Source organism: Rhizomicrobium palustre (assembly GCF_011761565.1).
Lineage (GTDB): Bacteria > Pseudomonadota > Alphaproteobacteria > Micropepsales > Micropepsaceae > Rhizomicrobium > Rhizomicrobium palustre.
The window spans coordinates 4,006,454-4,061,244 of record NZ_JAASRM010000001.1; the positions used below are offsets into that span (position 1 = coordinate 4,006,454).

64 protein-coding genes and 3 tRNA genes (2 of these 67 running past the window's edge) are annotated in these 54,791 nt (G+C 60.4%); 16 read left to right on the plus strand and 51 right to left on the minus strand.

Features of this window, described 5'->3' with window-relative positions; translation table 11 throughout:
* Positions 1 to 856 carry the 3' portion of a peptidase domain-containing ABC transporter gene (locus FHS83_RS17915; protein WP_167084644.1) on the plus strand. 1,265 nt of this gene lie to the left of the window's left edge, so only the last 856 of its 2,121 coding nucleotides appear in the window; its start codon lies beyond the left edge, outside the window; the stop codon is at positions 854 to 856.
* A gap of 47 nt (positions 857 to 903) precedes the next feature.
* Positions 904 to 1,182 (plus strand): hypothetical protein, encoded by a 279-nt coding sequence (locus FHS83_RS17920; protein ID WP_167084647.1) that lies wholly within the window; start codon positions 904 to 906, stop codon positions 1,180 to 1,182.
* Positions 1,183 to 1,264: 82 nt separating this feature from the next.
* Here FHS83_RS17920 and FHS83_RS17925 read toward each other — a convergent pair whose 3' ends face one another.
* The gene (locus tag FHS83_RS17925; protein ID WP_167084649.1) at positions 1,265 to 2,050 is read right to left on the minus strand and encodes an SDR family NAD(P)-dependent oxidoreductase; all 786 of its coding nucleotides are present in this window, start codon (positions 2,048 to 2,050) and stop codon (positions 1,265 to 1,267) included.
* Between the two features lie 97 nt (positions 2,051 to 2,147).
* Here FHS83_RS17925 and FHS83_RS17930 point away from each other — a divergent pair, with 97 nt between their 5' ends.
* Together FHS83_RS17930 and FHS83_RS17935 are read left to right on the plus strand one after the other, a co-directional pair.
* Positions 2,148 to 3,116 carry a LysR family transcriptional regulator gene (locus tag FHS83_RS17930; RefSeq protein WP_167084651.1) on the plus strand — a complete coding sequence of 323 codons (969 nt, stop codon included), beginning with the start codon at positions 2,148 to 2,150 and terminating at the stop codon, positions 3,114 to 3,116.
* A 236-nt stretch (positions 3,117 to 3,352) separates the two neighbouring features.
* The gene (locus FHS83_RS17935; RefSeq protein ID WP_167084653.1) at positions 3,353 to 3,514 is read left to right on the plus strand and encodes a hypothetical protein; all 162 of its coding nucleotides are present in this window, start codon (positions 3,353 to 3,355) and stop codon (positions 3,512 to 3,514) included.
* Between the two features lie 22 nt (positions 3,515 to 3,536).
* On the opposite strand, the gene FHS83_RS17940 is transcribed toward FHS83_RS17935, so the two are convergent.
* The 34 genes from FHS83_RS17940 to rpsL form a co-directional block, all read right to left on the minus strand.
* Positions 3,537 to 4,040, minus strand: coding sequence for a hypothetical protein (locus tag FHS83_RS17940; RefSeq protein WP_167084654.1), 504 nt, complete (start codon positions 4,038 to 4,040; stop codon positions 3,537 to 3,539).
* Between the two features lie 350 nt (positions 4,041 to 4,390).
* Positions 4,391 to 5,698, minus strand: a complete 1,308-nt coding sequence (locus FHS83_RS17945) for a replication-associated recombination protein A (protein ID WP_167084656.1) — start codon at positions 5,696 to 5,698, stop codon at positions 4,391 to 4,393.
* Between the two features lie 226 nt (positions 5,699 to 5,924).
* Complete coding sequence (locus FHS83_RS17950; protein WP_167084658.1) at positions 5,925 to 7,439, minus strand: DegQ family serine endoprotease; 1,515 nt, start codon at positions 7,437 to 7,439, stop codon at positions 5,925 to 5,927.
* 294 nt (positions 7,440 to 7,733) lie between these two features.
* Positions 7,734 to 8,153, minus strand: a complete 420-nt coding sequence (gene rplQ, locus FHS83_RS17955; protein ID WP_167084660.1) for a 50S ribosomal protein L17 — start codon at positions 8,151 to 8,153, stop codon at positions 7,734 to 7,736.
* Positions 8,154 to 8,208: 55 nt separating this feature from the next.
* The gene (locus FHS83_RS17960) at positions 8,209 to 9,225 is read right to left on the minus strand and encodes a DNA-directed RNA polymerase subunit alpha (protein ID WP_167084662.1); all 1,017 of its coding nucleotides are present in this window, start codon (positions 9,223 to 9,225) and stop codon (positions 8,209 to 8,211) included.
* A gap of 154 nt (positions 9,226 to 9,379) precedes the next feature.
* Complete coding sequence (gene rpsK, locus FHS83_RS17965; protein ID WP_167084664.1) at positions 9,380 to 9,778, minus strand: 30S ribosomal protein S11; 399 nt, start codon at positions 9,776 to 9,778, stop codon at positions 9,380 to 9,382.
* 1 nt (position 9,779) lies between these two features.
* Positions 9,780 to 10,157, minus strand: a complete 378-nt coding sequence (gene rpsM / locus FHS83_RS17970) for a 30S ribosomal protein S13 (protein WP_167084666.1) — start codon at positions 10,155 to 10,157, stop codon at positions 9,780 to 9,782.
* Positions 10,158 to 10,381: 224 nt separating this feature from the next.
* A complete protein-coding gene (locus FHS83_RS17975) occupies positions 10,382 to 10,966 on the minus strand; it encodes an adenylate kinase (protein ID WP_167084668.1) in 585 nt (194 codons plus the stop codon).
* Positions 10,963 to 12,291, minus strand: coding sequence for a preprotein translocase subunit SecY (gene secY, locus FHS83_RS17980; RefSeq protein WP_167084670.1), 1,329 nt, complete (start codon positions 12,289 to 12,291; stop codon positions 10,963 to 10,965). The genes FHS83_RS17975 and secY overlap by 4 nt, the downstream gene beginning before the upstream one ends.
* Positions 12,292 to 12,332: 41 nt before the next feature.
* Positions 12,333 to 12,884: a 50S ribosomal protein L15 gene (rplO, locus tag FHS83_RS17985; RefSeq protein WP_167084672.1), complete on the minus strand. Its 552-nt coding sequence runs from the start codon at positions 12,882 to 12,884 to the stop codon at positions 12,333 to 12,335.
* A gap of 1 nt (position 12,885) precedes the next feature.
* Positions 12,886 to 13,083: a 50S ribosomal protein L30 gene (rpmD, locus tag FHS83_RS17990; RefSeq protein ID WP_167084674.1), complete on the minus strand. Its 198-nt coding sequence runs from the start codon at positions 13,081 to 13,083 to the stop codon at positions 12,886 to 12,888.
* A 12-nt stretch (positions 13,084 to 13,095) separates the two neighbouring features.
* Complete coding sequence (gene rpsE, locus FHS83_RS17995) at positions 13,096 to 13,659, minus strand: 30S ribosomal protein S5 (protein ID WP_167084676.1); 564 nt, start codon at positions 13,657 to 13,659, stop codon at positions 13,096 to 13,098.
* 14 nt (positions 13,660 to 13,673) lie between these two features.
* On the minus strand, positions 13,674 to 14,024 hold the full coding sequence (gene rplR, locus FHS83_RS18000) for a 50S ribosomal protein L18 (RefSeq protein WP_167084679.1): 351 nt from the start codon (positions 14,022 to 14,024) through the stop codon (positions 13,674 to 13,676).
* Entirely contained in the window at positions 14,021 to 14,554 is a 534-nt protein-coding gene (gene rplF, locus FHS83_RS18005; protein WP_167084681.1) for a 50S ribosomal protein L6, read from the minus strand. The genes rplR and rplF overlap by 4 nt, the downstream gene beginning before the upstream one ends.
* Positions 14,555 to 14,564: 10 nt before the next feature.
* On the minus strand, positions 14,565 to 14,963 hold the full coding sequence (gene rpsH, locus FHS83_RS18010) for a 30S ribosomal protein S8 (protein WP_167084683.1): 399 nt from the start codon (positions 14,961 to 14,963) through the stop codon (positions 14,565 to 14,567).
* Positions 14,964 to 14,977: 14 nt separating this feature from the next.
* Complete coding sequence (gene rpsN, locus FHS83_RS18015; RefSeq protein WP_167084685.1) at positions 14,978 to 15,283, minus strand: 30S ribosomal protein S14; 306 nt, start codon at positions 15,281 to 15,283, stop codon at positions 14,978 to 14,980.
* Between the two features lie 12 nt (positions 15,284 to 15,295).
* Positions 15,296 to 15,988 (minus strand): 50S ribosomal protein L5, encoded by a 693-nt coding sequence (rplE, locus tag FHS83_RS18020; protein ID WP_167084687.1) that lies wholly within the window; start codon positions 15,986 to 15,988, stop codon positions 15,296 to 15,298.
* Positions 15,981 to 16,301: a 50S ribosomal protein L24 gene (gene rplX, locus FHS83_RS18025; protein WP_167084689.1), complete on the minus strand. Its 321-nt coding sequence runs from the start codon at positions 16,299 to 16,301 to the stop codon at positions 15,981 to 15,983. Before rplX ends, rplE begins: the two co-directional genes overlap by 8 nt.
* A gap of 1 nt (position 16,302) precedes the next feature.
* On the minus strand, positions 16,303 to 16,671 hold the full coding sequence (gene rplN, locus FHS83_RS18030; RefSeq protein ID WP_167084691.1) for a 50S ribosomal protein L14: 369 nt from the start codon (positions 16,669 to 16,671) through the stop codon (positions 16,303 to 16,305).
* A gap of 28 nt (positions 16,672 to 16,699) precedes the next feature.
* Positions 16,700 to 16,945, minus strand: coding sequence for a 30S ribosomal protein S17 (rpsQ, locus tag FHS83_RS18035; protein WP_167084693.1), 246 nt, complete (start codon positions 16,943 to 16,945; stop codon positions 16,700 to 16,702).
* 12 nt (positions 16,946 to 16,957) lie between these two features.
* Entirely contained in the window at positions 16,958 to 17,200 is a 243-nt protein-coding gene (gene rpmC, locus FHS83_RS18040; RefSeq protein WP_167084695.1) for a 50S ribosomal protein L29, read from the minus strand.
* A gap of 3 nt (positions 17,201 to 17,203) precedes the next feature.
* Positions 17,204 to 17,614 carry a 50S ribosomal protein L16 gene (rplP, locus tag FHS83_RS18045; protein ID WP_167084696.1) on the minus strand — a complete coding sequence of 137 codons (411 nt, stop codon included), beginning with the start codon at positions 17,612 to 17,614 and terminating at the stop codon, positions 17,204 to 17,206.
* Between the two features lie 18 nt (positions 17,615 to 17,632).
* Positions 17,633 to 18,373, minus strand: coding sequence for a 30S ribosomal protein S3 (rpsC, locus tag FHS83_RS18050; RefSeq protein WP_167084698.1), 741 nt, complete (start codon positions 18,371 to 18,373; stop codon positions 17,633 to 17,635).
* Positions 18,373 to 18,846, minus strand: a complete 474-nt coding sequence (gene rplV, locus FHS83_RS18055) for a 50S ribosomal protein L22 (protein ID WP_167084700.1) — start codon at positions 18,844 to 18,846, stop codon at positions 18,373 to 18,375. Before rplV ends, rpsC begins: the two co-directional genes overlap by 1 nt.
* A complete protein-coding gene (gene rpsS, locus FHS83_RS18060; protein ID WP_167084702.1) occupies positions 18,846 to 19,130 on the minus strand; it encodes a 30S ribosomal protein S19 in 285 nt (94 codons plus the stop codon). Before rpsS ends, rplV begins: the two co-directional genes overlap by 1 nt.
* A 5-nt stretch (positions 19,131 to 19,135) precedes the next feature.
* Positions 19,136 to 19,975: a 50S ribosomal protein L2 gene (rplB, locus tag FHS83_RS18065; RefSeq protein WP_167084704.1), complete on the minus strand. Its 840-nt coding sequence runs from the start codon at positions 19,973 to 19,975 to the stop codon at positions 19,136 to 19,138.
* 3 nt (positions 19,976 to 19,978) lie between these two features.
* Positions 19,979 to 20,269, minus strand: coding sequence for a 50S ribosomal protein L23 (locus tag FHS83_RS18070; RefSeq protein ID WP_167084707.1), 291 nt, complete (start codon positions 20,267 to 20,269; stop codon positions 19,979 to 19,981).
* The gene (gene rplD, locus FHS83_RS18075; protein ID WP_167084709.1) at positions 20,266 to 20,883 is read right to left on the minus strand and encodes a 50S ribosomal protein L4; all 618 of its coding nucleotides are present in this window, start codon (positions 20,881 to 20,883) and stop codon (positions 20,266 to 20,268) included. The genes FHS83_RS18070 and rplD overlap by 4 nt, the downstream gene beginning before the upstream one ends.
* Positions 20,884 to 20,886: 3 nt before the next feature.
* Positions 20,887 to 21,573: a 50S ribosomal protein L3 gene (gene rplC / locus FHS83_RS18080; RefSeq protein ID WP_167084711.1), complete on the minus strand. Its 687-nt coding sequence runs from the start codon at positions 21,571 to 21,573 to the stop codon at positions 20,887 to 20,889.
* A gap of 12 nt (positions 21,574 to 21,585) precedes the next feature.
* Positions 21,586 to 21,894: a 30S ribosomal protein S10 gene (rpsJ, locus tag FHS83_RS18085; RefSeq protein ID WP_166930691.1), complete on the minus strand. Its 309-nt coding sequence runs from the start codon at positions 21,892 to 21,894 to the stop codon at positions 21,586 to 21,588.
* A gap of 109 nt (positions 21,895 to 22,003) precedes the next feature.
* Entirely contained in the window at positions 22,004 to 23,194 is a 1,191-nt protein-coding gene (gene tuf, locus FHS83_RS18090) for an elongation factor Tu (protein WP_167084713.1), read from the minus strand.
* 38 nt (positions 23,195 to 23,232) lie between these two features.
* Positions 23,233 to 25,302, minus strand: a complete 2,070-nt coding sequence (gene fusA, locus FHS83_RS18095) for an elongation factor G (RefSeq protein WP_167084715.1) — start codon at positions 25,300 to 25,302, stop codon at positions 23,233 to 23,235.
* A 37-nt stretch (positions 25,303 to 25,339) separates the two neighbouring features.
* Positions 25,340 to 25,810: a 30S ribosomal protein S7 gene (gene rpsG, locus FHS83_RS18100; protein ID WP_167084717.1), complete on the minus strand. Its 471-nt coding sequence runs from the start codon at positions 25,808 to 25,810 to the stop codon at positions 25,340 to 25,342.
* An 18-nt stretch (positions 25,811 to 25,828) separates the two neighbouring features.
* Positions 25,829 to 26,200 carry a 30S ribosomal protein S12 gene (gene rpsL / locus FHS83_RS18105; RefSeq protein ID WP_167084719.1) on the minus strand — a complete coding sequence of 124 codons (372 nt, stop codon included), beginning with the start codon at positions 26,198 to 26,200 and terminating at the stop codon, positions 25,829 to 25,831.
* Between the two features lie 478 nt (positions 26,201 to 26,678).
* Here rpsL and FHS83_RS19935 point away from each other — a divergent pair, with 478 nt between their 5' ends.
* The 5 genes from FHS83_RS19935 to FHS83_RS18130 all read left to right on the plus strand — a co-directional run bounded on the left by FHS83_RS19935 (position 26,679) and on the right by FHS83_RS18130 (position 32,993).
* On the plus strand, positions 26,679 to 26,864 hold the full coding sequence (locus FHS83_RS19935; RefSeq protein WP_167084721.1) for a (2Fe-2S)-binding protein: 186 nt from the start codon (positions 26,679 to 26,681) through the stop codon (positions 26,862 to 26,864).
* A 20-nt stretch (positions 26,865 to 26,884) separates the two neighbouring features.
* Complete coding sequence (bfr, locus tag FHS83_RS18115; RefSeq protein WP_167085630.1) at positions 26,885 to 27,364, plus strand: bacterioferritin; 480 nt, start codon at positions 26,885 to 26,887, stop codon at positions 27,362 to 27,364.
* Positions 27,365 to 27,724: 360 nt separating this feature from the next.
* Positions 27,725 to 28,534 carry a hypothetical protein gene (locus FHS83_RS18120; RefSeq protein WP_167084723.1) on the plus strand — a complete coding sequence of 270 codons (810 nt, stop codon included), beginning with the start codon at positions 27,725 to 27,727 and terminating at the stop codon, positions 28,532 to 28,534.
* 100 nt (positions 28,535 to 28,634) lie between these two features.
* Positions 28,635 to 30,695 (plus strand): S46 family peptidase, encoded by a 2,061-nt coding sequence (locus FHS83_RS18125; RefSeq protein ID WP_208414950.1) that lies wholly within the window; start codon positions 28,635 to 28,637, stop codon positions 30,693 to 30,695.
* A 249-nt stretch (positions 30,696 to 30,944) separates the two neighbouring features.
* Positions 30,945 to 32,993, plus strand: coding sequence for a S46 family peptidase (locus FHS83_RS18130; protein ID WP_167084725.1), 2,049 nt, complete (start codon positions 30,945 to 30,947; stop codon positions 32,991 to 32,993).
* Between the two features lie 53 nt (positions 32,994 to 33,046).
* On the opposite strand, the gene FHS83_RS18135 is transcribed toward FHS83_RS18130, so the two are convergent.
* The 13 genes from FHS83_RS18135 to FHS83_RS18195 all read right to left on the minus strand — a co-directional run bounded on the left by FHS83_RS18135 (position 33,047) and on the right by FHS83_RS18195 (position 47,315).
* Positions 33,047 to 33,532 (minus strand): HXXEE domain-containing protein, encoded by a 486-nt coding sequence (locus FHS83_RS18135; protein WP_167084727.1) that lies wholly within the window; start codon positions 33,530 to 33,532, stop codon positions 33,047 to 33,049.
* Positions 33,533 to 33,657: 125 nt separating this feature from the next.
* Entirely contained in the window at positions 33,658 to 37,875 is a 4,218-nt protein-coding gene (gene rpoC / locus FHS83_RS18140; protein ID WP_167084729.1) for a DNA-directed RNA polymerase subunit beta', read from the minus strand.
* Positions 37,876 to 38,005: 130 nt separating this feature from the next.
* Positions 38,006 to 42,091, minus strand: coding sequence for a DNA-directed RNA polymerase subunit beta (gene rpoB / locus FHS83_RS18145; RefSeq protein WP_167084731.1), 4,086 nt, complete (start codon positions 42,089 to 42,091; stop codon positions 38,006 to 38,008).
* 189 nt (positions 42,092 to 42,280) lie between these two features.
* Positions 42,281 to 42,655, minus strand: coding sequence for a 50S ribosomal protein L7/L12 (rplL, locus tag FHS83_RS18150; RefSeq protein ID WP_167084733.1), 375 nt, complete (start codon positions 42,653 to 42,655; stop codon positions 42,281 to 42,283).
* Positions 42,656 to 42,706: 51 nt separating this feature from the next.
* A complete protein-coding gene (gene rplJ, locus FHS83_RS18155) occupies positions 42,707 to 43,276 on the minus strand; it encodes a 50S ribosomal protein L10 (protein ID WP_425061532.1) in 570 nt (189 codons plus the stop codon).
* A gap of 215 nt (positions 43,277 to 43,491) precedes the next feature.
* The gene (gene rplA / locus FHS83_RS18160) at positions 43,492 to 44,202 is read right to left on the minus strand and encodes a 50S ribosomal protein L1 (RefSeq protein ID WP_167084737.1); all 711 of its coding nucleotides are present in this window, start codon (positions 44,200 to 44,202) and stop codon (positions 43,492 to 43,494) included.
* A 6-nt stretch (positions 44,203 to 44,208) separates the two neighbouring features.
* On the minus strand, positions 44,209 to 44,637 hold the full coding sequence (gene rplK, locus FHS83_RS18165; RefSeq protein ID WP_167084739.1) for a 50S ribosomal protein L11: 429 nt from the start codon (positions 44,635 to 44,637) through the stop codon (positions 44,209 to 44,211).
* 151 nt (positions 44,638 to 44,788) lie between these two features.
* Positions 44,789 to 45,322: a transcription termination/antitermination protein NusG gene (gene nusG, locus FHS83_RS18170; RefSeq protein ID WP_425061533.1), complete on the minus strand. Its 534-nt coding sequence runs from the start codon at positions 45,320 to 45,322 to the stop codon at positions 44,789 to 44,791.
* Between the two features lie 61 nt (positions 45,323 to 45,383).
* Positions 45,384 to 45,638: a preprotein translocase subunit SecE gene (gene secE / locus FHS83_RS18175; RefSeq protein ID WP_167084743.1), complete on the minus strand. Its 255-nt coding sequence runs from the start codon at positions 45,636 to 45,638 to the stop codon at positions 45,384 to 45,386.
* A gap of 20 nt (positions 45,639 to 45,658) precedes the next feature.
* Positions 45,659 to 45,734 (minus strand) — tRNA-Trp (locus tag FHS83_RS18180).
* Positions 45,735 to 45,777: 43 nt separating this feature from the next.
* Positions 45,778 to 46,968: an elongation factor Tu gene (gene tuf, locus FHS83_RS18185; RefSeq protein ID WP_167084745.1), complete on the minus strand. Its 1,191-nt coding sequence runs from the start codon at positions 46,966 to 46,968 to the stop codon at positions 45,778 to 45,780.
* Between the two features lie 110 nt (positions 46,969 to 47,078).
* A tRNA-Gly gene (locus FHS83_RS18190) sits at positions 47,079 to 47,152 on the minus strand.
* Positions 47,153 to 47,230: 78 nt separating this feature from the next.
* Positions 47,231 to 47,315: transfer RNA gene (locus FHS83_RS18195), tRNA-Tyr, on the minus strand.
* 439 nt (positions 47,316 to 47,754) lie between these two features.
* Here FHS83_RS18195 and rlmB point away from each other — a divergent pair.
* A complete protein-coding gene (gene rlmB / locus FHS83_RS18200) occupies positions 47,755 to 48,687 on the plus strand; it encodes a 23S rRNA (guanosine(2251)-2'-O)-methyltransferase RlmB (protein ID WP_167084747.1) in 933 nt (310 codons plus the stop codon).
* A 36-nt stretch (positions 48,688 to 48,723) separates the two neighbouring features.
* On the opposite strand, the gene FHS83_RS18205 is transcribed toward rlmB, so the two are convergent.
* Entirely contained in the window at positions 48,724 to 49,863 is a 1,140-nt protein-coding gene (locus tag FHS83_RS18205) for a L,D-transpeptidase (RefSeq protein WP_167084749.1), read from the minus strand.
* 99 nt (positions 49,864 to 49,962) lie between these two features.
* Here FHS83_RS18205 and FHS83_RS18210 point away from each other — a divergent pair, with 99 nt between their 5' ends.
* Complete coding sequence (locus tag FHS83_RS18210; protein WP_167084751.1) at positions 49,963 to 50,451, plus strand: hypothetical protein; 489 nt, start codon at positions 49,963 to 49,965, stop codon at positions 50,449 to 50,451.
* 3 nt (positions 50,452 to 50,454) lie between these two features.
* Here FHS83_RS18210 and FHS83_RS18215 read toward each other — a convergent pair whose 3' ends face one another.
* Positions 50,455 to 51,363, minus strand: coding sequence for an EamA family transporter (locus FHS83_RS18215; protein ID WP_167084753.1), 909 nt, complete (start codon positions 51,361 to 51,363; stop codon positions 50,455 to 50,457).
* A 150-nt stretch (positions 51,364 to 51,513) separates the two neighbouring features.
* Between FHS83_RS18215 and FHS83_RS18220 the strand changes: the two genes are divergently transcribed.
* The 4 genes from FHS83_RS18220 (at position 51,514) to FHS83_RS18235 (ending at position 53,130) form a co-directional block, all read left to right on the plus strand.
* Positions 51,514 to 51,954, plus strand: coding sequence for a YybH family protein (locus FHS83_RS18220; protein ID WP_167084755.1), 441 nt, complete (start codon positions 51,514 to 51,516; stop codon positions 51,952 to 51,954).
* Positions 51,955 to 51,967: 13 nt separating this feature from the next.
* On the plus strand, positions 51,968 to 52,414 hold the full coding sequence (locus FHS83_RS18225; RefSeq protein WP_167084757.1) for a pyridoxamine 5'-phosphate oxidase family protein: 447 nt from the start codon (positions 51,968 to 51,970) through the stop codon (positions 52,412 to 52,414).
* A complete protein-coding gene (locus FHS83_RS18230; RefSeq protein ID WP_167084759.1) occupies positions 52,411 to 52,839 on the plus strand; it encodes a MarR family winged helix-turn-helix transcriptional regulator in 429 nt (142 codons plus the stop codon). Before FHS83_RS18225 ends, FHS83_RS18230 begins: the two co-directional genes overlap by 4 nt.
* 72 nt (positions 52,840 to 52,911) lie before the next feature.
* Positions 52,912 to 53,130: a TFIIB-type zinc ribbon-containing protein gene (locus FHS83_RS18235; protein WP_167084761.1), complete on the plus strand. Its 219-nt coding sequence runs from the start codon at positions 52,912 to 52,914 to the stop codon at positions 53,128 to 53,130.
* 27 nt (positions 53,131 to 53,157) lie between these two features.
* On the opposite strand, the gene FHS83_RS18240 is transcribed toward FHS83_RS18235, so the two are convergent.
* Complete coding sequence (locus FHS83_RS18240; protein ID WP_167084763.1) at positions 53,158 to 53,340, minus strand: hypothetical protein; 183 nt, start codon at positions 53,338 to 53,340, stop codon at positions 53,158 to 53,160.
* A 344-nt stretch (positions 53,341 to 53,684) separates the two neighbouring features.
* On the opposite strand from FHS83_RS18240, the gene FHS83_RS18245 reads away from it, so the two are divergent.
* Positions 53,685 to 54,791 carry the 5' portion of a cation diffusion facilitator family transporter gene (locus FHS83_RS18245; protein ID WP_167084765.1) on the plus strand. The gene runs 288 nt beyond the window's last position, so the window shows 1,107 of its 1,395 coding nt (coding positions 1–1,107); the start codon lies at positions 53,685 to 53,687; its stop codon lies beyond the right edge, outside the window.

Below are 54,791 nucleotides of genomic sequence, written 5' to 3' on the forward strand. Positions count from 1 at the left end.
TGGGTTTTCTGTTGGGATGTTGTTCGCCTTCTTATCATTCCGACAAACCTACACGGAGCGGATGGCGTCTCTCACGAACCAGCTCATGCAATTTCGCCTTCTTGGTCTGCATCTCGAAAGGTTAGGCGACATCATAAATGCGAAGCCTGATGTTTCAGAAGAGGCGTCGGTGGCACTGGATGTAAAGGGAGGGATTGAAGCAAAGAATTTGACTTTCCGGTATGGTGCAGCCGATGCGCCAATCCTTCACAAATGTAGTTTGAGCGTTGCTCCCGGGGAGTTTGTGGCCATTACCGGCATGTCCGGGTGTGGCAAGAGTACATTGCTTAAGCTTCTACTCGGGCTGTACCAACCCGATGCAGGACAAATTCTGCTGGATGGGTATGTGGCTACACCATCCATTTGGCGGAGTTGGCGCTCGCAAATCGGAGTTGTTGCACAAGATGACCGCCTTCTTTCTGGGTCAATCGCGGATAACATCGCTTTTTTTGATCCAGACATGCACATGGGCCGTGTAACAGCAGCCGCTCAAGCAGCAAGAGTACACGATGATATCCTGCGTATGCCCATGCAGTACCTCTCATTAATTGGCGATATGGGCTCGGCTCTTTCAGGAGGGCAGAGGCAGCGCATTTTGCTGGCGCGCGCGCTTTATCGTGAGCCAAAGGTTCTCATTCTCGACGAGGGGACTGCGAATTTGGATGAAAAGACAGAGCTTGAAATAGCCAACCTTATTTCCACTTTGCCAATCACGAGAATTGTTGTTGCCCACCGTCCCGCGTTGCTGCGAGCCGCGCATCGGACGTACCGGCTTGAGGACGGGAGCATCGTTGCGCGTAGCAATCAGCAACCGTAGCTTCAGCCCAGATATACCTATAAGAGTATTGACTAATAATACTCCATATGCGTGTATTTGACATCGACCAAACCTTTTGGAGGCTGCATATGAGAGATCTTAAGCATTCCGAGCTGGACTTGGTGTTCGGCGGTGACACGGGATCGAATATCCCGGGTGTTTCTGGGGCGGATTTGAGCTCGAGCTCCTATGGCAATTTCAATTCCAACGGCTTTAAGGACAAAAAAGGAAAGGACCCGCTCGCCTACGCTAACGAGCAAGCGCGCTTGGCCAATTGGCTTGCAAAACACCCCGGTCTGACCGAGGCGGATTTTTATAGGTACTAAGTCCATCTCTATACCGCCTCCCCTGCGGAGCCTGGGCGCGGCTTCGCAGGGGAGGATTTGTCTCAAACACGCATCCGCATCCTCACCCAATCGTCGTGAGGAGGCCGCCTTCGGCGCGGAGGGAGGCGCCGTTGGTGGCGGAGGATAAGGGGCTCGCGACATAGGCGACGAGGTTCGCCACTTCCTGGGGCTCGATCATGCGCTGCAAAAGAGACGCCGGGCGGAGTTTTTGGAAGAACTCGGTTTCGAGCTCGGCAGGTGTGCCATTGGGATTGGTCGAAACGCTTTTCAGAAAATCGAGAATGCCGTCGGAGCGCGTCGGGCCGGGGAGCACGGAATTGACCGTAACGCCGGTGCCTTTGGTCGCTGCCGCAAGACCGCGGGTGAGCGCGAGCTGGGCCGTTTTGGTGACGCCGTAATGCACCATCTCGCCCGGCGTGGAGAGGCCGGATTCCGAGGAGATGAAAATGATGCGGCCCCAATTGCGCGCGATCATGGCGGGGAAATAGGCGCGCGACAGGCGCACACCGCTCATCACATTGGTCTCGAAAAAGCGAAACCAGTCTTCATCCGTGATGTCGGCGAAATCCTTGCTCTCATAGATGCCGAGATTGTTCACCAGAATATCGACCGACGGCACGGCTTCGATGAGGCGCGCGACACCTTCGGCGGTGGCGGCATCGGCGAGCACCGGCGTGATCTTGCCAGCGCTGGAAAGATCCTTGGTGGCGGCATCGAGCTTTTCTTGGTTGCGCCCGGCGATGACGACATCCGCGCCTTCGGCGGCGAGCGCGCGGGCGATTTCGAGGCCGATACCAGCGGTCGAGCCGGTGACAAGGGCAGTCTTGTTCTTGAGTTGAAGGTCCATCGGCCTCTCCTGAAATGTGTTCCAGGCCAAGATGGGGCTTGCGGGGCGGCTTGATTATTCCCTAGGCTGTGAAAATACTTTTTCCGGGCAGGAACAAATGAGCGAGCTCTGGATGGAGCGCTCCGGCGAGATGGAGGTCTTCGCCCGGGTGGTGCAGGAAGGCAGCTTCTCCGCCGCCGCCCGCGCGCTGGGGCAGACGCCCTCCTCCATCTCCAAGCTGGTGGCGCGGCTGGAAGCAAGGCTGGGCGTGCGCCTGCTGCTGCGCTCCACCCGCGTGATCCGGCTGACCTTGGAGGGCCAAGCCTATCTGGAAGCCGCCCAGCGGGCTTTACGGGCGCTGAACGAGGCCGAACAGGCGGTGACGGCGGGCGTGCGGGGCACGCTGTCGGTCACGTCGTCGGTGCCAGTGGGGACCATGTTCGTGGCCCCTGCTTTGCCCTCGTTCCTTTCGGCCTATCCGCAGGTGACGGTCGATTTCAGCGTCACCGACGATATGGTCAATCTTCTCACCCAGAAAGCGGACGTCGCGATACGGGTGGGGCCGCTGGCCGATAGCAGCCTGACCGCCAAGAAGCTTTCGGAGAGCCCGCGGGTGGTGGTGGCCTCACCTGAGTATCTGAAGCGCAAAGGCATACCGGCGACGCCCGCGGCGCTTGAGGGGCATGACTGCATCCGCTTCAATTTCTGGCGCCCGGGACGCGGCTGGCCCTTCGAACAGGATGGGCTCAGCTTCGAACAGCCGATCAGCGGCAGCCTTCTGGTGAATAATGGTCAGACTGCCAAACAAATGGCGCTGGCGGGCGCGGGGCTGGCGCGGCTGGGCAAGTTTCACGTCGCCGAAGAACTGAGGCGCGGCGATCTGGTGGAAGTGCTTGCCGCCTTCAATGCCCGCGATATTGAGCCGATCAATGCCGTCTATGTCGGCGGCGAGCATGTGCCTTCCCGCATCCGCGCCTTCGTGCAGCATATGACGAGATGGATGGGCGAAAAGATGCCGAGTTTTGTAAGCGGCGGATCAGGCGCGCAGGTGGCGCGGCATGAAGGCAAAAGACCTAATTACAAGTAGAAATACTGAGGGACTATTTTGACCAAAATAGATCCCGGCAAACCGCGCTAAAGCTGCGACAAACACTGCAAAGCCCTGCTTCGGCTATGTTTTTGCGCGAGATCATCTCTCTTTAAGGTTTGTTGACCGGCCTTTTATTCGATCACCTTGGTAATAAGCCGACAACCGTTAAGTGATAGCTTCGTCCCTCATAACGAAAAACGCTGCGCGAACCGCAGCATTTGAGCGGAGCGAACATGGCTGGCGATTCCGAGGTCGAAGTCTTCGAGAAGGCCCGGGTGACCAAGGGCTATGTCGAGCGTGAGCAGAAGCAGCGCTTGGCGAATGGCGCCGTGAAGGCTGAACTCAAGGAAGACGAAAAGACCTGGGTCTTGATCACGACCTGGCCGTCTTATTGAGACGGCCAAGCTGGTTCCGCGCTTAATCCGTACCGCGCATCTGCACTGCCACCAGACCGATCTTGCTGCCTCGGCCTTGCGGCTCGACGGCCACGACGTGGAAGTTCTTCTTCACGCCAACCTTAAAGACGAATCCGCCAGCCTCGGCGTGGTCGTCGCCGCAATCAAGCGCGTCTGAATTCTTGGCGGCCTTGGGCGGCCTCGGCTGGCCGGGCGAGCAATCCAGCACCGGGCCGAATTTGCGCAAGGCATCGCGATAAAAGCCGGCGACACGCGCGGGCTGGTCATCGCTGTCGAGTTCGCTGACGGCCATCTTCATGCCGAAAGCGCCGACCGAACCCCACAGGCGCACACCGGATTCATCATCCTTGTCCTTGTGCGGCTTGGCGCCGGGATAGGCGGGAAGCCCCGTATCGGAGGCGACGGTGTTGGTGTGCAGGCCAAAATCGATGGTCGTCGCCAAGGCCGCCGCGCCACCCAGCACGCCCACCAAAACAATCGCACCAATCCATTCCACTTTGCGCATGACTTCCCCTCTTCCCTGGCCCTCTTGCTAGGTCCTCTGGCCAGGCACGTCTCACCGACGCTGTGCCAAGAAATATAGGGAGCAATTCACCATTGCCCAGAGGGGAATGCGAAAATGGGGGCAAGATGGCGCAGCATGGGCAAAAACTAGATGATTAGTAAAAGGGTTAGGTGCGCGGGGCCAAAGGTCATTCCCCATTCCAATTTCCGTCATGGCCGGGCTCCGACCCGGCCATCCAGGTGAAGGCGCAACCCGACATGTTATTGTGCGGCGATGAGATGGATGGCCGGGTCGGAGCCCGGCCATGACGAACTTGGGTAGAGCTTTATCGCAGCCACGTCCGGCGTGAATTACCCGCCCTGCTTTTTCACCCTGAGCTTGGACCAGTAGTCCAGGCGTTTGACGATCTCGCGTTCGAAGCCGATTTCCTTCGGGCTGTAATACTGCTCGCGGCCCATCTCGTCCGGGAAGTAGTTCTGGCCGGAAAAGCCATCCTCCGTATCCGGATCATATTGATAGCCCGAGCCGTAACCGAGATTTTTCATCATCTTGGTCGGCGCGTTGAGGATGTGGGCGGGCGGCATCAGGGAGCCGTGCTGGGCGGCCGCGCGCTTGGCGGCGCCGAACGCCTTATAGATGGCAACCGATTTGGGCGCGGTGGCGAGATAGACCACGCATTGCGCCAGTGCGAGTTCGCCTTCGGGACTGCCTAGAAAATCGAACGTGTCTTTGGCGGCGATGGCCTGGACCACGGCTTGCGGGTCGGCAAGGCCGATATCTTCCACGGCCATGCGCACCAGACGGCGGGCGATGAAAAGCGGCTGCTCGCCGCCCGCCAGCATCCGCGCCAGCCAATAAAGCGCCGCATCGGGATCGGAGCCGCGCACCGACTTATGCAGCGCGGAGATGATGTTGTAATGCTCCTCGCGGGACTTGTCGTAGACCGGGGCGCGGCGCTGCACCGCTTCCACCAGCGCGGCGGGATCGAGCGGCTTGACCAGCTTCAGCGCTGAGATTTCTTCGGCGAGGTTTAAAAGATAGCGGCCATCGCCATCCGCCATGGCTTTGATGGTGGCGCGGGCATCCTCTGTGAGCGGCAGCTTCTCGCCGCTGTGCTCTTCCACGCGCTGCAGCAGGATTTCCAGCGCGGCATCATCGAGACGGCGCAGCACCAGCACTTGCGCGCGGGAAAGCAGCGCGCCGTTGAGCTCGAAAGACGGGTTCTCGGTGGTGGCGCCGACCAGCACGATGGTGCCGTCTTCCACCACGGGCAGGAAGCTGTCCTGCTGGCTGCGATTGAAGCGGTGGATCTCGTCGACAAAGAGGAGCGTGCCCTGCCCCACGCGGCGGCGCTGACGGGCGGCATCGAAGGTCTTTTTCAGATCGGCGACGCCCGAGAAGATCGCCGAGAGCTGCTCGAAATGCAGATTAAAGGCGGTGGAGAGGAGCCGCGAAATCGTGGTCTTGCCGGTGCCGGGCGGGCCCCAGAAGATGATCGAATGCGGCCGCCCCAAAGCCACCATGCGCCCGATGGGCCCTTCCGGCCCGATGAGATGATCCTGCCCCACGACTTCGCCCAGCGTCTTCGGGCGCAAGCGATCAGCCAGCGGACGCGGCGCGGAGTCTTCTAAACCAGCAGAACCAAAAAGATCGGACATGGGGGGAGTATAGGGGGAATGGAAGCAGCAACCCACCCTCCCCTTGAGGGAGGGTCGAAATTTTCGCGAACGAAAGTGAGCAAAATTTCGGGGAGGGGTCTGCCGCAGCTCGAACAGCGTACACCGCCGAAGACACCGCGACATACCCCTCCCCGAAAAATGCATCCGCATTTTTCGATGTCGCACGCTGGCGCTGCTCCACCCTCAAGGGGAGGGTTGAAGATCGTTACCCATCCACCGTCAGCGACATGCGGCGGCCGCCGCGGTCGATGACGAGGTCCCAATGGCCGCGGGCGCCGTCGAGGAGGCGCTTCAGGGCGCCGACATCGGTGACGGGCTTGCCATTGACCGCGCGCACGATGTCGCCGGGCTGGAAGCCATATTGGGCGGCATAGCTCGGCTGGTTCACCGCACGGATGACGACGCCTTTGGTGAAGAGATCCATCTGCAGATCGAGCGCCACCGCGGGCGAGAGATTTTCCACCCGCGCACCGGCCATCGGCGTGCGTCCGCCGAGCGTGGCGGTATCGCGGCGCGGGCTTTCGGGCGGCAGCGCAAGCTTCACGGTGACATCGCGTTGGCGACCCTCATCCAGGATTTTCACGCGCACCGTATCGCCCGGCTTATGGGTGGCGATGCGGTAATTGAGCGACTGCATGTCGTCGATATCGGCACCATCCACCGAGAGCACGACCATGCCTGTTTTCAGCCCCGCCTGGGCCGCCGGGCTGCCCGGATAGACGGTTTTCACCAGCACGCCTTGGGGACGGCCGAGCTTCATCGCATTGGCGATCTCGGAGGTCACCGGCTGGCCATCAGCGCCGATCCAAGGAAAGCGCACGGCGCCGGTCGCTGCCCCTTCCACCACGCGGCGGGCGAGATTGGCGGGGATAGCAAAGCCGATGCCGACATTGCCGCCCGAGGGCGAGACGATGGCGGTGTTGATGCCCGCGAGCTTGCCATCGGTCGTGACCAGCGCACCGCCGGAATTGCCCGGATTGATGGCGGCGTCGGTCTGAATGAAGAACTGGTAGTTGGAGGCATCCGAATTGGCGCGGGCGAGCGCGGAGACGATGCCCATGGTGACGGTCTGGCCGACGCCGAAGGGATCACCGATAGCGAGCACGAGATCGCCGACCGAGAGGGCATCGGAATTGCCGAACTCGACGATCGGCAGCCTCTCGCCCTTGGCATCGATCTTCAAGACGGCAAGGTCCGTACGCGGATCGGCGACCAGCACCTTGGCCTTGAACTCGCGCTTGTCGTTGAGGGACACCACGATGTCCTGACCGCCCTGCACGACGTGATTGTTGGTGAGGATGAGGCCGTCGGCGCGCACGATCACGCCCGAGCCCAAGGATTGCTGCACCCGGCGCTGGGCTTGCGGGTTCATATTGAAGAAGCGCTGAAAGAAGGGATCGTTGAAGAAGGGATTGACCTGCTGCTGCACGACCGTGCGGGAGTAAACATTGACCACGGCGGGCGCGACGCGCTTCACCACCGGGGCGAAGGTGAGCTGGACCTGGCGCATGTCACGCGGGGTATCGCGCGGCGCTGCGAGGGTGGATTGCGGCTTCTCGGATTGCGCGGCTGGCGCGGCGACGCTGTAAAGCACCGCCCCCACGGCGAAAAACGCCGCAATGCCGATTAACCCGCTGCGATAGGTCATCACTGCCTCCACTATCCATGCGGTCACCGCCCCCGGTGCCGCCCCGCTCTGATGCTCACGATTATCGCTCAAGGGATGTTCCTTGGCTAATTACGCTGATGAAAACCTTAGCGGGATCTCGACAGAAGCTCCAACACTCCCCTTGAGGGAGGGTCGAAATAATCCGAGCGAAAGCGAGGAGTATTTCGGGGAAGGGTTAGCCGCGAAGGCTTCAACCGAACCTCACCGTCCACAGCTCGACATACCCCTCCCCGAATTTGCTTTCGCAAATTCGACCCTCCCTCAAGGGGAGGGTTAAAGAGCCCCCAAACGGCAAAAGGCGGCCCGTTGCCGAGCCGCCTTTAACGTTCCGCCGTAGACGGACAATCAGTCTTCCGCGCCTTCTTCGGCAACGGTCACCGGGCCAGAATCCTTGCCCTTGGCTTCCGGATCGCGATCCACGAACTCGATGATCGCCATCGGAGCGTTGTCGCCATTGCGGAAACCCGCCTTCAACACGCGGATGTAACCGCCCGGACGGCCGGCATAACGCGGGGCCAGCACGTCGAACAGCTTCTTGACCTGATCGGTGTCACGAACCGTGGACACCGCCTGGCGGCGGGCGTGCAGGTCGTTACGACGCGACAGAGTCACCAGCTTCTCGACGATGGGGCGAAGTTCCTTCGCCTTGGGCAGCGTGGTCTTGATCTGCTCGTGCTTGATCAGCGCCGCCGCCATGTTCGCGAACATAGCCGTGCGGTGTGATGCTGTCTTGCCAAGCTTCCGTCCGGAATTGCGATGGCGCATTGTCCTCTACCTTCTTAATACTGCCCTCCCGCCGCCATAGGCGGGAGTGCAAACCTTAGTATTGATCCTCGTACCGCTTGGCGAGGTCTTCGATGTTTTCCGGCGGCCAGCCCGGCACTTCCATGCCGAGATGCAGTCCCATTTCCGCCAGCACCGCCTTGATCTCGTTCAGCGACTTGCGCCCGAAGTTCGGGGTACGGAGCATTTCCGCCTCGGTCTTCTGGATAAGGTCGCCGATGTAGACGATGTTGTCGTTCTTGAGGCAGTTGGCCGAACGCACCGACAGTTCCAGCTCGTCCACCTTCTTGAGGAGGACCGGGTTGAAAGCAAGATCGGGCTTGGCTTCTTCGGTGACGCGCTCGCGCGGCTCTTCGAAGTTGATGAAGACCTGGAGCTGATCCTGCAGGATGCGCGCGGCATAGGCCACGGCGTTATCCGGCGTGATGGCGCCATTGGTTTCCACGACCAGCGTCAGCTTGTCATAGTCGAGGATCTGCCCTTCGCGGGTGTTCTCGACCTTGTAGGAGACTTTCTTGACCGGCGAGAAGAGGCTGTCCACGGCGATGAGGCCGATGGGGGCATCTTCAGGACGGTTGCGATCGGCCGGGACATAGCCCTTGCCGGTGTTGACCGTCAGTTCCATGCGGAACTCGACCTTGTCGTCCAGCGTGCAGATGACGAGCTCGGGGTTCAGGACTTCGACATCGGCCACAGCCTGGATGTCGCCAGCCTTCACTTCGCCCGGGCCGGTGACCTTGAGCGACAGGCGCTTGGGGCCTTCGGCATGCATGCGCAGCGCGACCTGCTTGATGTTCAGGACGATGTCCGTCACGTCTTCGCGCACGCCCGCAATGGACGAGAATTCATGCAGCACGCCCTCGATCTGGATCGAGGTCACGGCAGCGCCCTGCAGCGAGGACAGCAGCACGCGACGCAGCGCATTGCCGAGCGTCAGACCGAAACCGCGTTCCAGCGGTTCGGCGATAATCGTAGCTACGCGGCCCGGCTCATGACCAGGTTCAATGCGCAGCTTTTGCGGCTTGATCAGTTCTTGCCAATTCTTCTGAAACATATTGCCTCATCGTTTCCCGGACGTCTCGGATAACGCCCATTGCGTTCGACGGGTACTCACTTCCGAACTTTGCGGAACCACTCGCGCGGCCCAAACTCTCAACAGAAAGTACGGCCGACGCTCCTGCCCCGGCCGTACAATCTTTACACCGCGATTAGACGCGGCGGCGCTTCGGCGGACGGCAGCCGTTGTGCGGGATCGGCGTCACGTCACGGATGGACGTCACAACGAGACCAACGGTCTGCAGCGCGCGCAGCGCAGATTCACGGCCCGAACCCGGACCAGACACTTCCACTTCGAGCGAGCGCATGCCGTGTTCAACGGCCTTCTTGCCAGCGTCTTCAGCAGCCACCTGAGCGGCATACGGCGTGGACTTGCGCGAACCCTTGAAGCCCATCATGCCAGCCGACGACCAGGAGATGGCATTGCCAGCCGGATCGGTGATGGTGATGATGGTGTTGTTGAAAGTGGCCGCAACATGCGCGACGCCCACGACAACGTTCTTCTTTTCTTTCTTACGGGCGCGCGGCGCCTTCTTATCGGAAGCGGCCATTTTACTTCGTCACCTTCTTCTTGCCGGCGATGGCGCGGGCGGGACCCTTGCGGGTGCGCGCGTTGGTATGCGTGCGCTGGCCGCGAACCGGCAGGTTCTTACGATGGCGCAGACCGCGGTAGCAGCCCAAATCCATCAAGCGCTTGATGTTCATCGAAATTTCACGACGCAGATCGCCTTCAACCAGGTAATCGCGGTCGATCACTTCACGGATCTGGATGACTTCAGCATCCGTCAGGTCGTGGACACGGCGCGTCGGGGCAATGCCCGTCTTATCACAGATTTCCTTGGCCTTTGCCGGGCCAATACCGTGAATATAGCGCAGGCCGATCCAGACCTGCTTCTGGGTAGGAATGTTCACACCGGCAATACGTGCCACGGGACCTTCTCCGCCTGGGCTATTGCCCAGATTTCATTGTTATTTCAGTTGCGACACACCCCTCAAGATTCGGCGATTCCGCCTAACACCTTGAGAAGACTTGATTTCCTTAGAAATCAGCCACAGGGCGGCGGATTATAGGGATGGCCGCCCCGCAGTCAACTCTTAAGGATTACTCCACTTGACGCCCCCGGGGGACGCCCTACTCCCAACGCCGCCCGAACCTACTTCGACCCGGCCTTTTCGATTACCGCAGCAATGGCTTTGGTCACCTCGGCAATCGGCGCCATGCCGTCAACCGTGACGAGTTTGCCCTGCTTTTTATAGTACTCCAGTAACGGAGCGGTATTCTTGTAATAGACCTCAAGACGGGCTTTCAGCGTCTCGGGGGTATCGTCCGCACGCGCCGCCCCGCCCGACTGGGCGATACGGGCTTCGACGCGTGAAATCAGCACAGAATCATCGACCTTGAGCTCGATCACGAGATCGATCTGCTTGTCGCGGGCCTTCAGCATCGAATCAAGGGCTTCGGCCTGCGGAATGGTGCGCGGAAAACCATCAAAGATGGCGCCCTTGGCGCAGTCCGGCTGGTCGTAACGTTCGGAGATGATGCCGATCACAATTTCATCAGAAACGAGCTGCCCCGCATCGATGATCGCCTTGCACTTCTTGCCGAGCTCCGTGCCGGCGGCGATGGCCGCGCGCAGCATGTCGCCAGTGGAAAGTTGCGGCCAGCCCTGCCCCTCTTGGAGGATTTTGGCTTGCGTGCCTTTGCCCGAACCGGGCGGTCCAAACAGTACGAGATTCAACGGCGTGCCCCCCTCAACTTCGCTTTCTTGATCAGACCCTCATATTGCTGCGCGATCAGATGGCTCTGGATCTGCGCGACCGTATCCATAGTCACGCTGACAACGATAAGCAGTGAGGTCCCGCCCAAGGCGAAGGAGACATTGCTCTGCCACATGAATTCCGGGATCAGGCACACAACAGCCAGATACAAGGAGCCGATCACGGTGCAGCGCGTAAGCACGAAGTCGATATATTCCGCCGTCTTCTTGCCGGGGCGGATGCCCGGGATGAAGCCGCCATACTTCTTGAGATTCTCGGCGGTTTCCTCGGGATTGAAGACGATGGAGGTGTAGAAGAAGGCGAAGAAGATGATCATCGCCCCATAGAGGAACAAGTAGAGCGGCTGGCCACGGGAGATCACCTGGATCACCGAGGTCGCCCAATCGGGCAGGCTCGCCGCGTTGAACTGCGCCACCGTCATCGGCATGAGCAGGATCGACGAGGCAAAGATCGGCGGGATAACGCCCGAGACGTTGAGCTTCAGCGGCAGATGCGAGGATTCGCCGCCGAACATGCGGTTACCCTGCTGGCGCTTGGGATATTGCACCAGGAGACGGCGCTGGGCGCGCTCCATGAAGACAATCACAGCGACCAGAACCACGGCGAAAACCGCGAAGAAAATCAGGACCAGCGGGCTGATGGCGCCGGTGCGGGCCTTTTCCAGCTCTTGACCGATGATGGAGGGGAAACGGGCCACGATACCGGCAAAAATGATCAGCGAAATGCCGTTGCCGACGCCGCGGCTGGTGATCTGCTCACCCAGCCACATCAGGAGCATGGTGCCGCCGGTCAGGGTAATGACCGCGGAAATCCGGAAGAACCAGCCAGGCTCAAGGACGATGCCCTGCCCGTGCTCCAGACCGATCGCAATCGCGAAAGCCTGAACCGCAGCGAGGCCGACCGTGCCGTAGCGGGTATACTGGTTGATGATCTTCTGCCCTGCGGCGCCTTCCTTCTTCAGGTTTTCCAGCTCCGGGAAAACCGTGGTGAAGAGCTGCATGATAATCGAGGCAGAGATGTAGGGCATAATGCCGAGGGCGAAGATGGCCATGCGCGACACCGCACCACCCGCAAGGGTGTTGAAGATGTCGAGCAGACCGCCGCCCTGCTCGCCGATGAAGCGAGCAAGCCCAGCCGGGTCGATGCCCGGCATGGGGATATAAGTGCCGATGCGAGTGACGATCAGCGCGCCCAAGGTGAACATGATACGCTGCCGCAGCTCTTTGGCTTTGGCAAAGTTGCCAAAGTTGAAGTTCGCGGCAAGTTGTTCGGCTGCTGAAGGCATCACTCACTCCGAATCGGGGTCACTCCCTATATAGGGGAGCTTTACCCGTTACGCTCGGCTCGTTTTTTGGCGGAATCGATACGGCGCTGTTGGCGCTTACCGGGCTCGCCCTTCTTGTTGGCGGTGACCTTCTTCTTGTAGGTCACAACCACCGAGCCGCCCGCCTTCTCGACCGCTTCCACAGCCGATTTGGAGGCACCAGCCACTTCGAGGTTCAGCTTCGCGCTGAGCTCGCCCTTGGCCAGCAGACGGACGCCATCACGCGACTTGGACACAAGGCCCGCCGCCTTCAGCGCCGGAAGGTCGATCTTCGCCGAAACGTCGATCTTCTTCTCGTCCACCGCCTTCTGGAGACGGCCCAGGTTGATCTCGGCGAAATCGGTGCCGAAGATGTTGTTGAAGCCGCGCTTCGGCATGCGCATGTGCAGCGGCATCTGGCCGCCTTCGAAGCCGTACACGGCATTACCGGTACGGGCCTTCGCACCCTTCACGCCGCGACCGCACGTCTTGCCGAGGCCCGAAGAGGAACCGCGGCCAACCTTGGTCTTCTTCTTCGTCGCGCCCGGGTTGTTGGCGATTTCGTTGAGTTTCATGTTACTTGCTCTCTTCGACAATCTCGACCAGGTGCTGGACCGAGCGGATCATGCCGCGCACGGACGGAGTGTCCTCCAGCGTGCGGGTGCGATGCATCTTGCCCAGGCCCAGACCCTTGAGGGTCGCCGTCTGGATCGCCGGACGCCGGGCGGCTGAGCGCACCTGCTTCACGGTGATGGTCTTCTTTTCGTCGGCCATGGTCGTACTTCCTTATGCGCCGGTGGGTTCAGCCGTCGCGCCCTTTTCACGGCGCGAGATGATCTCGGCCACCGAGCGACCGCGGCGCTGCGCGACGAGGCGCGGCGACTGCTGCTGCTTGAGGGCGTCGAAAGCGGCGCGAACCATGTTGTAGGGGTTCGAGGTGCCGAGCGACTTGGCGACAACGTCGCCAACGCCAAGCGCTTCGAACACCGCACGCATCGGACCGCCGGCGATGATGCCGGTACCCTGCGGGGCGGGACGCACCACAACCTTGCCTGCGCCATGATGACCGACCACTTCATGATGAAGCGTGCGGCCGTCCTTCAGCGGAACGCGAACCAAGGACTTCTTGGCCTCGTCCGTCGCCTTGCGGATGGCTTCCGGCACTTCACGCGCCTTGCCGTGGCCGAAACCGACCCGGCCGCGCTGGTCACCGACGACGACGAGAGCAGCAAAGCCGAAACGACGGCCGCCCTTCACCACCTTGGCAACACGGTTGATGTGGACCAGCTTATCGACGAATTCGCTGTCACGCTCTTCGCGATCGCCGCGTTCTCTTCCTTCACGCGCCACGTGCTGTTCCTTCCTCAGAATTCCAGACCGCCCTCACGGGCGGCATCCGCGAGCGCCTTGACGCGCCCATGATAAATGTACCCGCCGCGGTCGAACACGACCTTCTTCACACCGGCGGCAATGGCGCGCTCTGCAACGAGCTTGCCCACTTCCTTGGCGGCATCGATGTTCCACGACTTGGAGACGGGATGCTCCTTCTCGTGGGTCGAAGCCTGAGCCAGGGTGGCGCCGGCCAGGTCGTCGATGACCTGGGCGTAGATGTGGCGGCCCGAGCGGAAGACGGACAGACGCGGACGGCCGCCCGCATTCTGCACCAGACGATAACGGTTGCGCCGCTTGCGGCGATCGAAAAGAGAAATCGTCATTTCTTCTTGCCTTCCTTGCGACGAACATACTCGTTCGCATAGCGCACGCCTTTGCCCTTATAGGGCTCCGGGGAACGCCAAGAACGGATCTCGGCCGCGACCTGGCCCACGAGCTGCTTGTTCATGCCCGAGATGGTCAGCGAGGTCGGCTTCTCAGCGACGATGGTGATGCCTTCCGGGATCGGATAGTTCACATCGTGGCTGAAACCGAGCTGCAACTGCAGGGTCTTGCCCTGAACCGCGGCGCGATAACCGACGCCGAGGATTTCCAACTTCTCGGAAAAGCCCGTGGTGACACCCACCACGAGATTGTTCACGAGGGTACGCGACAGACCCCACATCTGCGGCGCGCGGTCGAAACCTTCGCGCGGCGTGATGGTGACGCCGTGATCGTCCAACTTGGCCGCAACCTCTTCCACCAGCGTGACAGAGAGCTCGCCCTTGGGACCTTTGACTTTGACCGTCTGGCCATCGATGGAGGCGGTAACCCCCTTCGGCAGCGCAACCGGCTTCTTGCCGATACGAGACATAGAGCTTCTCCTAGAACACCTGGCAGAGGACTTCGCCGCCGACGTTCTTTTCGCGGGCGGTAGAGTCGGTCATCACGCCCTGCGGCGTCGAAACGATGCTGACGCCAAGGCCTTGGCGGTGGGGCTTCAGCTCCTTCACCGAGGCGTAGACGCGGCGGCCCGGGGTGGAAACGCGCTTCAATTCGCGGATCACCGGACGGCCTTCATGATACTTGAGCTCGATCTCGAGTTCCTTGATGCCGTCCTTGAACTCCACCTCGGCATAGCCGCGGATGTAGCCTTCGGTCTGCAGAACATCGAGCAGCGCGGTGCGCAGGCGCGAATTCGGCGACGTAATCTTCGTCTTGCCGCGCAGCTGCCCGTTGCGGATGCGCGTGATCAAATCGCCAATGGGATCGGAAATCGCCATGGTTCCGTGTCTCCTTACCAGCTCGCCTTGGTCATGCCAGGGATCTGGCCGAAATTCGCCAACTGACGCAGCGCGATACGCGACAGCTTCAGCTTGCGGTAATAGCCCTTCGAACGGCCCGACAGGTCGCAGCGATGCTTGACGCGAACCTTCGAAGAGTTCCGCGGCAGTTTCGCCAGCTTCAGACGAGCAGCGAACTGCTCCTCGACCGGCACGTTCGGGTCTTTCGCCTTCGCCTTGAGCTCGGCCCGGCGGACAGCGTACTGCGCCACCAGCTTTTCGCGTTTCTTATTGCGATTGATCTGTGAAGTCTTCGCCATAACGCCTCGCCGTCAGTTCACGAAGGGGAACTGGAAGCCCTTGAGAAGCGCTTTGGCTTCTTCGTCGGTCTTCGCAGTCGTATTGATGATGATGTCCATGCCCCACACGGTCTCGGTCTTATCGTAGTCGATTTCGACGAAGATGATGTGTTCCTTGAGGCCAAGGGCGTAGTTGCCACGTCCATCAAAGCTCTTGCCATTCAGGCCACGGAAGTCGCGCTGACGCGGCAGAGCCATGGTCACCAGACGGTCCAAGAATTCGTACATGCGGTCCTGGCGCAGCGTGACCTTCACGCCGACCGGACGGCCAGCGGTGATCTTGAAGGTCGAGATCGCCTTCTTGGCCCGGGTGATCACGGCCTTTTGGCCGGCAATCGCCGTCAGGTCATTCTGGGCGGCCTGGATCTTCTTGGTGTCCTGCGAGCCTTCACCGGCGCCGATGTTCAGAACGATCTTGGAGATCTTCGGAACCTGCAGCGGGTTGGTGTAGCCGAATTCCTTCATCAGCGCCGGACGAACGACTTCGTTGTAGCGCTTCTTGAAACGCGGGATGTAGTTCGGGTCCGTGGCGATCTCGCCAACGGCAATCTGCGTCCCAGCGGCCTTATCGGCACCCTTCTTGGCCTTCTTGTCGGCCTTGGCTTCCGCTTTGGCCTTCTCGATGGGGTTGCCGCCCTTTGGGGCCTTCTTACCTGCGTCAGACATCGATTACCTCACCGGACTTCTTCGCAACGCGCACCCGGCGTCCGTCGCCGAGAACTTTCCAGCCCACGCGCGTGGCTTCGCCCGACTTGGGATCGATCAGCGCCAGGTTGGACAGCTCGATCGGCTGGTCCTTGTTGACGATGCCGCCCTGCGGATTGCGCTGGCTTGCCTTGGTATGGCGCTTCGCGGTGTTCACACCGGACACGACGGCGCGGTTGTCCTTCGGAATAACCTTCAGGACTTCGCCCTTCTTGCCCTTATCGCGGCCCGTGGTGACGATCACCCGGTCGCCTTTCTTAATCTTCGCACTCATCTCAGAGCACCTCCGGCGCCAGCGAAATGATCTTCATGTGGTTTTTCGCACGGAGTTCGCGCGTAACCGGTCCAAAAATACGTGTTCCGATCGGTTCGCCCTGGTTGTTGACCAGCACGGCGGCATTGCCGTCGAAGCGGATCAAGCTGCCGTCGGGACGGCGCACGCCATGGGCGGTACGCACAACAACGGCCTTGAGGACTTCGCCCTTTTTCACGCGCCCGCGCGGAATGGCTTCCTTGACGGAGACGACGATGGTGTCGCCAACGTCCGCGTAACGGCGCTTGGACCCGCCGAGAACCTTGATGCACATCACGCGACGGGCACCAGAGTTGTCGGCAACGTCAAGCTCGGTCGACATCTGAATCATATTATTCTACTCCCGATGCTCGCCTGGCTTACTTGCCGGTGACGACACGTTCGACCACTTCCCAGCTCTTCAGCTTGGAGATCGGACGGCATTCCTGAATACGAACGATGTCGCCGACCTTGTATTCGCCGGTCTCGACATGAGCGTGGTACTTCTTCGAACGGCGGACAGTCTTGCCCATCACCGGGTGCGTGAAACGGCGTTCCACGTTGACCACCACGGTCTTCTCGTTCTTGTCGCTGACGACCACACCCTGCAGCACGCGCTTAGGCATGTTTCATTCTCCTCAAACGGCCTTGCGGCGCTGTTCCGCCAGGATCGTTTCGATCCGGGCGATGTCGCGGCGGACTTCGCGGATGCGATTGGTCTTCTCAAGCTGGCCATTCGCCTTCTGGAAGCGCAGGTTGAACTGCTCCTTCTTCAGCTTGGCGATCTGCTCGCTGAGTTCATCCGCGCTCTTGGTGCGGAAGTCGTCGGCCTTGGACGCAGTCTTGGCGGAGGCCACTTTGTCGGTTTTCTTCGCAGCCATGTCCTACTCCACGCGAGCGATGAATTTGGTCGCGATCGACAGCTTGGCGGCGCCGAGGCGCATGGCCTCTTTGGCGGTCTCCAAATCGACACCGTCGATCTCGAACAGAATGCGGCCCGGCTTGACCTTGGCCACCCAGAATTCCGGCGCACCCTTACCGGAGCCCATGCGGACTTCGGCAGGCTTTTTCGACACCGGCACATCCGGGAAGACGCGGATCCAGACGCGGCCGGCGCGCTTCATTTCGCGGGTGATCGCGCGGCGAGCCGCTTCGATTTCGCGGGCATTGATGCGTTCCGGTTCGAGCGCTTTCAGGCCGAACTGCCCAAAGGCCAGATACGTGCCGCCCTTGGCGACGCCGTGGATGCGGCCCTTGTGCTGTTTGCGGAACTTTGTACGTTTCGGTTGAAGCATGGCGCTTTTCTTTCCGTCTTATTCGCCAGCATTCGAAGGAGTGCGGTCACCGCGTTCCTTACGTTCCTGCTGGTTGCCACGGCCCTGATCGGTGTTCTCCGCATTGCGCTTTTCAACGGCAAAGGGATCGTGCTCCATGATCTCGCCCTTGAAGATCCAGACCTTGACGCCGCAGGTGCCATAGGTGGTCTTCGCGGTGGCGATACCGTAGTCGATGTCGGCGCGCAGCGTGTGCAGCGGCACGCGACCTTCACGGTACCACTCGAGGCGGGCGATTTCCGCGCCACCCAGACGACCGCCGCAATTGATGCGGATGCCCTGGGCGCCGAGGCGCATGGCCGACTGAACGGCGCGCTTCATCACGCGGCGGAAGGCGACGCGGCGCTCGAGCTGCTGAGCAATATTCTCAGCCACGAGCTTGGCATCGATTTCCGGCTTGCGGATTTCGACGATGTTCAGGTGCACTTCGTCAGTCGTGTACTTCTGAACGTCGGCCTTCAGCTTCTCGATGTCGGCACCCTTCTTGCCGATCACCACGCCCGGACGCGCCGAGTGGATGGTGATGCGGCACTTCTTGTGCGGACGCTCGATGATCACGCGGGAGACGCCGGCAGCCTTAAGCTTCTCGGTCAGGTAGTCGCGGATCTTGATGTCTTCCTGAAGGTACTTGCCGTATTCCTTCTTGCCGGCATACCAGCGGGAGTCCCAGGTCCGGTTGATGCCGAGGCGAAGGCCGGTCGGATTAACTTTCTGACCCATTACGCATTCTCCTTCGCGGCAACAGCCTTCTTCGCGAGCCGCTTGGCAGCAGCTGCTTTCTTGGCCTCAGCCTTCGCGGCTTTCGCCTTCTTGACTTCCTCTTCCTTCAGCTCCTCGACCACGATGGTGATCTGGCTGAAGGGCTTCTCGATGCCTGCGCCGCGACCGCGGGCGCGCGCATGGAAGCGCTTCATCACGAGGTTCTTGCCGACGGTGGCGGACTTGACCACCAGGTTGTCGACGTCGAGGTCGTGGTTGTTTTCCGCATTGGCGATCGCCGACTGCAGAACCTTCTTCACCACCGTCGCGATGCGCTTCTCGGAGAAGGTGAGCTCGTTAAGAGCCGCTTCAGCCCTCTTGCCGCGGATCGTCTGCGCCACGAGGTTGAGCTTGCGCGGGGAGACGCGGATCATACGTCCGATCGCCTTCGCCTGATTATCCGCGAGAACGCGGGCGCGTGCTTCCTTGCCCATTAGTCCCTCTTCGCTTTCTTGTCAGCGCCGCCACCATGACCGTGGAAGGTGCGGGTCGGCGAAAACTCGCCGAGCTTGTGGCCCACCATGTCCTCGGTGACGAGAACGGGAATGTGCTTCTTGCCGTTGTAGACGCCGAAGGTGAGACCGACGAACTGCGGCAGGATGGTGGAACGACGCGACCAGGTCTTGATCACGTCCTTCCGACCGGACGAACGGGTGCCTTCTGCCTTTTTCAGCAGATATCCGTCGACAAACGGGCCTTTCCAAACGGAACGTGTCATCTCAATTACCCTTGCGTCGTCTTACCGTGGCGCGAACGCACGATGTACTTCGTGGTACGCTTGTTCTTGCGCGTCTTGGCGCCCTTGGTCGGCTTACCCCAAGGCGTAACCGGATTACGGCCACCCTTGGTACGGCCTTCACCACCACCGTGGGGGTGATCGATCGGGTTCATCGCGGTACCACGGACGGACGGGCGCTTGCCCTTCCAGACGTTGCGGCCGGCCTTGCCGATCACTTCGTTCATGTGGTCCGGATTGGACACCGCACCGACAGTGGCCATGCATTCCAGGCGCACTTTGCGCACTTCGCCCGAATTCAGGCGCAGAATGGCATAACCGGCGTCGCGGCCCAGATACTGGGCGTAGGTGCCAGCCGAACGAGCGATCTGACCGCCCTTGCCCGGCTTCATCTCGATGTTGTGGATGATGGTGCCGACCGGCAGGGCCGCGAGTTTCATCGCATTGCCCGGCTTCACGTCCACCTTGTCACCCGACACAACCGTGTCGCCAACGGCGAGGCGCTGCGGCGCCAGGATATAGGCCAGCTCACCGTCCTTGTACTTCACCAGAGCGATGAAGGAGGTGCGGTTCGGGTCATATTCCAGACGTTCCACGATCGCCGGCACATCGAACTTCGTACGCTTGAAGTCGACGATGCGGTAGCGCTGCTTGTGACCGCCACCCTGCCAACGGACCGTGACGCGGCCCGTGTTGTTGCGGCCACCGTTCTTGGTCTGACCTTCGGTGAGCGCCTTGACGGGGCCACCCTTGTGAAGACCCGTGCGATCGATGAGCACCAATTGGCGCTGACCGGGCGTCGTGGGTCGATATTGCTTGAGCGCCATGACTTACAGCCCCGTCGTAATATCGATCTGATGGCCCTCTTCGAGGGTCACGATCGCTTTCTTGAAATCGCTCCGCTTGAAGCGGGTGCCGCGGAAGGCCTTCGTCTTGCCTTTGACGCGCACCGTGTTCACGGCCTTCACTTTAACCTTGAACACTTCTTCAACGGCCTTGGAGATCGCGGGCTTGGTAGCATCCAGCGGCACGCGGAACACGACCTGATTGTGGTCGGTCAGCTTGGTCGCCTTTTCCGTGATCACCGGCGACAGGATGACGTCGTGATGGGTCGTGGTCATGCCAGTCGCTCCTCAATCGCCTTAACGGCGGCGGACGTCAGAACCAGCTTCTCGGCGCGGACGATGTCATAGACATTCAGACCGGCCATCGGCAGCAGCGAGACGTCAGCAATGTTGCGGGCCGAAAGCGCGAAGTTGGCGTCGAATTCGCCGTCCACGACCAGGGCCTTCTTGGCGCCCAGGGCGGAGAGCTTCTTGGCCAGCGCGTTGGTCTTGACCTCAGCGGACTTGGCTTCGTCGAGCACCACGATCGCACCGGCCTTCGCCTTGGCGGAGAGCGCATGCTTCAGGCCGAGAGCGCGGATCTTCTTGGGAAGAGCGAACTCATGGCTGTGGGAGACAGGGCCCATGGCCTTGGCGCCACCGACGAACAGAGGGGCCGAACGCTGGCCGTGACGAGCACCGCCGCCGCCCTTCTGGTTGCCGAACTTCTTCTTGGTGCGGTCCACTTCACCACGGGTCAGGATCTGGTGCGTACCGGAGCGGCGCTTTGCGAGCTGCCACACCACGACGCGCTGGATCAGGTCCTGGCGCGGCTCGAGGCCGTAGATGGCGTCGGAGAGTTCAACCTCGCCGTTCGCCTTGTTATCGAGAGTAAGGACTTGCGTTTTCATCTATCAGCCCTCCGCCTTCTTCTGAACAGAAGCAGGCTTCGGAGCCTCCTTGGGGAGATCGCGCTTCACGGCGTCACGAATGAACACCCAGCCGCCCTTGGAGCCCGGCACAGAGCCGCGCACCATGATCAGACCGCGCTCGACATCGACCTTCGCCACTTCCAGGTTCTGGGTGGTGACGCGATCAACGCCATAATGGCCGTGCATCTTCTTGTTCTTGAAGGTCTTGCCCGGGTCCTGACGGCCACCGGTACCACCCAGCGAGCGATGCGAGATCGACACGCCGTGGGATGCTTCAAGACCGCGGAAGTTCCAACGCTTCATAGCGCCGGTGAAACCGCGACCGATGGTGACGCCCGTGACGTCCACCTTCTGACCGGCCACAAAATGGTCGGCTTTGATGACATCGCCCACTTCGAGCAGATTTTCTGCATCGACACGGAATTCGGCAAGCTTACGCTTGGGCTCGACTTCCGCCTTGGCAAACTGGCCGCGATCGGCCTTGGAAAGACGCTTGGGTTTGGCAAAGCCCGAACCGAGCTGAACGGCCGTGTAGCCGTCTTTTTCATCGCTGCGGGTGGACACGACCTGACAGCCATCGAGCTTCAGCACCGTGACGGGCACATGACGGCCGTCCTCTAAAAAGAGGCGGGTCATGCCAACCTTCTGCGTGATGACGCCTGTGCGCATCGCGCTTACTCCTTAAAGCTTGATTTCGACGTCGACGCCGGCCGCAAGGTCGAGCTTCATCAAAGCGTCAACCGTTTGTGGTGTAGGGTCGATGATGTCGAGGAGGCGCTTGTGAGTCCGGATTTCGAACTGTTCGCGGCTCTTTTTGTCGATGTGCGGGGAACGGTTCACGGTGAAGCGTTCAATGCCCGTGGGCAGCGGAATCGGTCCGCGAACCTGGGCGCCTGTGCGCTTCGCCGTGTTGACGATTTCCCGCGTCGAATTGTCGAGGATGCGGTGATCGAAGGCCTTGAGCCTGATCCGAATGTTTTGACCCTGCATAGCTAACTTCCTTAACAACCTTCCTCGACTTACCTCCCCTGCCCGGCTGCCTGAGCTGCTCTCGCAGCACCGGCAGTCCGAAGCCGGGGACGACCAGCCTTTCGGCTCGTCACTTAATGATCTTGGAGACGACGCCCGAGCCGACGGTACGGCCGCCTTCGCGGATAGCGAAGCGCAGCTTTTCTTCCATCGCGATCGGAACGATCAGTTCAACTTCGATCGTCACGTTGTCACCCGGCATCACCATTTCGGTGCCTTCCGGCAGCTTCACAACACCGGTCACGTCGGTGGTGCGGAAATAGAACTGCGGGCGATAGTTCGTGAAGAACGGCGTATGACGGCCGCCTTCGTCCTTGTTCAGCACGTAGATACCAGCGGAGAACTGGGTGTGCGGGGTGATCGAACCCGGCTTCGCCAGAACCTGACCGCGTTCCACGCCCGTACGATCAACGCCGCGCAGCAGCGCGCCGATGTTGTCGCCAGCCTGGCCCTGATCGAGCAGCTTGCGGAACATTTCAACGCCGGTCACGGTCGTCGAGGTCGTCGGACGGATGCCGATGATTTCGACGGTCTCGCCAACCTTCACCATGCCGCGTTCGACACGGCCGGTCACCACGGTGCCACGGCCAGAGATCGAGAACACGTCTTCGATCGGCATCAGGAACGGCTGGTCCAGCGGACGGGCCGGCTGCGGGATGTAGTCGTCAACCGCCTTCATCAGGGCGAGGACCGCATCATGGCCGAGCTTGGCATCGCCATTCTCGAGCGCCACAAGGGCCGAACCGCGGATGATCGGAATATCGTCGCCCGGGAATTCGTAGGACGAAAGCAGCTCGCGCACTTCCATTTCCACGAGGTCGAGCAGTTCCGGATCGTCGACCATGTCGCACTTGTTCATGAACACCACCAGCGCCGGCACGCCAACCTGGCGGGCAAGCAGGATGTGCTCACGGGTCTGCGGCATCGGGCCGTCAGCTGCGGACACCACCAGGATCGCGCCGTCCATCTGCGCCGCACCGGTGATCATGTTCTTCACATAGTCAGCGTGGCCGGGGCAGTCGACGTGGGCATAGTGACGGCCTTCCGTCTCGTATTCCACGTGCGCCGTGTTGATGGTGATACCACGCGCCTTCTCTTCCGGCGCCTTGTCGATCTGGTCGTAGGCGGTGAAGTTCGCACGGCCAGCTTCCGCCAGCACCTTCGTGATCGCAGCCGTCAAAGACGTCTTGCCATGGTCCACATGGCCGATCGTCCCAATGTTGCAGTGCGGCTTCGTCCGCTCAAATTTGGCCTTCGCCATTGCTATCTCCTATTGGCGATTACGATTACGGTAGGCGATTACTTGGACTTGATCGTGTCGGCGATTGCCGCCGGCACAGTGTCGTAGTGATCGAACTGCATCGAATACTGGGCGCGGCCCTGAGACATCGAACGCAGGGTATTGATGTAGCCGAACATGTTGGCGAGCGGCACCATCGCGGTGACAACCTGAGCATTGCCGCGGCTGTCGGTGCCCTGCACCTGACCACGACGGGAGTTCAGATCGCCGATGACGCCACCAAGGAAGTCTTCCGGCGTCACAACTTCGACCTTCATGATCGGCTCGAGCAGCTTCGCAGCCTTCTTCTCGGCCAGTTCACGGAACGCAGCGCGGGCTGCGATATCGAAGGTCAAGGCGTTGGAGTCAACTTCGTGGTAGGCGCCGTCAATCAGCTTGGCCTTGAAGTCGATGACCGGGAAGCCAGCGATGAGACCGGATTCCTTCTGAGCCTTGATGCCCTTTTCGACCGACGGGATGTATTCCTTCGGCACGGTACCGCCGACGACGTCGTTCTCGAAGACGAAACCCGAACCAGCTTCAAGCGGCTCGAACTCGATCTTGACGCGGGCGAACTGGCCCGAACCACCGGTCTGCTTCTTGTGGGTGTAGTCGATCGTGATCGGCTTGGTCAGCGTCTCGCGATAGGCCACCTGCGGCGCGCCGACATTGGCATCGACCTTGTAGGTACGCTTCAGGATGTCGACCTTAATTTCGAGATGCAGTTCGCCCATGCCCTTCAGGATGGTCTGGCCGCTCTCGGTGTCGGACGACACGCGGAAGGACGGATCTTCCTGAGCAAGACGCTGCAGCGCCATACCCATCTTTTCCTGGTCGGCCTTGGTCTTCGGCTCGATCGCGATTTCGATAACCGGATCGGGGAATTCCATGCGCTCCAGGATCACCGGGTTGTTGGGATCGCAGAGGGTTTCACCAGTGGTCGTCAGCTTGAGGCCCGCGAAAGCAACGATGTCGCCCGCATTGGCTTCCTTGACGTCTTCACGGGAGTTCGCATGCATCAAAAGCATACGGCCAACGCGCTCGTTCTTGTCCTTTACGGAGTTCAGGACCGACGAACCGGAGGTCACGGAGCCCGAATAGACGCGCACGAAGGTGATCGAACCGACGAAGGGGTCGTCCATGATCTTGAACGCGAGGCCAGAGAACGGCGCCTTATCGTCGGCAGCGCGCTCAACTTCGGTTTCCTTGTGCGGGACAACGCCCTTCACCGCCGGAATGTCGAGCGGCGACGGCAGGAAATCAACCACGGCATCAAGAAGCGGCTGCACGCCCTTGTTCTTGAAGGCAGAACCGCACATCACGGGGACGAACTTGAAGGCAAAGGTACCCTTGCGGATCATCGACTTCAGCGCGTCGATCGAGGGCTCGGTGCCTTCGAGATAGGCTTCCATGGCGGCATCGTCGAGCTCAACGGCCATTTCGACCAGCTCGGAATGCAGCTGAGCAGCCTTGTCGGCATATTCGGCCGGGATGTCGATGACGTCGTACTTCGCACCAAGCTGTTCTTCGTGCCAGACCAGCGCCTTCATCGAAACGATGTCGATGATGCCCTTGAAATCGGCTTCCGCGCCGATCGGCCAGGTGATGATCATCGGACGGGTGCCCAGGCGGTCGATCATCATGTCGACGCAACGCTGGAAGTTGGCACCCATGCGGTCCATCTTGTTGACGAAGCAGATGCGCGGAACGTGATACTTGTCCGCCTGACGCCACACGGTTTCGGACTGGGGCTCCACGCCGGCCACGGCGTCGAACACGGCAACGGCACCGTCGAGCACGCGCATGGAACGTTCCACCTCAATGGTGAAGTCCACGTGGCCGGGGGTGTCGATGATGTTGATGCGGTGGTCTTTCCAGAAGCAGGTCGTCGCGGCGGACGTGATGGTGATGCCGCGCTCCTGTTCCTGTTCCATGAAGTCCATGGTGGCGGCACCATCGTGCACTTCACCGATCTTATGGCTCTTGCCGGTGTAGTAGAGAATGCGCTCGGTCGTCGTCGTCTTGCCGGCATCGATATGCGCGGCAATGCCGATGTTGCGATAATTTTCGAGCGGGGTCGTACGCGCCACGGGACTAGTCCTTTTGAGGGGTCAGTTTAGGGGCCAATTACCAGCGATAATGCGAGAAGGCGCGGTTGGCATCGGCCATCTTGTGCGTGTCTTCACGCTTCTTGACGGCAGAACCACGGTTCTGGAACGCATCGAGCAATTCGCCCGAGAGACGACCGGTCATCGTGGTCTCGTTACGGCCGCGCGCGGCAGTAATGATCCAGCGGATGGCCAGGGCGCGCGAGCGATCCTGACGAACTTCGACCGGAACCTGATAGGTCGCACCACCAACGCGGCGCGAACGAACTTCCAGAGCCGGCGAAACATTGCGCAGCGCTTCGTGGAAAACCTGCAGCGGATCCTGCTTGGTCTTCTGAGCGATGACGTCAAAGGCGCCATACATAATGCCTTCAGCGGCGGACTTCTTGCCGTCGTACATCAGGCTGTTCATGAACTTGGCGACAACCAGATCGCCAAACTTGGCGTCCGGGTTGATTTCGCGGCGGTCTGCGCGGCGGCGACGGGCCATCGGTGTTCTCCTTAATTCTTACTTCGGACGCTTCGCGCCATAAAGCGAACGGCGCTGCTTGCGGTCCTTGACGCCCTGCGTGTCGAGCACGCCGCGGATGATGTGATAGCGCACGCCCGGCAAGTCCTTCACGCGGCCGCCGCGGATCAGCACCACCGAGTGCTCCTGCAGGTTATGGCCTTCGCCCGGGATGTAGGTCAGTGCTTCGTAGCCGTTCGTCAAACGAACCTTCGCCACCTTACGCAAAGCCGAGTTCGGCTTCTTCGGGGTGGTGGTGTAAACGCGCGTGCAAACAGCGCGCTTCTGCGGGCAATGCTGCAGAGCCGGCACCTTGTTGCGCTTCGGCTTGGTGCCGCGAGGCTTGCGGATCAGCTGATTGATCGTCGGCATTCCTACTTCCGTTTCCTTTGCGGGACCTACCCCGCTGGCTACTCTTTGCGAGACTTTCGCCCCGCGCTCTTCCAAGACCGTCCGTATGCGAACATACGGCAGAAACAAAACACCGAGCCCGGAGCAAGCTCCGTTCCCGGTCACAGCGCGGAGGACTGGGAGCCAGGCTCCGAGTCACGCGTTTCAACGCTATGAACTGACTTTCCAGCAGCGTTTCCGCTTGGGACGGCCTGCCCTGAAAGGTGGCGCCTTATATGCGCCGATTCCGAAAGCGTCAAGCACTGAAAATCCCAGGAAATTCAGAGCCCCGCGCGATATCTCCAGCGGTTTTCCACAGGCTGTGCGCAACAATATGTCAAAACGAGACGCATTTACCATCCGTAGTTGCCGTTATTGACACTCAGTCGCAGACACATATCTTCTAGGCGACGGTCGCTTTGGCGGCTCTGAGGGAATCTGGGTGAATCAGGACCACTAGATGATAATCTGTGTCTGCAATAACTTGAATAATGCCAAAGTGGAATCGGCCATCGAAGCCGGTGCCCGTTCGGCGGATGAAGTCTATGCCCATTGCGGCGTTAAAAGGAATTGCGGGCGATGTCAGGAAACGATCCAGCAAATGGTGGAAACTCTGGGCCAACCGGTACTGGCGGCGGCGGAATAGGCCCCTCGCCTAAGGCCTCCATTCAGGGCGATGCGGAGGTGATCCGCTTCCTGAACCTTGCCATCAAGAACGAATTAACCGCCATTAATCAGTATTTCCTGCATTATCGCATGCTGGATGATTGGGGCGTGACGATCCTCGCCAAGAAAGAGTACGAGGAATCAATCGATGAGATGAAGCACGCCGACAAGCTCATCAAGCGCGTGCTCTTCTTAGGCGGCCTTCCCAACCTGCAAGACCTCGGCAAGCTTCGCATCGGCGAAAACGTGCAGGAGATTCTCGGCTGCGACCTTTCGCTCGAGCTCGACGCCATCCCCCTGCTCCGCGAAGCCATCGCCCATTCCGAAAAGGTCAGCGATTACGTCTCGCGCGAGCTGTTCGAGGACATCCTGGAAAGCGAGGAGGAGCATGTCGATTTCCTCCAGACTCAGTTCCGGCTGATCGAGCAGATCGGCCTTCCCAATTACATCCAGCTGCAATCCAAGCCCGCGACGTCGTAAGGGGGCGGGCTCTATCGCCCTCTCCCATTGTCATCCCGGACGCGCCCGCGAGATTTTCTCCATCTGGCATGTGGGCGCGATCCGGGAGCCACTCAGAAATCTGCGCAAGCGTAAAAGTAGGTCCCGGGTCTCACAGCCAATGCGTTGCATTGTCCGATCGCCCGGGATGACATCCTTGCTGAACACGCGGCAATCTGCGCATCTGATTGATTTCGATACGCATTTTTCCTGATCCCGGCATTTACCGGGCGCATAGTATTCCCCTGCGACAGTTCATGCGTTGCCAACCGGCAGCACCGGCCTAACTTGTGGTAGCGACTGCGGGTCACTCGCACTTGCATACACCAGGGGAGAGGGGTGATGAGGCGTATTGAAATCTCAGCGGGCATTTTCGCCGCGTTGCTGCTGGGCGCACCGGCGGTGGCCGATGATGCGCCGTTCCTCGGCACCGACCCAGCCTCTGTGATGGCAAAGGGCGAGAAGTCCATCCAGCAATGGCTGGTCTTCGGTCATGGCCATTGCAAAGAGAGCTTCAATTCTTTCCAAAGCCAGACCGAGTTCGATTACGGCGTCACTGATCGGCTGCAAGTCGCCGTATCCCTGCTCTACGATTGGGACCGCACCCATCCGCAAGGCGAAGCCTCAGTGCAAACCAGCCTAGTCGGCCTGCAAGGCGAAGCGGTGTGGAGCGTGATCGCGCCCGATAAAGGCCCGCTCGGCGTTGCCATTGCGGTCGATCCGGCGTTCAACCCTTCCTCTCGCGCCATCGCCTTTCGCCTGCTCTTCACGACATATGTTGCGCATTTCGAAAACGTCTTGAACATCAATTTCGAGAATAGCTGGGATAAGGACGGCTTCGGCCATTGGCAGGATTCCAGCGCCATCGTTTTCAATTACGGCCTCGCCCATGCGCTGAATAAGAATTGGACCCTTGGCGTCGAAGTCGGCAACGAGTTCGCGTTCAACGCCATGCTGGGCAATGCCGATCTCGGCACCCTCGCCTCCACCTTCTATGCCGGCCCGACGGTGCAATATGCAGGTGAAACAGCGACCATCAGCTTAGGCGTTCAGACCCAGCTTCCTCTCTCAACCGGCGACCACGTCGAGAATGGTTATCGTGTTGATGCCGAGCGCTGGCGCGTGGCTTTGCGCGTGTCCCGCTCACTCTAACAATCCCCCAACTTACCTCAGTGGGAATTGATCAAGCCCTCGCTGGACAGACAGCCGAGAAAAACTACCATGCGCCAGTTTGATTTCTTGAGGCTTCCCCGTGAAACGTATTTTGGCTCTTTCCGCCTGTGCTATGGCTCTGGCGGCGCCCTCCTTTGCTGACGAAGGCATGTGGACCTTCGATAATTTTCCCGCCGATGCCGTGAAGGCGAAGTACGGCGTCTCCATCACCCAGAAATGGCTCGACGATGTGCGTGCCGCCGCAGTGCGCCTGTCGGGCGGCTGCTCGGCCTCGGTCGTGACGGGCTCGGGCCTGGTGCTCACCAATCATCATTGCGTCCGCGATTGCGCGCAGGACCTTTCCACGGCCAGCACCAATTACATCACGGACGGCTTCATGGCCGCCAAGCGCGAAGACGAAAAGCTTTGCCCCGGCATGCAGGCTGAAATCCTCGACGGCATCAGCGATGTCACCGCGCGCGTGAACGCGGCGAGCGAAGGCAAGACCGGTGCCGATTATCTAAAAGCCCGCGATGCGGCAATTGCAGCCATCGAGAAGGAAGGTTGCACCGGCAAGGAAGACAAATTCCGCTGCCAGGTGATCACGCTTTATCAGGGTGGCCAGTATAAGCTCTACACCTATCGCAAATACGCCGATGTGCGCCTGGTCTTCGCGCCCGAAGAGCCGATGGCGTTCTTTGGCGGCGATCCGGACAACTTCAACTTCCCGCGCTATGACCTCGATTTCTCGATGGTGCGCCTCTACGAGAACGGCAAGCCTGTTGTCACGCCGAAGCATCTGAAATGGACCGACGCGGAACCCAAAGTCGGCCAGCCGGTGTTCGTGGCGGGCAATCCCGGTTCGACCTCGCGCCTCAACACGCTTGAGCAGCTCCAGGGCGAGCGCGATATCGATCTTCCCGATATTCTTCTGATGCTGTCGGAATTCCGCGGCCGCCTCATCCGCTTCAGCGAAGAGAGCCCGGAAAAGGCGCGCACCGCCCAGACCACGCTGTTTGGCATCGAGAACAGCTATAAGGCCCTCAAGGGCCGCTTCGAGGCGCTGCTGGACCCGAAGATGATGGCGACCAAGAAAGCCGCCGACGACGATCTGAAGGCCAAGGTGAAAGCCGATCCCAAGCTCGCCGCCGCCATCGGCGATCCCTGGAACGACATCGCCAAGATCGAACAGGAACGCGTCAATCTGCAAGGCGATTACAATTGGCTGGAAGCGCGCGCGGGCTTCCGCTCATCGCTGTTCCGCTATGCCCGCGTGCTGGTGCGCGCCGCTGAAGAACGCGGCAAGCCCAATGGCGATCGCCTGCGCGAATATGGCGACTCCCGCCTGCCCTTGCTGAAGAAGAACCTGCTCGACGCCAAGCCGGTCTATCCGGATCTGGAACAGCTCTGCCTCGAGTTCTGGCTCTCCAAGCTGCGCGAGAACCTGACGGCGGATGCGGCCGGCACCAAGCTCTTCCTCGGCAAGCGTTCGCCGGAAGCCCTGGCTGCCGAGCTTGCCAAATCCAAGCTGGGTGATCCCGCCTTCAGGAAGCAGCTTTGGGAAGGCGGCCTCGCCGCCATCAAGGCGAGCGATGATCCGATGATCAAATTCGTGCTCGCCACCGATGCCGCGTCGCGCAGCGCCCGCAAGGCCTTCGAAGACAAGATCGCCGGGCCGGAAGATCGCGCCACCGAAGCCGTCGCCAAGGCGCGCTTCGCGGTCTATGGCACCAAGACCTATCCCGATGCCACCTTCTCGCTGCGCCTTTCTTATGGCGCCGTGGAAGGCTGGAACGAGAAAGGCAAGTTCGTGGAGCCCTTCACCTATTATGGCGGTCTCTATGAGCGCGCTACCGGCGAAGAACCCTTCAAGCTGCCGCCGCGCTGGGTCGAAGCCAAGGGCAAGCTGAACGAAAAGACTGTGTTCGATTTCGCCACCACCAACGATATCATCGGCGGCAATTCCGGCTCGCCCTTGATCTCGGCCAAAGGCGAAGTCCTGGGTGCAGTGTTCGACGGCAACATCGAAAGCCTGGGCGGTGATTTCTGGTACGACGGCCGGGTCAACCGCACCGTCGTCGCCTCCTCCGCCGCCATCACGGAAGCGCTGAAGAAGATCTATCACCAGGACGGCCTGGTGAAGGAATTGATGGCGAAGTAAGCGCCATTCCAATCTGATCCCGAGGGCCGGTGGCAACGCCGGCCCTTTTTTTGCGCGCACCCGGCATCGAAGCCTAGCTATGCGGCACAGGCAGACCCGGCGTGGCGTCACAGCGGGCCAAAAAACTACGCCGCATGCCGCCATAATCCCAAACACCGCGAAAGCGTCGCAAGGCGGTGCGGCAATTCTCCCGGCTGAAACCAGACTCCACAATCGTACCGTGGGCTGACGATTTTCGGGTAACTGCCCATGAAAAGGTTCATTGCGCCCGCCGCCTTATTGCTCGCTTGTTCGCCTTCGCTGGCCGATGAAGGCATGTGGACGTTCGATAATTTTCCCGCCCAAACCGTTAAGGCCAAATACGGCGTGACCATTGACCAGAATTGGCGCGATACAGTGATGGCGGCATCCGCCAAGCTCGGTGCGGGCTGTTCGTCTTCGATCGTTTCACCTAACGGGTTGGTCCTGACCAACCATCATTGTGTGCGCTCCTGCATACAGGCCAATTCGACCGCCGTCGCCGATTACGTCCAAGACGGCTTTCTTCCGGCAAAGCGCGAAGACGAAAAACGCTGCCCCGGCATGGCCGTGGAAATCCTGACCTCCATCTCCGACGTCACCCAGGTGGTGAATGCCGCCACACAGGGCGCCGCCGAATATCTGAAGGCGCGCGAGGGCGCCATCGCGGCAATCGAAAAAGAGGCATGCGACAGCAAGGAGGCGCTACGCTGCCAAGTGACAGCGCTTTATCAGGGCGGCCAGTTCAAACTCTATACCTATCGCCGTTACAGCGATGTGCGGTTGGCCTTTGCTCCGGAAAAACGCATCGCCTTCTTCGGTGGCGATACCGACAATTTCACCTTTCCGCGCCACACCCTCGATTTCGCCCTGGTCCGCCTCTACGAAAACGATAAGCCCGTCAAAACGCCTCAGCATTTAAGGTGGTCGGCCGCCAATCCGGCGGTGAACGAGATCGCTTTCGTCTCCGGCAATCCCGCCTCGACATCGCGGCTGATGACGGTGAGCGAGCTTGAAGGCCTGCGCGATATCATCCTGCCCAATACCTTGCTAACTTTATCGGAACTGCGCGGCACCCTCACTCAATTCGGAACCGAAAGTCCCGACCATGCCCGTCAGATCAACAATTACCTTTTCGGCATCGAGAACAGATTCAAGGCTTATCGCGGCCGTTTCGACGCCTTGCTTGATCCTGTGATGATGGCGCGCAAACGCGCGGCTGAGGCCGACTTCAAGGCCAAGGTGAAGGCCAATACAGACCTCGCCGCCAGCATCGGCGATCCCTGGGCCGAACTTGAGAAGGTTCAGACGCAACGCCTCGCGCTCGAAAAGCCCTATCTCTGGCTGGAAGCTCGTGCGGGATATGATTCCGATTTGTTCGAGTATGCGCGTGCCATTGTGCGCGGCACCATTGAGCGCGAAAAACCGGAAAAGGAGCGCTTGCGCGAATTCAGCGATGCCCGGCTGGAAGGGCTAAAGAGCTTTCTTTCCCGCGAGCGCGTTTTTTATGCCGACCTTGATCGCGTGCTCCTCACCTTTTGGCTCTCCAAGCTGCGCGAAAACCTGACGCCTGGATCGCAGGCCGCCACGCTTTTCCTGGGCAAGGAGTCGCCGGAGAGTCTGGCGGGCAAGCTGATGCAGTCGCGGCTTGCGGATCCCGCTTATCGCAAGGCGCTATGGGAGGGCGGACGAAAAGCCGTGGATGCCAGCGACGATCCGATGATCCGCCTGGTGCTTCTCACCGATGCGGCCTCGCGCGCCGCCCGCAAAACGTATGAAGACCAGATCACAGCTCCGACCGAACGCGCTGAAGAAAAAATCGCCAAGGCGCGTTTTGCGATCTATGGGACAAGCGATTATCCGGACGCCACGCAGACCCCGCGCCTTTCCTATGGCGCCGTGGAGGGCTGGAATGAATTCGGCACAGAGATCGCGTCCTTCACCTATCTTCAGGGGCTTTATGCGCGGGCGACCGGCAAGACGCCTTACGTCCTTTCCGAACGCTGGAGCATGGCCGAGAAAAAGCTGCGCCCGGGCGTCGTTTTCAATTTCACGACCAGCAACGACGTCACCGGCGGCAATTCCGGCTCACCTGTCCTGAACGCCCGGCGCGAGGTGATCGGCGTGATCTTCGACGGCAATGCCGCAAGCCTGGGCGGGGATTATTGGTATGATGGACGGCGTAACCGTGCCATCGCGCTATCCACCGCCGCCATCACCGAAGCGCTGAAGACGGTCTACCACCAGGAAGCGCTGGTGAAGGAACTGATGGGCAAATAAGCGCCGGATCAGCTTGAACCGCGAAAGGCCCGCCGTCATTGGCGGGCTTTTTTTTAGAGCGCGAAATGAAACAAGCCCGCCCAGATAACAAAACCCATCAGCACCGCGCCAAGGCCTGTGCTGACAATAAATCCTGAGCGCGGCAGGACACCTTCTTTCCAGGCGATGAGGCCGATCACCATGGAGATCGGGTAATAGAGCAATGAAGCGGTGAACAGCCCCGGCGAATAGCGGTCAAAGGCAGCCGTGGTGACGAGGTGAAAGAGGAAATCCCAGAACAGATTGGCGCTGGCCCAGGTCATGAGAAGAAAGGCGCTGAGCGCGCTGGGACGAGCAGCCGCCCAAGCCGTCAGCGCCATCAATACCGCCATAAAGCCGGCATTATTCAGCAGAAAGACAGGCACATCCATACTGCCGCCCACCACCTCGCTCACCCAGCGGGCAAAGCCGCCAACAAATTCTTCACCGATATGCAAGGCGAAAGCAGCGGGCATAACCCAGATGATCCGCCGGAACGGCGGTAAGTTCATTTGCAGCATGGCAATCCCCCAATTCCCAGAACCGCAATGAAACCCAAGCGCGGGATTTTGCGCAAGACCTACTGCAGCCCAAAAGCAAAAGGGCCGGTGTTTCCACCGGCCCTTTGTTTGTCTGTGTACAGACCTTATTCCGCCGCAGCCTGCGGGGGTTCGGTCGGCTCCGTCGGCGGCTTGGGGCCTTCGAGCTGGGGCAGATCGGCGACCGGCTCCTGCTCCTGGATGACCTTGTCGCGTTCCTGAGCGATCTGGCGCAGACGCGCAACCGCGCCGCCCGTGCCCGCCGGAATGAGACGGCCGACGATGACGTTTTCCTTCAGGCCTTCCAGCGTATCGACCTTGCCGGCGACAGCCGCCTCGGTGAGCACGCGGGTAGTTTCCTGGAACGACGCCGCCGAGAACACCGAACGGGTCTGCAGCGAAGCCTTGGTGATGCCGAGCAGCACCGGACGGCCCACCGCGGGACGGCCGTTGTTGTCGAGCGCCTTCTTGTTGGCTTCATCCAGTTCCAGAAGATCGCACTGTTCGCCGGCGAGCAGCGTGGTGTCGCCGCCGTCGATGATCTCAAGCTTCTGCATCATCTGACGGCAGATGACTTCGATGTGCTTGTCGTTGATCTTCACGCCCTGGAGCCGGTAGACGTCCTGGATTTCCTTGACGAGGTAGTTCGTCAGTTCTTCCACGCCCTTGATGCGCAGGATGTCATGCGGCGAGGGGTTGCCCTCGACGATGTAGTCACCCTTCTCGACATAGTCGCCCTCGCGGACGCTGATGTGCTTGCCCTTGGGGATCAAGAACTCGACCGGATCAAGCTTGTCGTTCTTCGGCTTGATGATGACGCGGCGCTTGTTCTTGTAGTCCTTGCCGAACTCGATGTAGCCGTCGACTTCCGCCAGCACCGCCGACTCTTTCGGCTTGCGGGCTTCGAAGAGTTCGGCCACGCGCGGCAGACCGCCGGTGATGTCGCGGGTCTTGGCGCCTTCGGTCGGCAAACGTGCGAGCACGTCACCGGCACGAACCGTCGAGCCATCTTCCACCGACAGAATGGCGTCCATCGACAAGGGATAGCGGGCATCACCCACATTCGGCACGTTGATGACTTTGCCATCCTTGTCGACCACGACGATCGAGGGACGCAGCTCCTGAGACTTGGAACCCGAGCCGCGGGCATCGATCACGACGCGATTGGTCACGCCGGTCTTTTCGTCCGACACTTCGCGGAAGGTCACGCCCGACACGAGGTCTTCGAAACGGACGATACCGTCGGTATCGGTCATCACCGGAACCGCATTCGGGTTCCATTCGGCGAGGCGATCACCGCGCTTCACGACCGAACCGTCATCGACCTTCAGACGCGCACCGTAGATCACGCGATACGTGGCCCGCTCCGCACCCTTCGGATCCAAAATCTGGATCTGCAGGTTACGGCCCATCGCCACCAACTCGCCTTCGGAGTTTTTGACGACGTTGCGATTGAGGATCTTGATCGTACCGTCATAGGACGCTTCCGACTTCGACGAACCGGCAACCTGCGCCGCGCCGCCGATGTGGAAGGTACGCATGGTGAGCTGGGTGCCCGGCTCGCCGATCGACTGGGCGGCAATAACGCCAACCGCTTCGCCGATGTTGACCGGGGTACCGCGGGCCAGATCGCGGCCATAGCACTTGCCGCAGACGCCGTCCTTGAGCTCGCAACCCAGAACCGAACGCACGCGCACCTTCTGGACATGCGCCGCTTCGATCTGCTCGGCGATGTTCTCGGTGATCTCGTTGCCGGCTTCGATGATGACTTCGCCGGTATCGGGATTGGTAACGTCTTCCGCAGCCGTGCGGCCGAGGATGCGTTCCGTCAGCGAGGCGACGACCGTGCCACCATCGATTTCAGCCTGGACGTTGACACCATGCTTGGTGCCGCAATCTTCGGCCGTGATGATGCAGTCGTTGGCCACGTCGACGAGACGACGGGTCAGGTAACCCGAGTTGGCGGTCTTCAAGGCGGTGTCGGCCAGCCCCTTACGGGCACCGTGGGTCGAGTTGAAGTACTCGAGAACGGTGAGGCCTTCCTTGAAGTTCGACAGGATCGGCGTTTCGATGATCGAGCCGTCTGGACGCGCCATGAGGCCGCGCATACCAGCAAGCTGCTTCATCTGCTGTGGTGACCCGCGCGCGCCCGAGTGGCTCATCATGTAAATGGAGTTCATCTCCTCCGTACGGCCCGTTTCCGGATCGATGCGGGGCTCGGAGATTTCCTTCATCATTTCGGCGGCGACCTGATCGGTACACTTGGACCAGGCATCGACGACGAGGTTGTACTTTTCCTTATCGGTGGTCAGACCGTCGAGGTACTGCTGCTCGTATTCCTTGACCTTGTGACGGGTCTCTTCGATCAGCTTTTCCTTCGTATCCGGCACGACCATGTCGTCCTTGCCGAAGGAGATACCCGCCTTGCAGGCTTCGCGATAGCCAAGGCCCATGATGCCGTCCGCGAACAGCACCGTCTCCTTCTGACCGCAGTGACGATAGACCTCGTCGATGACCTGAGACACTTCCTGCTTACGCAGGAGGCGGTTGATCAGCGAGAACGGGATCTTGGGATGACGCGGCAGATGTTCCGCGATCATCAGGCGGCCCGGGGTGGTCTCAACGCGCAGGGTTACCGGCTTGTTGTTCTCATCGACGGTGTGATAGCGCGCCTTGATCTTGGTATGCAGCGTGATGACGTTCGAGAACAACGCGTGCTCGATCTCGCCCATGTCGTTGAAGGCAAGACCTTCGCCGGGCTCCTTCGCACGTTCCTGGGAGATGTAATACAGGCCCAGAACGATGTCCTGCGTCGGCACGATGATCGGCTTGCCGTTGGCAGGCGACAGGATGTTGTTGGTCGACATCATCAAGACGCGCGCTTCCAGCTGCGCTTCGAGCGACAGCGGGACGTGCACGGCCATTTGGTCACCGTCGAAGTCCGCGTTGAAGGCGGTGCAAACGAGCGGATGCAGCTGGATCGCCTTGCCTTCGATCAGCACCGGTTCGAAGGCCTGAATGCCCAAGCGGTGCAGCGTCGGGGCGCGGTTCAGCATCACCGGATGCTCGCGGATGACCTCTTCGAGGATATCCCAAACTTCCGGCTTTTCCTTCTCCACCAGCTTCTTGGACTGCTTGACGGTCTGGCTGAAGCCCTTGGCTTCCAGGCGCGAATAGATGAACGGCTTGAACAGCTCGAGCGCCATCTTCTTCGGCAGGCCGCACTGATGCAGCTTCAGTTCCGGACCGACGGTGATCACCGAACGGCCGGAATAGTCGACGCGCTTGCCGAGCAGGTTCTGACGGAAGCGGCCCTGCTTGCCCTTCAGCATGTCGGCGAGCGACTTCAGCGGGCGCTTGTTGGCCCCCGTGATGACGCGGCCGCGGCGGCCGTTGTCGAACAACGCATCCACGGATTCTTGCAGCATGCGCTTTTCGTTGCGCACGATGATGTCCGGGGCCTTGAGCTCGATCAGGCGCTTCAGGCGGTTGTTACGGTTGATGACGCGGCGATAGAGGTCGTTCAAATCCGACGTCGCGAAGCGACCGCCATCGAGCGGCACCAACGGGCGCAGTTCCGGCGGGATGACCGGGATCACGGTCATGATCATCCATTCCGGGCGATTGCCGGAATCGATGAAGGCTTCCACGACCTTCAGGCGCTTCACCAGCTTCTTGGGCTTCTCACCGCCGTTGCAGGTGGCGATTTCAGCGCGCAGATCTTCGGCGAGCTTCGGCAGGTCGATCGCCTGCAACAGGGTGCGGATAGCTTCGGCGCCGATCATGGCGGTGAAGCTGTCGTTCCCGTATTCGTCCTGAGACTTATAGAACTCGTCTTCGGTCAGGAGCTGGCGCTCTTTCAGCGGCGTCAGGCCCGGCTCGATCACGACGTAGTTTTCGAAATACAGGATGCGCTCCAGGTCCTTCAGCGTCATGTCGAGCATGAGGCCGATACGGGACGGAAGCGACTTCAGGAACCAGATGTGGGCAACCGGCGAGGCCAATTCGATATGGCCCATGCGGTCGCGGCGCACCTTCTGCACCGTCACTTCGACACCGCACTTTTCGCACACGATGCCCTTGTACTTCATGCGCTTGTACTTGCCGCACAAGCATTCGTAGTCCTTCACCGGCCCGAAAATACGGGCGCAGAACAGGCCGTCGCGTTCCGGCTTGAAGGTACGGTAGTTGATCGTCTCCGGCTTTTTGATCTCGCCGTGGCTCCAGCGAAGGATCTGGTCGGGGCTCGCCAGCGAAATCTTGATCCGGTCGAAGGTGGGGACCTCCTTGCCGGCCGAAAAGACGTTCATCAGCTCTTGGTTCATTTCGACTCTCTTTCGAGTTCGCGTCGTTCTTTATCGTCGCCGCCCTCACCCATCGATTGGCCCCGGGCGAAGGCTCTCACCAGGTATCCTCGCGCCGGGCTTTCCGAGGCGCGAGGACCCTCACAAACGGTTATCCGTTCACCAGCTCGACATTGAGCCCCAGCGAACGCATTTCCTTGACGAGCACGTTGAAGCTTTCGGGGATACCGGCTTCGAAGGTGTCTTCGCCACGGACGATGGCTTCATAGACCTTGGTACGGCCAGCCACGTCGTCCGATTTCACCGTCAGGATTTCCTGCAAGGTGTAAGCGGCGCCGTAGGCTTCCAAGGCCCACACTTCCATTTCACCGAAGCGCTGGCCGCCGAACTGGGCCTTACCGCCCAGCGGCTGCTGGGTAACAAGGCTGTACGGACCGATCGAACGGGCATGGATCTTGTCGTCGACCAGGTGGTGCAGCTTCAGCATGTAGATGTAGCCGACCGTGACCTTGCGCTTGAAAGATTCACCGGTACGACCGTCGTAGAGGGTCGACTGGCCACTCTCATGCAAGCCCGCCTGCTGGAGCATATCGACAATGTCGGGCTCCTTGGCGCCGTCGAACACCGGGGTGGCGATCGGAACGCCGAAGCGCAGGTTTTCCGACATGTCGGCCAAACCTTGATCGTCCAACTCGTTGAGACGTTCGTCGTTGTTGTAGATCGTCTTGAGCTGGCGACGCAGCGGCTCGAATTTGCCGTCGCGCTTCACGCGATCCAGCGTCTCACCGATCTTCTTGCCCATGCCGGCGCAAGCCCAGCCAAGGTGGGTCTCGAGAATCTGACCGACGTTCATGCGCGACGGCACGCCCAACGGGTTCAGCACGAGATCGACCGACGTACCATCTTCCAGATACGGCATGTCTTCCACCGGCAGGATGCGCGAGATCACGCCCTTGTTGCCGTGACGGCCGGCCATCTTATCGCCCGGCTGCAGCTTACGCTTCACGGCGACGAAGACCTTGACCATCTTCATCACGCCCGGCCCAAGCTCATCGCCGCGACGCAGCTTTTCGACCTTATCGGCGAAGCGCTTGTCGAGGAGCGACTTGGAGTCGTCGTATTGCTTACGCAGGCCTTCGATCTCGGCCATCGCCTTTTCGTTCGACAGGCCGATCTGCCACCACTGATGACGCGGGATGGTGTCGAGCACTTCCTGCGTGATCTTGGAGTCAGGGGCCATGCCGCGCGGGCCGGACGCCGCGTTCTTGTCGCGCAGGATCTCTGCAAACCGGGCAAAGATATTGCGTTCCAGGATCGCAAGTTCGTCGTCACGGTCTTCGGCGAGACGTTCTTCTTCGGCCCGTTCAATCGCCAGCGCGCGCTGGTCCTTGTCGACGCCGTGGCGGTTGAAGACGCGCACTTCGACGATGGTGCCCGTGACGCCCGGCGGAACGCGCAGGGAGGTGTCACGCACGTCGGCGGCCTTTTCACCGAAGATGGCGCGCAGGAGCTTCTCTTCCGGCGTCATCGGGGTTTCGCCCTTCGGCGTCACCTTGCCCACCAGAATGTCGCCCGCGTTCACCTCGGCACCGATGTAGACGATACCGGCTTCGTCGAGGTTCTTGAGGTTTTCTTCGCCGACATTCGGGATGTCGCGCGTGATTTCCTCAGGGCCCAACTTGGTATCGCGAGCGGCGATTTCGAATTCCTCGATGTGGATCGAGGTGAACACGTCATCGCGCACGATGCGCTCGGAGATCAGGATGGAGTCTTCGTAGTTGTAACCATTCCACGGCATGAAGGCGACGAGCGCGTTCTTGCCGAGGGCGAGATCACCAAGCTCCGTGGACGGACCATCCGCGACGATGTCACCCTTCTGCACCCGGTCGCCGACCTTCACGAGCGGCTTCTGGGTGATGCAGGTGGACTGGTTGGAGCGCTGGAACTTCTTCAAGCGATAGATGTCGATGCCCGGCTTGGTCGGATCGGGCTCTTCGGTCGCACGGATGACGATACGGGTGGCATCCACCTGATCGACAACGCCCGGCCGGCGAGCGGCGATGGCCGAACCAGAGTCACGCGCCACGACGTCTTCCAGACCGGTACCCACGAGCGGGGCTTCCGGCTGCAGAAGCGGCACGGCCTGGCGCTGCATGTTCGCACCCATGAGCGCGCGGTTGGCGTCGTCGTTCTCAAGGAACGGCACGAGCGCCGCGGCGACGGACACGAGCTGCTTCGGCGACACGTCGATGAAATCGACCTGGTCAGGGGTGGTCATCACATAGTCGCCATGCTTGCGGCAGGAGACCAATTCATCGGTGATGCGGCCACGGCTGTCGATCTGCGCGTTGGCCTGGGCGATCATGTACTTCGCCTCTTCCATCGCCGACAGATACACGACCTCGTTCGTCACATGCTTGTTGTGCACGCGGCGATAGGGGCTCTCGATGAAGCCGTACTTGTTCACGCGGGCATAAGTCGCCAGCGAGTTGATCAGACCGATGTTCGGACCTTCCGGCGTTTCGATCGGGCAGATACGGCCATAATGGGTCGGATGCACGTCGCGCACTTCGAAGCCTGCGCGCTCGCGGGTCAAGCCGCCCGGTCCAAGGGCCGACATGCGGCGCTTGTGGGTGACTTCCGACAGCGGGTTGGTCTGGTCCATGAACTGGCTGAGCTGCGAGGAGCCGAAGAATTCGCGCACCGCAGCGGCGACCGGCTTCGCATTGATCAGATCATGGGGCATGACGGTGTCGATATCGACGGCGCTCATGCGTTCCTTGATGGCGCGTTCCATGCGGAGCAAGCCAATGCGGAACTGGTTTTCCATCAACTCGCCGACCGAACGGACACGGCGGTTGCCGAGGTTGTCGATGTCGTCGATTTCGCCGCGGCCGTCGCGCAGTTCCGCGAGGGCTTTGACGATCGCCAGGATGTCTTCCTTGCGCAGGACGCGCATCGTATCGGGCGCATCCAGCGTCAGGCGCAGGTTCATCTTCACGCGGCCGACCGCCGAGAGGTCATAGCGCTCGGAGTCGAAGAAGAGCTGGCCGAACAGGGTTTCCGCCGTATCGAGCGTCGGCGGTTCGCCAGGGCGCATGACGCGGTAGATGTCGATCAGGGCCTGCTCACGGCTGTGGTTCTTATCCACCGCCATGGTATTGCGGATATAGGCGCCAGTGGTGATGCCGTCGACATTGATGACTTCGATCTCGTCGAAGCCGGCTTCCGCCAGGGTGTCGAGGCCAGCCGTGGTCAACTCCTCGCCCGCTTCGACGAAGATTTCACCGGTTTCCGGGTTGACCATATCGAGCGCGGAATAGCGGCCCAGGAGTTCCTCGACGCCAAGGGCAATCCCCTTGATGCCGTCTTCCTGCCACTTCTTCAGGGCGCGGGCGCCGACTTTGCCGCCAGCTTCCACCAGGACCTCACCGGTCTTGGCGTTCTTCCACTCGCTGTTGGTCTTGACGTTGCGCATCCACGCAGCATCGACCGGCGTGACGAAGCTGCCGTCCTTCTGACGCTTGTAGGGGATCTTCTTATAGAAGTAGTCGAGGATCTGCTCCTGATCGAGGCCGAGCGCATAGAGCAGCGTCGTGACCGGCAGCTTGCGGCGGCGGTCGATACGGACGTGCACGATGTCCTTGGCGTCGAATTCAAAATCCAGCCAGCTACCGCGATAGGGAATGACGCGGGCGGCGAACAGAAGCTTACCCGAGGAATGGGTCTTGCCCTTGTCGTGGTCGAAGAAGACGCCCGGCGAGCGGTGCATCTGGCTGACGATCACGCGCTCCGTGCCGTTGACGACAAAGGTGCCGTTTTCGGTCATGAAGGGAACGTCGCCCATATAGACGTCTTGTTCCTTGATGTCCTTCACCGACTTGGCGCCGGTTTCCTGGTCCACATCGAACACGATGAGGCGGAGCGTCACCTTGAGGGGCGCCGCGTAGGTCATCGAGCGCTGCTGGCACTCTTCGACGTCGTATTTGGGCTCTTCGAAGTAATAGTCCACGTATTCCAGGCGCGAAACTTCCTGGAAATCCTGGATCGGGAACACCGAGGAGAAGACTGCCTGCAAGCCTTCATCCAGGCGGGAATTATCCGCCTGTTTGTCGACTTGGAGGAACTGGTCATAGGAGGTCTTTTGAACCTCGATGAGATTGGGCATTTCCGCCACTTCGACCATCTTGCCGAAGTATTTGCGAAGCCGCTTACGACCCGTAAATGAAAGTGCCATCCCGCCGATCCTTATCGTCCGTAGAACCCGACAAACCGTCTGAACAACCCGGCACTAGGCTAAGCCACTGGCCGGATTGACCATTAAAGCGAAAATCACCGCCTCTTCCGGGGCGGTTCCCCGTCCCGGAAGAGCAGTGTTGGTATGAAATATGCACGCGCCTGCGGTTTTTCAACCCGCCGCGCCTCCTTACTTCAACTCGACCTTCGCGCCAGCGTCTTCGAGCTGCTTCTTGATCTTCGCCGCTTCGTCCTTGCTGACATCGGCCTTCACTTCCTTCGGGGCGCCTTCGACGAGGTCTTTGGCTTCCTTCAGGCCCAGGCCGGTGATCGCACGGATTTCCTTAATCACGTTGATCTTCTTGTCGCCAGCGTCAGCCAGGACGACGGTGAACTCGGTCTTCTCAGCAGCCGGAGCAGCGGCAGCAGCAGCGGCCGGAGCAGCAGCAGCAACCGGAGCAGCAGCGGAGACGCCCCACTTCTCTTCCAGGGCCTTCGCGAGTTCAGCCGCCTCGAGGACGGTCAGAGCGGACAGGTCATTGACCAACTGTTCGATATTCGCCATTTCGATATTCCTTCGTGTATTTCGGGTTTGAATGTTGATGTCGGTTGTCGCTTACGCGGCTTCGTCTTTTTTCGAGTACGCGCTGATGACTCGAGCCAACTGACCGGCGGGGGCCGCAAGGACACCCGCAATCTTGGTGGCCGGAGCCTGAATGAGGCCGATAAGTTTGCCTCTCAGCTCGTCGAGCGACGGCAGGGTCGCCAGGGCTTCAACACCCTTGGCATCCAGAGCCGACGCGCCCACCGATCCGCCCAGAACCACCAGTTTGGCGTTGTCCTTGGCATAAGACGTCAGCACCTTCGCAGCCGCGACCGGGTCCTTGCTGAACGCAATACCGGTGGGGCCTTTGAAAAGCGGGCTGATGCCTTCGATCGGCGTACCCTGAAGCGCACGCATGGCCAGACGGTTCTTTGCAACCTTGAACGTGACTCCCGCATCGGCAGCGCGCTTGCGGAGGTCAGACAGGTTCTTCACCGTCAGACCGGTATAGTGGGCGACAACCACGGAGCCGGACTCCGCGAAGACGCCTTTCAGCTCTTCGACGACTTCCGCCTTCTTGGCTTTCTCCACTGTGCTCTCCTTCTTGGGATTCACCCGTCTACAGACGGATAACCCCAGCACAACCAGCACATGTGACGTTCCATGCACTGCCCTGTTGCTCAAGCCTGCCCCAGGGTTCAAACCCGAACCCCGTCTGCGCTGGGAAATTTAAGCTCGGTTTGGGCCTTTCGGCTTACTTTGGAGCCCCAACGGTCTCGGACAGGTTTTCCGGTGAACGTCCACCGGAAAGCACTAACGAGGGCGGAGCCTTAAGCCCCTGCCCTCGCAAAACTCAATTACGCGTCTGCGTTGCCGGCGTTGACCGACGGCAGAGAGATGCGCACGCCCAGGCCCATGGTGGAGCTGAGCGAAACTTTCTTCACATAGGTGCCCTTGGCGCCCGCGGGCTTCGCCTTCACGACGCTGTCGACGAACGCCTTGATGTTCGCAATGATCGCATCTTCGGTGAAGCTCGCCTTGCCAACGCCAGCCTGAACGATACCGGCCTTCTCGACGCGGAATTCCACGGCGCCGCCCTTGGCATCCTTCACGGCCGTCTTCACATCCATGGTCACGGTGCCGACCTTCGGGTTCGGCATCAGGCCGCGCGGGCCCAGCACCTTACCGAGACGGCCGACGACACCCATCATGTCCGGGGTCGCGATGCAGCGGTCGAAGTTGATTTCGCCCTTCTGCACGGCTTCCGCCAGATCATCCGCACCGACGATATCGGCGCCAGCGGCCTTGGCTTCATCAGCCTTCGGGCCCTTGGCGAACACGGCAACGCGCAGCGTGCGGCCGGTGCCTGACGGCAGGTTGACGACGCCGCGGACCATCTGGTCGGCATGGCGGGGATCAACGCCCAGGTTCATCGCGATTTCGATGGTCTCATCGAACTTCGCCGTGGCGCGCGACTTGATCAGCTTCACAGCTTCATCAACCGCATAGGCCTTGTTCAGGTCAACGCCTTCGACAACTTTCTTATAACGCTTGGAGATCTTCGCCATCGTTCTTTACTCCACAACCCGGATGCCCATCGAACGCGCCGAACCCTCGATGAGGAGCATGGCGTTGTCGATGTCGTTGGCGTTGAGATCCTTGAACTTGGCTTCCGCGATCTGGCGGACCTGTTCTTTGGTCACGGTACCGACGAAATCACGGCCCGGAGCCTTCGAACCACCCTGCAGCTTCGCAGCCTTCTTGAGATAGTAAGAGGCCGGCGGGGTGCGCATTTCGAAGGTGAAGGACTTATCCGAGAACGCGGTGATGGTCACCGGAATCGGAACGCCCTTTTCCTGATCCTGCGTTTTGGCGTTGAACGCCTTGCAGAATTCCATGATGTTCAGGCCGCGCTGACCGAGCGCGGGACCAATCGGCGGCGACGGGTTGGCAGAGCCAGCCGGCACCTGAAGTTTAATATAACCGACAATCTTTTTTGCCACTGTATCACCGCCTCCTTAGCGGTTTGCGGTTCTGCCGGGGCTGGCTGCCCCTCCCGCTTCAAAAGCGCTGCGAGGGCGAACCCTCTTGCGCGTTACGTCACCAGAATTTGGCCTTTCGCCCTTACGGCTTCCGGCTGTGGACTGGCGCCACTTAAAGCTTCTCGACCTGCGAGAATTCGAGTTCCACCGGAGTGGCACGGCCAAAGATGGACACCGCCACCTTGAGACGCGAACGATCCTGATCGACCTCTTCCACCGTGCCGTTGAAGGAGGTGAAGGGGCCATCGGCCACGCGCACCTGCTCGCCAACCTCGAAGGACACCGTCGTCTTCGGACGCTCGGTCGAATCCGTGACCTGGTTCAGAATGCGATCCACTTCGCCCTGGCGCAGCGGCATCGGCTTATTGTTCTGGCCAAGGAAGCCGGTCACCTTCGGCACATTCTTGATCAGATGGTAGGCTTCGTCCGTCAGACGCGCGCGAACCAGGACATAGCCCGGCAGGAACTTGCGTTCGGCATTGACCTTCTGGCCACGGCGCACTTCGACCACATCTTCGGTCGGAACCATGACTTCTTCGATGAGATCGGACAGACCCAGCTGCTGGGCCTGACGCTTGATCTCCTCCGACACCTTCTTCTCGAAGTTCGAGTAGGTGTGGACGATATACCACTTTGCGTCCGACATGGTCCCTGCTTCGCTCATCAATCTAACCTTCGGCAAACCTTAGCCGTCAAAGAAACGGCTATTAGCCCGCGGCGCCGATCAGAAGGCGTTCGCCCCAGGCGAGCACCGTGTCGACGACAAAAAAGAACACCACCGTCAAAGCCACCATGATGAAGACCATGATGGTCGTCAGATAGGTCTCCTTCCAAGTCGGCCAGGTGACCTTTTTCATTTCGCGGACGGTTTCGCTGTAAAACGAAACCAAGCCGCCGCGACGACGCGCGGGCGCCGGGAGCGAGCCCCCCTCTTCCGTCGTCTTCTTCGTCGCTTCAGCCATTTTCGTCCTATCGAAAAAAGTGGCAGGAGTGGAAGGATTCGAACCCTCGGCCTACGGTTTTGGAGACCGCCGCTCTACCAGCTGAGCTACACTCCTGCATGCAAGACCGGCCCTGGTGAGCCGGTCCCGTATTCACATATTACTTAATGATCTTGGAGACGACGCCCGAGCCGACGGTACGGCCGCCTTCGCGGATAGCGAAGCGCAGCTTTTCTTCCATCGCGATCGGAACGATCAGTTCAACTTCGATCGTCACGTTGTCACCCGGCATCACCATTTCGGTGCCTTCCGGCAGCTTCACAACACCGGTCACGTCGGTGGTGCGGAAATAGAACTGCGGGCGATAGTTCGTGAAGAACGGCGTATGACGGCCGCCTTCGTCCTTGTTCAGCACGTAGATACCTGCGGAGAACTGGGTGTGCGGGGTGATCGAACCCGGCTTCGCCAGAACCTGCCCGCGCTCCACGCCCGTACGATCAACGCCGCGCAGCAGCGCGCCGATGTTGTCGCCAGCCTGGCCCTGATCGAGCAGCTTGCGGAACATTTCAACGCCCGTGACGGTCGTCGAGGTCGTCGGACGGATGCCGATGATTTCGACAGTCTCGCCAACCTTCACCATGCCGCGTTCGACACGGCCGGTCACCACGGTGCCACGGCCGGAGATCGAGAACACGTCTTCGATCGGCATCAGGAACGGCTGGTCCAGCGGACGGGCCGGCTGCGGGATGTATTCGTCAACCGCCTTCATCAGGGCGAGGACCGCATCATGGCCGAGCTTGGCATCGCCATTCTCGAGCGCCACAAGCGCCGAACCGCGGATGATCGGAATATCGTCGCCCGGGAATTCGTAGGAAGACAGCAGCTCGCGCACTTCCATTTCCACGAGGTCGAGCAGTTCCGGATCGTCCACCATGTCGCACTTGTTCATGAACACGACCAGCGCCGGCACGCCAACCTGGCGCGCAAGCAGGATGTGCTCACGGGTCTGCGGCATCGGGCCGTCAGCAGCGGACACCACCAGGATCGCGCCGTCCATCTGCGCCGCACCGGTGATCATGTTCTTCACATAGTCAGCGTGGCCGGGGCAGTCGACGTGGGCATAGTGACGGCCTTCCGTCTCGTATTCCACGTGCGCCGTGTTGATGGTGATACCACGCGCCTTCTCTTCCGGCGCCTTGTCGATCTGGTCGTAGGCGGTGAAGTTCGCACGGCCAGCTTCCGCCAGCACCTTCGTGATCGCAGCCGTCAAAGACGTCTTGCCATGGTCCACATGGCCGATCGTCCCAATGTTGCAGTGCGGCTTCGTCCGCTCAAATTTGGCCTTCGCCATCGTTGTGCCCTTTTGCCTGTCCAGCCCGCGACCAGCGGGAAATTCGTCTCTATCGCACCGTCCCGCGCGGGCCATCAGCCTTTGCGGTACTACCTCCACCCGGCGGAAGTTGGAGCGGGTGAAGGGAATCGAACCCTCGTCATCAGCTTGGAAGGCTGTTGCTCTACCATTGAGCTACACCCGCCCGTCCGACTCCTTCTCGCCTACCCGCGCGCCCCTCGGCCCTTGGAACTACCCTTTAACTTAGCTCTTTTTGATTTGGTGGTGGTGGAGGTTGGACTCGAACCAACGAAGACGTAGTCAGCGGATTTACAGTCCGCCCCCTTTGCCGCTCGGGACACTCCACCATTTACAACCAAATCAAGGAGTTAAGCTCACTATTAGCGGCGGCGAAAACTCGCCCGCCCGCTTGGGTAGAACGTAAAGCATGCCTCCAGGAGTCGCGCTGCGGATTGGGGGTTATTCTTCAAACCCTTATGGGTGTCAATAGCCATCCTGCGCGGAAAGAACGGAAAATTGCCCTGCGCGATCAGGGTGGGCAAACCTGACACCGCCAGCCCCGAAAAACAAGGCGGGAAGAGACCTAACGGTAAACCTTCCGGCGATGTCGCCGGGCGCTACAGCGATAGAGCGGACGGATTTCTCTATTTTCGCGGGAGGTAGCCCCCACCCCGCCGCCCGAATCGAGCTCGTCAAGGGTGCGCGCACCCGGTCTGCCCCAGCCCCAGGGGGGAAACTGACATATTGGCCGGTTGCGCCCCGCGCGGCGGCGTCTATAAGGCGGAAATGGCAAAGCTTCCTCCCCGACCGAACTCGTCTGGCCGCCCGGCCGCCCCTGGCCGTCCGACTTCAGGCAAATCACGCGCCCCTGGCAAACCATTCGGCAAGCCGGGCGGTAAACCGGGTGGCAAGCCCGGCTTCAAACCGAATTTCTCGTCCTCTGGCGAAGGCCGGGGAGAATCGCGTGGCCGTGGCGAAAGCCGCCCCCGTTTCGAGGGTAAGCCCGAAGGCGGGCTTTGGCTCTATGGCCTGCATGCGGTCAAAGCCGCCCTCGCCAATTCGCGCCGCAAGGTGAAGCGCGCCGTGGTCACCGCCCGCGCGGCGGAGGAAATCGGCCCCAAGCTCTTGGGCCGGGTGCGCCATGAGATTGGCGATATGGATACGGTCAGCCGCATGCTGCCGCCCAATGCGGTGCATCAAGGCGTGGCGCTGCTCTGCGAGCCCCTGCCCCGCATCGATATCGAAGACGCCTTGCAGCCCTCCGAGCGCCGCCGAGTGGTGCTGGTGCTGGACCAGATTTCCGATCCCCATAATGAAGGCGCCATCCTGCGCACCGCGGCTGCCTTTGGTGTCTCCGCCGTGGTGGTGCAGGACCGTCATTCGGCGCCGGAATCGGGCGCGCTGGCCAAAGCCGCCTCGGGCGCGCTCGACACCGTGCCCTTCGTGACGGTGGTCAATATCAGCCGCGCCTTGGAAGAGCTGCAGAAGCTTGGCTTCTGGCGTATCGCGCTGGCGGGCGATGGCGAAAACGCGCTGAAAGATGCGGTCGCCGATGAAGGTGATATCGCGCTGGTCTTAGGCTCGGAAGGCTCGGGCATCCGCCGCCTGGTGCGCGAGCATTGTGACGCCGCCGCCTATGTGCCGATCGAGAGCGCCATGGAGAGCCTGAACGTCTCCAACGCCGCCGCGATCGCGCTCTATGAGCTGCGGCGGAACTGAACGTGGATGGCCGGGTCAAACCCGGCCATGACGTTGCTAGAACAACGCCGCGACGAGATCGTCGCCGCCGGTATTCTCGATCATCACCAGCACCTTGTAGCCGTCCTGATATTGGATGTTTCCGGCCTGATCATGCATCAGCAGGCCTTCCGTCGACATAGTGGCGGTGCGCCGGTCATAGGCAAAACGCGGCGTCAGCCCGCGATACTTCGCCTTGATGAGACGAAAGAGAAGCTCGGCATTCTGCGGGTGCAGGCGGACACATCCGGCGCTGGCGCGCTTACCCAAAAGCTGGATGTCGTCGCCCACCGCCGAGTGAATGGCGAGGCCGGTCTGCAACCCGTCATGTTCCCAATTGAAGAACATCGCCCAAGGCATGGGATGGCCCCATTGCTGGGAGGTGTAGCGCTTGTACATGCGCTCGGGATCAAGCTGGAAAAAGCCGGTATTTGTATGCGTGCCTAACAGCTTGCCGGTCGGCCCCGCCACTATCGCTTCCTGCCCGGTGGAAACAGGAAAGCTATGGAGCAGCTTCATGTCCCCGCCCGGCTGCTTAGCGAAAACAAACATGCGCTGTTGCCAGGGCCCATAATTGGCCTTGCTGACAAAGAGGAAGAGCGAAAAATTCTCGTAGAGCTCGCGCGTCAGCCCGGTCTTGAGATGGGCGAGCACGCGCCCCACCTCTGCGGGGGATGGCGGGGTGGCATCCGGTGCGGGCATCAGCTCCGGTGTGGTCGCCTCCCCTTGCGCCAGCTGCATCTGCGGCATTTGCAGAGAAGGCGAAGGAGCCGCGGCGACGGGTGGCTTGGCCTCGGCTTTGGGAGCCGGCGGCGCCGCGGGTTTGGGTTCGATCTTGGCGATGTGAATCGGCTTGGCCGCGGGCGCGGCGGCCACTGGGGCTTTCGGAGCTGTCCAGGCCGCGATCTGGCGTTCGGCACGTAGCTTAGCCTCGCCCGCCGCCCAAACCGTGAAGGCCCAGCCGGGCTTCAGCGCCTGCTCATTGATGGTGATGGCGGTTTCGGTGAGGAATGGGCCGGTCTCTTCGGCGACCGATTTGGCGCCCACGGCCCAGGGCTGCTGCGCCTGCAAAGCAAGGCCGAAGCCGAACGCGGACGCGCCCAGCATATAGAGGACGCTGAGCGCCCTTAACCCCACCGTGGTTCCCCATTTCCACATAAAGGAAGAATTACCCGGAAAAACGCTGTTTGTCTCGCCAAACACAGACTGCCGTTAACAGATGTCAGGCCTGTTGCAGGAAGGCCGCCCGAATACAAATTGCGCGGGAAAGCTGGCCCGAAGATTGCGTTACCCCAACCTAAAGGCGCTGGCGCACCCGCCATTTCGCCAAAAGCGGCAAATCCCGCCGGGTTGGGACGGCAGGAAACTCCCTACGGCAAAATTTTCCGGGTGCGAAAGGCGCGCAGAAGAACGGGGAATAGCATGGTCGGCAGTATTGGCAGTTTTAACCCAGCAAGTTTCGCGGCGAGCTCTGCGCTCACGCGGAAACCGGCAAAACAGGCAGACGATCTTAGCGCCGCCGTAAGCCAGCCCGATGCGAAGGCCAGCTTCCGCGAATACATGAAGATGTCCCCGGCCGAGCGGATGGAAGAAAACTGGCTGAAATCGCATGGGCTGAGCAAGGAGAAGCTCGCCGCCATGTCGCCGGAAGAGCGCGACAAGGTCATGAAGCAGATGAAGGACGAGATCACGCAGGCCCTAAAGGAAAAGGCCGAAAAAGGCGCGATGGTCAACATTCAAGCCTAAGCTTCACTGCACCCCGGTCAGGAACACACCAAAGGTGACTACCACAGCGGCGGCGCCTTTGCGGATCAGGCTGGCGCGCGAAATATCCTCGCGCGCATAACGCGGCGCAAAAACGGTGAGCGCCGATCCTACCGCAAAAACAAACAGGGTTGTGGTGGAAGCGATGGCCGAGACCAAGGCCACCGGCGCCAGCAACGAGGCGTAGCGCACTGAAAGACCGCCGCCGAGATTGACGAGTTCGTTGGCCCCGCTGACGCCTAACAGGGCGCGTTTGTGGTCTCGGACCAGGGCAATGGCCTGATTGCGATAGCGTGCAAGACACAACAGGCCGATGCCGAACAGCGCCTCGCCGACAAAGGTCCAGAAGGTCGTGACCCAGAAATCGTCTTTCACGGCGTAGAATTTGAAGAGCACATTGGCGAGCGCCAAAATCGCGGTGCAGATCACCATGCCGAAGACGACGCGCGGCTTGAGGCCGGTGAATTTGAGATTTTCATCCAGCGAGACAAACAAAATCCCGCCGATGATCAGAATGGCCCCTGCCCCGGCCTTCAATGTGAGGGTTTCGCCGAGCATCGCCCAAGCAAGCAGAAAACTGAAAATGGTGACGAGCTGAAACAGCGGCGCCACGACGGAAGCTTCCTCGCCTTGTATGGCCCGCAAATAAAACAGCATGGCGGCGATATACATCACGCCGGAGGCCATCATGACGAGGATGGAGCTCCAGGACGCTGCGAATACACCTGGCACAAAGGCCCAGATGAACGGCAGCGTCACGACACCCATCAGCGCGGTAAACAGCATCAGCACCGCCGTGTCGGCATCGCGGAAGTAGCGGTCGACAAGATACTTATCGATATGGGTGGAGATGGCCCAAGAGACCGGGCCCAGGAATGCGAAGAGCAGCCACATACAAAGCTTCTAGACGCAAACAGGGGCCGAGGCGAGGCAGCCACTGGCATGGGGCGCGAGATTAGGCGGACAAAGCCTGTGCGTCCGCGCCGCATTGCATATAGTTCGACGTCGAACCATCCTATACCGAACAAACTGGAAGGGAACCCCATGTGGAAATCTATGATGCTCGCGGCAGTCATGGTCGGGCTAGCCGGTCCTGGTTGCGCGGAGGATGTCGGGACCAAAATCATCGCCATGGAGCGCGCCGCGCTGGACCGCTCGGATGGCGGCGACGCGCAAGGCTTTCTCGAGATTTCAGCGCCGGATGTTGTCTATATGGACCCGGCGCTTGAGGCCCCGTTGATCGGACTGCCCGCGCTCACCGCCTATTACGCCAAATTCCCCAGCGGCGGCGAACCGACCCCTGGCGTGATGTCCAACGCGCATGTGCAAGTTCTTGGCGATGTGGCTGTGCTGTCGTTCCACTATGTCTCCGCCGCCGGAACCAAGAAACAAAAGGTGTGGAACGCGACCGAAGTCTACCGCAAAACCGGTGCGGATTGGCGTATCGTCAACACGCATTGGTCTCTCACCGCCCCGATGATGTAGACCCTGGACTGACATGCCCAGCAAGAGCCAGATCCTGAAGGTGATGAATGCGGCGCATGCCGTCTATCTGGCCACGATGTCGGAGAATGGCCCGCGCGTGCGCGCGCTGGTCAATCTCCGGCGGCGTTGGGCCTATCCGATACCAAGCCTGATGGCGCGCACGGACGATTTCACCGTCTATCTCACAACCTCAAAGGCCTCGGACAAAATCGCCGAGATCACCGCCGATCCGCGGGTCTCAGTCTATTACAGCCGCCCCCTCTTGTACCGCGGTGTGTTGCTCAGCGGGCGCGCAGAGGTCCTGGAGAGCGCCGCGCTCAAACAGGCGCTGTGGAGCAATGACTGGCGCATCTATTGGCCTGACGGCTATAGCAATCCTGATTATGTGGTGGTGCGCCTCAAGCCTTCCGAAATCCGCGGCTGGTGGGGCAGCAAGCCATTTACCTTCGAGGGGCCATGACGACGCGCCAAGGCGGCTTTCTGATTGCTAAAGTACATCAGGCGGCGGGACGGATTTTCGCCCGGCTTCTGAAAGCGCGCGGCATGGAGTTTCACCCCGCGCATGGGCGCATTCTGTTTGTGCTGTGGCAAAACGGGCCGATGCCGATCCACGACCTTGCCCATCGGGTTTCGCTCAGCAAATCCACCCTGACCAATGCGCTCGACCGGCTGGAAGCAACCGGAGACGTCCGCCGCCTGCGTTCCGATGAAGACCGGCGCTCCATCACGGTGGAACTTACTGAACAATTCGACCAAACCCGGCTGCGCTTCGAAGAGGTTTCCAAAGCCATGACCGCCCGCTTCTATGACGGGCTGAGCGAGGCTGAAATCACCCGCTTCGAAGCCACGCTGCAGCGCATCCTCACGAATTTGGAAAAAGCCTGACGTTATATTTCTGTCACGCCCTTGTAGAGAAAGCCCCCGTCCCTACATGCTGATGAGTGTGAAAGGACCGGTATGCCGCTTCTGATTTGCCCTGCCTGCAATGTCGAGATGAACCAGGTTCAGCGCTCGGGCATCGAGATCGATATCTGCCCGCAATGCCGGGGCGTCTGGCTGGACCGGGGAGAACTTCACAAGCTGCTCAATCCTATCCGCAACGACGCGCATGAAATTCCGCGCGACGACTTCTATCGCCGCAACAATCATTTTCACGATTACGACGAGCGCGGATAGCCCTCTCTCATAGCGTCGAGAAATAGATCAGGCGTTCGCGGCAATAGGCCAGATGCTGCGATCGATACGGCCGCGCAAATGATCGGCATAGCCGCGATAGACCCGCCCCAGGCTGAGGATCTCTTCGCGTAAAACCAGATCATCCGTGGCATAGGCCAAGCGTTCGCACTCCGCCGCGCGCGTTTCGTATTCTTCAGCGCTGTGCTGCATGACCCAAACTCCCCGGATGGCCGGTTTCTGAATTATTCTAATTCAGACTGATTAACCGACCAAATCTCTCAGGTGTTCCGGGCGCGACTGGCCCAACACAAAAAAACGTGCCGGAGCAGGAGTTTACACCATCACAAAGGGGCCATTCGAAGGCGCGGACACAGCGCGCCACAGCGGCGTGACGCCGCAGTTGTAGGGTCTTTCGTCCTGCGATTGTCGCGCACTCACCCGTTCTACGCTGACGAGTGCGAACCGCGGAAGGCTCAAAGGGGTTGGCTGCCGCCTCGACATCGCCGCCTAAGCTCGTCAGAACATTGCGTCATCACCCAAGGGATGCCTTCACCATGTCCGCCAGCCACAGCCCCGACGCGGCGATGAAGGAAAAGACCTCCGTCGCCCTCTCCTCCATGGCGGCGAGCTTGCTGATGACCATCGGCAAATTCGTGGTGGGCATCATGACCGGCAGCTTGGGCCTGCTCTCAGAGGCGCTGCATAGTCTGCTCGATTTTGGCGCTACGGTTCTCACCTTCCTGGCGGTGCGGGTGAGCGACAAGCCCGCAGATGACGAACATCACTATGGCCATGGCAAGATGGAAGCCGTGGCCGCGCTTGCGGAAACCGCCCTGCTCTTTCTCACCAGCGCCTGGATCATCTACGAAGCCGCCCATCGCCTCTTGACGCGCAATTTCACGGTGGAAGCGACCTGGGCCTCTTTCGGCGTGGTGATCGCCTCTATCGTGATCGATATCTCCCGTGCCCGCGCCTTGATGCGCACCGCCAAAAAGACCGGCAGCATGGCGCTGGAAGCCGATGCGCTGCATTTTTCGTCGGACGTTCTCAGCTCCTGTGTGGTGTTGGTCGGGCTTGGCTTTGTCGCGCTTGGCTGGCCTTTAGGCGATCCTATCGCCGCCATCGGTGTTTCCATTTTTGTCTGCCGCGCGGGCTGGAAGCTCGGCAAGCGCACCTTCGATGCATTGGTCGATGCCGCACCTGAAGGTGCAGCAGAGGCGATCCGCCAGAAGGTCCGCACCATCGCAGGTGTAGTGGAGGTGAAGCGCGTGCGAATCCGCCCTGCAGGCAGCGTGCATTTCGTTGATGTCGAGGTGGCGATCGGGCGCGGGCTCACCCAGACGAAAGTTTCCGAATTGCGCGAGGAGATCGAAGCCGCCGTCCGCGCCGTTTTGTCAAATGCGGAAACCACGCTCACCACCCTGCCGCTTGCGCTGAATAATGAGACGATCTATCAGCGCGCTGTGATCATCGCGGCCAACCACGGTGCGCATGTGCATCATGTCAGCGCGCACCACGTGGAAGGAAAACTATCAGTCAGCTTCGATCTGGAAGTGAATGGGCGGCTGAAGCTTTCAGAGGCGCATCAAATCGCAACCGCGCTCGAAACCGAGATGCGCCACGAGTTCGGGGCAGGAACCGAAGTCGAAAGCCATATCGAG

Bases quoted from the DNA above. Each gene is read 5' to 3' on its own strand.
- FHS83_RS18220 (WP_167084755.1), top strand. From the start codon at position 51,514: ATGTGGAAATCTATGATGCTCGCGGCAGTCATGGTCGGGCTAGCCGGT.
- rpmD (WP_167084674.1), bottom strand. From the start codon at position 13,083: ATGGCCGACGAAAAGAAGACCATCACCGTGAAGCAGGTGCGCTCAGCC.
- rplV (WP_167084700.1), bottom strand. From the start codon at position 18,846: ATGGGCAAGGAAGCACGCGCCCGCGTTCTCGCGGATAATCAGGCGAAG.
- rplX (WP_167084689.1), bottom strand. From the start codon at position 16,301: ATGAGTGCGAAGATTAAGAAAGGCGACCGGGTGATCGTCACCACGGGC.
- FHS83_RS18225 (WP_167084757.1), top strand. From the start codon at position 51,968: ATGCCCAGCAAGAGCCAGATCCTGAAGGTGATGAATGCGGCGCATGCC.
- secY (WP_167084670.1), bottom strand. From the start codon at position 12,291: ATGCCTTCAGCAGCCGAACAACTTGCCGCGAACTTCAACTTTGGCAAC.
- FHS83_RS17935 (WP_167084653.1), top strand. From the start codon at position 3,353: ATGGCTGGCGATTCCGAGGTCGAAGTCTTCGAGAAGGCCCGGGTGACC.
- FHS83_RS18070 (WP_167084707.1), bottom strand. From the start codon at position 20,269: ATGACCACGACCCATCACGACGTCATCCTGTCGCCGGTGATCACGGAA.
- rplE (WP_167084687.1), bottom strand. From the start codon at position 15,988: ATGTCTGACGCAGGTAAGAAGGCCCCAAAGGGCGGCAACCCCATCGAG.
- rpsL (WP_167084719.1), bottom strand. From the start codon at position 26,200: ATGCCGACGATCAATCAGCTGATCCGCAAGCCTCGCGGCACCAAGCCG.
- rpsQ (WP_167084693.1), bottom strand. From the start codon at position 16,945: ATGCCTAAGCGCGTGCTGCAGGGTGTGGTCGTCAGCGACAAGAACGAG.
- FHS83_RS18205 (WP_167084749.1), bottom strand. From the start codon at position 49,863: ATGTGGAAATGGGGAACCACGGTGGGGTTAAGGGCGCTCAGCGTCCTC.
- FHS83_RS17960 (WP_167084662.1), bottom strand. From the start codon at position 9,225: ATGTTTCAGAAGAATTGGCAAGAACTGATCAAGCCGCAAAAGCTGCGC.
- rpoC (WP_167084729.1), bottom strand. From the start codon at position 37,875: ATGAACCAAGAGCTGATGAACGTCTTTTCGGCCGGCAAGGAGGTCCCC.
- rplD (WP_167084709.1), bottom strand. From the start codon at position 20,883: ATGAAAACGCAAGTCCTTACTCTCGATAACAAGGCGAACGGCGAGGTT.
- rpmC (WP_167084695.1), bottom strand. From the start codon at position 17,200: ATGGCTGCGAAGAAAACCGACAAAGTGGCCTCCGCCAAGACTGCGTCC.
- FHS83_RS17945 (WP_167084656.1), bottom strand. From the start codon at position 5,698: ATGTCCGATCTTTTTGGTTCTGCTGGTTTAGAAGACTCCGCGCCGCGT.
- rplB (WP_167084704.1), bottom strand. From the start codon at position 19,975: ATGGCGCTCAAGCAATATCGACCCACGACGCCCGGTCAGCGCCAATTG.
- FHS83_RS19935 (WP_167084721.1), top strand. From the start codon at position 26,679: ATGATAATCTGTGTCTGCAATAACTTGAATAATGCCAAAGTGGAATCG.
- rpsN (WP_167084685.1), bottom strand. From the start codon at position 15,283: ATGGCGAAGACTTCACAGATCAATCGCAATAAGAAACGCGAAAAGCTG.
- FHS83_RS18120 (WP_167084723.1), top strand. From the start codon at position 27,725: ATGAGGCGTATTGAAATCTCAGCGGGCATTTTCGCCGCGTTGCTGCTG.
- FHS83_RS18215 (WP_167084753.1), bottom strand. From the start codon at position 51,363: ATGTGGCTGCTCTTCGCATTCCTGGGCCCGGTCTCTTGGGCCATCTCC.
- rplC (WP_167084711.1), bottom strand. From the start codon at position 21,573: ATGCGCACAGGCGTCATCACGCAGAAGGTTGGCATGACCCGCCTCTTT.
- rpsS (WP_167084702.1), bottom strand. From the start codon at position 19,130: ATGACACGTTCCGTTTGGAAAGGCCCGTTTGTCGACGGATATCTGCTG.
- rplQ (WP_167084660.1), bottom strand. From the start codon at position 8,153: ATGCGCCATCGCAATTCCGGACGGAAGCTTGGCAAGACAGCATCACAC.
- rplR (WP_167084679.1), bottom strand. From the start codon at position 14,024: ATGACGATTTCTCTTTTCGATCGCCGCAAGCGGCGCAACCGTTATCGT.
- rlmB (WP_167084747.1), top strand. From the start codon at position 47,755: ATGGCAAAGCTTCCTCCCCGACCGAACTCGTCTGGCCGCCCGGCCGCC.
- rpsH (WP_167084683.1), bottom strand. From the start codon at position 14,963: ATGGCGATTTCCGATCCCATTGGCGATTTGATCACGCGCATCCGCAAC.
- rplF (WP_167084681.1), bottom strand. From the start codon at position 14,554: ATGTCTCGTATCGGCAAGAAGCCGGTTGCGCTGCCGAAGGGGGTTACC.
- tuf (WP_167084745.1), bottom strand. From the start codon at position 46,968: ATGGCGAAGGCCAAATTTGAGCGGACGAAGCCGCACTGCAACATTGGG.
- FHS83_RS18235 (WP_167084761.1), top strand. From the start codon at position 52,912: ATGCCGCTTCTGATTTGCCCTGCCTGCAATGTCGAGATGAACCAGGTT.
- rplN (WP_167084691.1), bottom strand. From the start codon at position 16,671: ATGATTCAGATGTCGACCGAGCTTGACGTTGCCGACAACTCTGGTGCC.
- nusG (WP_425061533.1), bottom strand. From the start codon at position 45,322: ATGTCGGACGCAAAGTGGTATATCGTCCACACCTACTCGAACTTCGAG.
- FHS83_RS18135 (WP_167084727.1), bottom strand. From the start codon at position 33,532: ATGCTGCAAATGAACTTACCGCCGTTCCGGCGGATCATCTGGGTTATG.
- secE (WP_167084743.1), bottom strand. From the start codon at position 45,638: ATGGCTGAAGCGACGAAGAAGACGACGGAAGAGGGGGGCTCGCTCCCG.
- FHS83_RS18240 (WP_167084763.1), bottom strand. From the start codon at position 53,340: ATGCAGCACAGCGCTGAAGAATACGAAACGCGCGCGGCGGAGTGCGAA.
- FHS83_RS18130 (WP_167084725.1), top strand. From the start codon at position 30,945: ATGAAAAGGTTCATTGCGCCCGCCGCCTTATTGCTCGCTTGTTCGCCT.
- FHS83_RS17930 (WP_167084651.1), top strand. From the start codon at position 2,148: ATGAGCGAGCTCTGGATGGAGCGCTCCGGCGAGATGGAGGTCTTCGCC.
- rplA (WP_167084737.1), bottom strand. From the start codon at position 44,202: ATGGCGAAGATCTCCAAGCGTTATAAGAAAGTTGTCGAAGGCGTTGAC.
- rplL (WP_167084733.1), bottom strand. From the start codon at position 42,655: ATGGCGAATATCGAACAGTTGGTCAATGACCTGTCCGCTCTGACCGTC.
- tuf (WP_167084713.1), bottom strand. From the start codon at position 23,194: ATGGCGAAGGCCAAATTTGAGCGGACGAAGCCGCACTGCAACATTGGG.
- FHS83_RS17920 (WP_167084647.1), top strand. From the start codon at position 904: ATGCGTGTATTTGACATCGACCAAACCTTTTGGAGGCTGCATATGAGA.
- rplP (WP_167084696.1), bottom strand. From the start codon at position 17,614: ATGCTTCAACCGAAACGTACAAAGTTCCGCAAACAGCACAAGGGCCGC.
- FHS83_RS18230 (WP_167084759.1), top strand. From the start codon at position 52,411: ATGACGACGCGCCAAGGCGGCTTTCTGATTGCTAAAGTACATCAGGCG.
- rpsC (WP_167084698.1), bottom strand. From the start codon at position 18,373: ATGGGTCAGAAAGTTAATCCGACCGGCCTTCGCCTCGGCATCAACCGG.
- FHS83_RS17940 (WP_167084654.1), bottom strand. From the start codon at position 4,040: ATGCGCAAAGTGGAATGGATTGGTGCGATTGTTTTGGTGGGCGTGCTG.
- FHS83_RS17925 (WP_167084649.1), bottom strand. From the start codon at position 2,050: ATGGACCTTCAACTCAAGAACAAGACTGCCCTTGTCACCGGCTCGACC.
- rplO (WP_167084672.1), bottom strand. From the start codon at position 12,884: ATGAAACTCAACGAAATCGCCAACAACCCGGGCGCGACGAAGAAGAAG.
- rpsJ (WP_166930691.1), bottom strand. From the start codon at position 21,894: ATGCAGGGTCAAAACATTCGGATCAGGCTCAAGGCCTTCGATCACCGC.
- rpsG (WP_167084717.1), bottom strand. From the start codon at position 25,810: ATGGCCCGTCGCCGCCGCGCAGACCGCCGCGAAATCAACCCGGACGCC.
- rpsK (WP_167084664.1), bottom strand. From the start codon at position 9,778: ATGGCCGCTTCCGATAAGAAGGCGCCGCGCGCCCGTAAGAAAGAAAAG.
- rpoB (WP_167084731.1), bottom strand. From the start codon at position 42,091: ATGGCACTTTCATTTACGGGTCGTAAGCGGCTTCGCAAATACTTCGGC.